Here is a 57,325-nt window from a genome sequence, read left to right on the forward strand (position 1 = left end):
CCGCATCATCGGCCCCGCATCATCGGCCGCCTTTTTCATAGCTGGCTATGGCAACCCAATTAATAATTATTCAAATCAATTCATGTAACCGTTTCGTTCGGGGACACAATTTCCATTTTAAAGGTTTGCCATGGCGTTTCTAGGTATTTCGGGGATGCAATATTCCGGAGAAATGTTTGCCGGCGCGCGCATTATCCTCGCTGAAGATTCCAATGTCTTCACGTCGATGATCGGAAAGCGCCTGAAGGAGCTCTTCGATATCGATGTCGAGATCTGCCGCAGCTTCGAAGAGTTGCAGCTTTCCTACGACAAATCTTCTGATCCGATTACGCTCGCGATCTCCAACATCAACCTGCCGGGCGCCGAAAACGGCGAGGCGCTGGAATATCTGGTCGATCTGTCGATCCCGACGATCGTCTTTACCGGCACGTTCCAGGAAGGCATGCGCGACAAGCTGCTCGCCAAGGATATCGTCGACTACATCCTCAAGGACAATATCTTTGCCGTCGACCTGCTGGCGGAATCGATCTGCCGCTTCCTGACGAACCACCGTCATCACGTGCTGATCGTCGACGACAGCGCCACGGCCCGGGCGCTGCTTTCCAGCCGCCTGAAGCGCTATAATTTCCGCGTCAGCACCGCCGAGAGCGGCGCCAAGGCGTTGGAGATCCTCAAGGCCAACCGCGATATCGGCCTTATGGTCACCGACTACAACATGCCCGATATCGATGGCTTCGAGCTGACGCGCCGCATCCGCGCCTCGATCGGCTCGCATGAGCTGCGCATCATCGGCGTTTCCTCCTCTTCCAACCGGCTGCTTTCGGCACGGTTCCTGAAGGCCGGCGGCAACGACTTCATGCTGCGTCCGTTCATCGACGAGGAGTTCTACTGCCGCGTCAACCAGAACCTGGATACGCTCCTGCAGATCCAGTCGATGCGCAAGGAGCGGGCGGTTGCCTGACCCTGCCGCAAAGATCGAGTACGGGCAAACGCCCCTACGTGATCGGTCTACACCGGAAAGATATGACGGAGGCTCACATTTCTGCAATCGCAGGTGTAGCTTCCGTCGTTTTCCCCTTCACGGGAGGGGAGGCCTCGGTTATCGTCCCGCACGCTGCAAGAGGGGGCGAGTCGACCCCCATGGGCGTGCGGAGGGATAGGTAGCTGTGACATTCCAGGGGGATTTTCAGCGGGAGAATGCAGGTCCTCGGTTTGGAGGAATTCGCATACTTCTGGTTGAGGATTCCCGGATGTTTTCCGCTGTGCTCTGCCATCGGTTCCAGACCGAGCTCAACCTCAGTGTTGTCTGCTGTTCCTCGCTGAAGGCGCTGCGCGAAGAGCTCTCGCAGGACGGCCAAGGCTACAGCGTAGCCGTCGTCGACCTGAACCTGCCTGACGCACCCTATGGCGAGGCGCTCGACTGCACGATCGAGCACGATATTCCGGCCATCGTCTTTACCGCGACCTTCGATCTCAATACCCGCGCCCGCATCCTCGAGCGGAATGTCATTGACTATGTGCTGAAGGACAACGAATTCGCGCTCGACAATCTGGTCGCGACGGTGCGCCGGGCGATCATGAACCGCAAGACGCGGGTGCTTGTCGTCGACGACGTTTCATCGGCACGCCAGGTGCTGGTCGATCTCCTGAAAGCCCAGCAATATATGGTCGTCGAAGCCAGTTCCGGGCTCGAGGCGATTGCGGCACTCGAGGCCTACAGCGATATCGAGCTCGTCGTCACCGATCATCATATGCCCGATATGAGCGGCTATGAGCTGACGCGGCGCATCCGCCACCGGTTCGGCTCTGACAAGCTGCGCGTCATCGGCGTTTCCTCCTCGAACGACCGCATGCTGTCGGCAAGTTTCCTGAAGGCCGGGGCCAGCGACTTCGTCTACCGGCCGTTCGTCGCCGAAGAGCTGCAGTGCCGCATTGCCAACAATGTCGAGACGCTGACGCAGATGAAGCAACTGCGCGCGGCGGCGGCCTGCGATTATCTGACCGGGCTTTATAACCGGCGCTATTTCTACGATAACGGCCCGAAGCTGGTGAACGAGTGCCTGCGGCTGAAAATGTCGAGCGCGGTCGCCATTCTCGACATCGACCACTTCAAGCGGCTGAACGACACTTATGGCCATGAGATCGGCGACAAGGTGCTGAAGGCTGTCGCAGACAGACTGCGGACGATCTTCGAAGGCAGCGACAATCTTCTCTCGCGCCTCGGCGGCGAGGAATTCGCCATTCTCTTCCCGCTGATGGATTCGCTGGCGGCCACCAAGCTCTGCGATGAGATCCGCTCGGATATTTCCCGCCTCAGAGTGACGGCCGACGATGAGGAGCTGGCGGTGACGGTGTCGATCGGCGTCGCCGAGATCACCGGTTACGAGACCTTCGAGAACTATCTGAACGCGGCAGACCAGTTCCTTTACATGGCCAAGCACAAGGGCCGGAATTTGGTCTATTCCGATGCCAAGATGACGGAAGAGGCGGCGCAGTAGGGGGCGCTTGCAGTTCTCTTCGTCGTCATCCCCGGGCTCGTCCCGAGCATGACGGGAGAAGCGGGCCGGCTTGTCAAAACGATAAAGGCGGCCCAGTCGGCCGCCTATCTCGTTTCTCTCAAGCCGCAACTGCCTGCTGGCGGGCTGTCGCCATGGTCATCTTGCGATCGGCGCGCTCCTGCTGCGGTGAGCGCTGGTAGAGTTCGCGATAACACTTGGAGAAGTGCGAGGCGGAGACGAAACCGCAGGCGACGGCGACTTCGACGACCGGCATGGAGGACTGCACCAGCAGGTGGCGGGCGCGGTCGAGGCGGATCTCCAGATAGTAGCGGGCTGGGGAGCGGCCCATTTCCTGGCGGAAGAGGCGTTCGATCTGGCGGCGTGACAGGCCGGCGCCTTCGGCGATCTCCAGGAGCGACAGCGGTTCGGCGAGATTGCCTTMCATCAGCTCGATGATCGACAGCACCTTGGCGTTCTGGACACCGAGGCGGGCGCGCAGCGGCAGGCGCTGGCGGTCATGCGGGTTGCGCACGCGATCGGTCAGGTGCTGCTCACAGATACGGTTGACGAGGCTTTCGCCGAAATCCTCGCCGACGAGGTTCAGCATCATGTCCAGCGATGCCGTGCCGCCGGCGCAGGTGTAGAGATTGTTGTCGATCTCGTAGAGGTCGGCATAGACCTCGACCTGCGGGAAGGCTTCGGAGAAGCCCGGCAGGTTTTCCCAGTGGATCGCGCAGCGCTTGCCGTTCAGGAGACCTGCCTGGGCAAGCACATGCGCGCCCGTACAGAGCGAACCGACGGCGACGCCTCGATTGTAGGATTCGCGCAGCCAGGCATTGACGGATTTATGGTTGAAAGTCTCGACATCGATGCCGGAACAGACGAGCACCATGCCCGGCCGGTTTTCGCCGCCGAGATGGCGGCGCTCTTCGGCGAGCGATGAATTGGCCTCCACGCCGATGCCGCAGGAGGAATAGACCTTTTCGCCGTCGACGGAACTCAGGCGCCACGTATAGGCCTGATAGCCAAGCATGCGGTTTGCGATGCGCAGGGTATCCACGGCCGCTGCAAAGGGCAGCATGGTGAATTGCGGGACCATGAAGAAGACTACGGAACGTTTCTTGAGCTGCATCTTGTTCATTGGAAAATCCATGCTCGAGGGCGACTGCATATTGGTCGCGTGGAATGCGTCGTTCCGATGTTCCAAAAGCGACACTGGCATGGATAAATGCGGCTAGGAAGAGCAAATCTGCGACATCAGCAGTGATTTGCGGCGCGAGCAGAGAAAATGGCCTCGATGCTGCGTTGTGGTCTTGTGAAATTCACTGGAGAGTAGGTGGGCGGCGGAGATGAAAAAGGCGGTGCTGCGTTGGGACAGACACCGCCTTCAGCTTGGGAGGTATGTCGTATTCATTACATGGTGCATTCATGAGCCCTGTCTTTAGTGAGCTCTGTCTTTGCCGGTCTCGTCGGCGCTCGGCCAGCCGATATCCTTGCGGATGTCGAGGGGCATGGATTCGATCTGGCGTTCCGTCTGCCACCGGCGCCATGCGCGCACGAGCTTGTCGGCATAGAAACCGAACGAAGAATGTCTGCTGTAGGATGAAAGGTCCTTGCCGCCATCCCTGTAAGTCAACGAGGTCATTGCCGTTTCCTTTCCTTGCTGGATCCGGGATTCCCGTGTCCTTGAAGTGAAATATGCGCTTGCGGGACTCATCATTCAAACGAATAGATTTTATGAGTACCATAAGCGATTTTGAACTATCACCGCTCCTCGTCGAGAGCGGGCAGGGCGCATATATCGGCCGCGATGTGCGATGGATATTGCTTCATTTCCTGCCTGATCTTTTCACGTGCAGCCACCCGAAACAGGCGCGCACGGAATGCGAAGAAAGCCTGGAGGATGTTGAAGCCTGCTATTTGCGACATGATCGGCCTCCTTTTTCTTCAGCCTCATCGTCACAACTAAAATATAGGTACTGAGGCTGGTTCAAACAAATGAAATGAACTGGCTCTTAGGTTCAGAGAAATTGAAAGATGGTAGGGCCGTGCCCATGGCTGTGAAGGACTGCATTCGGCAGCTCTTCAAGCCTGATGGCGACATGCAAAGGGGGTAAGCGGATGTGCAGGCGACCTATGTGCAGGCCGTCAGATGACCATCTGTTCACCAAGCTCCACCACGCGGTTGCTGGGAAGCTGGAAATAATCTGAGGGATCTATGGCGAAGCCCGCCATGGCGATGAAGAGCCGGTCCTGCCAGGCCGGAAGACCGGTATTCGGATCCCCGACGAGCTTGCGCCTGCCGACATAGAACGAGGTCGACATGATCTCGAAATCAAAGCCCGCCTTGCGGCAGAGCGGCAGGGCCTTGGAAACGTCCTGGTCCTCCATGAAGCCGAACAGGAGCTGGATCTTGATGAAGCGCTCCGACAGCTTTTCGATCGTCACCCGATCCGTTTCCGACACATAGGGCCGCGGCGCGGTCTTCACGTTGAGGATGACGTTGCGCGCGTGCAGGACGCGATTGTGCTTCAGATTGTGCAGGAGCACGCCGGGCGTCATGTCGGGAAGGCTGGTCAGGAAGATCGCCGTGCCGGGGACCTGAGCGGGAGCGTGATCCGATTTTCGTTCGATCGACGCAAGAAATTGCATCAGGGGTATGTCGTTGCTTGCGGACTTCTGGCGCACTAGCTTGGTTCCCTTCCTCCAGGTCCACATCATCACCATGAGCGCGCCGGCGATCAGCACGGGAACGTAGCCGCCGTCGTGGATCTTCAGGAGGTTCGCGCCGAGAAAGATGCTTTCAAGCAGGAGGAGCGGCAGGAGTGCGGCGAGCGCCGTGAGCACGTTCCATCCCCAGACGACGCGGAGAAACTGGAAGGACAGGATCGTGGTGACGACCATCGCACCCGTGACCGAAATTCCGTAGGCCGTGGCAAGGGCCTCTGACGAACCGAAGGCGAAGATCAGGGCAAGCACGCCAAGCAGCAGCGCCATATTGACCGCCGGTACATAGATCTGGCCGGTATTGGAGGCGGAGGTGAAGCAGATCTCCAGCCGCGGCAGGAAACCGAGATGGATTGCCTGACGGGCTAGCGAGAACGCCCCGGTGATGACGGCCTGGCTGGCGATGATCGTGGCAGCCGTGGCAAGGATGACCACGGGAAGGATCGCCCATTCCGGAAACATCAGGAAGAACGGATCAGACGCGGCCTGCGGGTTGGCGAGCACAAGCGCGCCCTGGCCGAGATAGTTGAGGAGCAGCGAGGGGAAGACCACAGCGAACCAAGCGACCTGGATCGGCTTCCTGCCGAAATGCCCTAGATCGGCATAGAGCGCCTCCGCGCCTGTTACGGTCAGGAAGACGGCGCCGAGGACCACGAGGCCGATGAGGCCCGCATGGGTGATGAAATCGAAGGCGTAGAGGGGATTGAGTGCTGCGAAGATCGCGGGGTCGTCGGCGATGTGGGCAAGCCCGGCAAGGCCCATCACGAGGAACCACAGGAGCGTTATCGGGCCGAAGAGTTTTGACACGGAGGCCGTGCCGACCGACTGCACCAGGAACAGGAGCAGCATGATCGCGACGGCGATCGGCAGGATGTATGGCGTGAAGACCGGAGTGACGAGCTTCAACCCTTCGAGCGCCGACAGCACGGAGAGCGCAGGCGTGATCATCGCGTCGCCGATGAAAAGCGCGGCACCGATGATCCCTGCGAAGAAAAAGACGGTGGCGTGCCGGCTGGTTTTCTTCATGAGGAGGGCCAGCAGGGAAAGGGTCCCGCCTTCGCCCTCATTGTCCGCCCTCAGCAGAAACAGCACGTATTTGAACGTGACGATGATCGTCAGCGTCCAGATCATCAGCGAGATCAGGCCGATAACTTCCTGTGGGGTGACGCCGTCATGGGCGAAGGGCCGTAGCGCTTCGCGGAAGGCATAGAGCGGGCTCGTTCCGATATCTCCATAGACCACTCCAACCGCCCCGAGCAGGAGGGCCGCAAACTTTTGTTGGCCTGCATGAGACCGGTCTGCGTCGTGGGCGGTGGCTGACATGGAGATCCTTTGATTGTTGTCCGGCCTTGATCGTCGTTCGGAATGAAGGATATGGGGCGCAAGGCTGAGAATGGCACGTCGAGTCGCGGTGAGCGGCCGTCAGACCGCTCGCATTGCGGCCCTGATCGTGGCGATCATGTTTCCGCCCGCGCATCGTTCTTCGCCAGCGCGCTGACGAGAAGCTTGTCGACGCGCCGCCCGTCGAGGTCGATCACCTCGAATTTCCAGTCGTTCTTGACGAAGGTCTCGCCAAGCTCGGGCAGGTGCTTCAGTTCTTCCAGGACGAGACCGGCGACGGTCTGATATTCGACGTCTGCGTCAACAGGGAAATTCATGAATTCCGAAAACTCGTCGATCGGCGTCCATCCGGAAACCAGGTAGGAGCCGTCGTCGCGTCGCTTGATCGCCGGTTCCTCGCCGGAGGCCGCGTCGCCGAAAACGCCCATGATGGATTCAAGGATGTCGCCTGACGTGATGACACCTTCGAAGTGGCCATATTCGTCAAAAACCAGAACCATATGCTGCGACGACTTCCTGATGGATTCGATCACCGAGGAGGCGGGAGCGAGATCCGAGATGATCGGAACATCCCGTACCAGCGTCATGATGTCKACCGTCCGGTTGGCTTCAAGGGCATCGTAATAGTCCTTGACGGCGAGAACGCCGAGAACCTCGTCGGAGCTGCCCTTGCGTGCCGGCAGTCGCGTTCGCGATGTCGACTGAATGGTCTTGCGAATCTCCTCGGCGGTATCTTCGATATCGACGAGCTCGACATCGCGCCGCGGCGTCATGAGCGCGCGCGCCGTTCTGTCGGCAAGACGCATGACGCCGGTGATCATGGCGGACTCGCCGATTTCGATCACGCCGGCGCTCTGGGCTTCCGCGAGAACCGTCTTGATCTCCTCATCGGTGACGCCATCGCTGTTCCTTCCCGACTGGCCGAGCAGGGCGAGAACGAGTTTGCCCGAGCCGTCGAGCAGCCAGACGAGCGGCAATGCGGCCTTCGACAGGTAGGTCATCGTCGGCGCGACCCTGGCGGCGACCGCTTCCGGCGCGCGAAGGGCCACCTGCTTGGGCACCAGCTCGCCGATGATGAGGGAGAGATAGGTGATCGCCACGACGACCGTACCGACGCCAAGCCCATCCGCCCAGGCATCGGGAAGCCCCTGCGCCAGAAGCCAGGTGGAGAATCGCGCGCCGAGCGTGGCGCCCGAGAAGGCACCTGACAGGACGCCGACGAGGGTGATGCCGATCTGAACCGTCGACAGGAAACGGCCGGGATCCTCGGCGAGGTGCAGGGCCAGTCGCGCTCCTCTGCTTCCCTGGTCTGCCATAACCCTGAGGCGTGCCGGGCGGGCGGAGACGATCGCGAGCTCCGACATGGCAAGGACGCCGTTGAGAATGGTGAGAAGGACGACGATGGCTATTTCGGTAAACAAACTTTGGCCTGTTTTGATGACAACGATCCGTCGAAACTATGCGATCTCGCTTCGCTTTGCGATAGTTGCCGTCGAAGATCGAGCTCTTCAGGCAAGATAATTGTGGCGGGACTTCCTACAGCCGGCGCAACCGGAGAACCGCACGACGGCATCTTCCGGAAACGGAGCTTCATGTAATCCGCTGCTTATAAACCGCCTCTTAAGGATCTATTGACCATAATGAAGGCTTAACGCCGCCGCGTATGCGGTGCCTGTGATGTTTTCGTGTCTCGCACCAAGGACGAAGCCTGTGTCCCTTCATCAAGCCATCGCCGCCATTCCAGCGACCGCGTCTGCGTGGTTTCTGTCTGTCGTCGCCTATCGCGTGGCGATCGTTGCGGCCTTCGTTTTTGCTGTCATTGCCGGATCGAGCGAGGCAGCGGCAGAGGACAGGGCGCTGAAGCTCTACTTCACGCATACGGGCGAGCGTGCGACGATCGTCTTCAAGCGCAACGGCAAGTTCGACCAGCGCGGCCTCAACCAGATCAACCGCTTCCTGCGCGACTGGCGGCGCAATGAACCGGCCAGGATGGATCCGCGGCTGCTCGATCTCGTCTGGGAGGTCTATCGCAAGAGCGGGGCGAAGGAGGCAATCCACGTCGTCTCGGCCTACCGCTCGCCTGCCACCAACAACATGCTGCGCAACCGCTCGCGCAATACCGGTGTCGCCAAGCGCAGCCAGCACATGCTCGGCAAGGCGATGGATTTCTATATTCCCGGCGTCAAGCTCACGACGCTGCGCGGGCTTGCCATGCAGATGCAAGTCGGCGGTGTGGGCTATTACCCGACATCGGGTTCCCCCTTCGTGCATCTCGATGTCGGCAATGTGCGCGCCTGGCCGCGCATGTCGCGCCAGGAGCTGGCGCGGCTTTTCCCCGACGGACGCACGATCCACCTGCCGGCGGACGGTCGGCCGCTTCCGGGCTATCAGGTGGCGCTTGCCGACCGCAAGAAGGGTATCCGCTCCGCGCCGATCGAGATTGCCGCAAGCGAGGATGAGGAGGACGATGCGCCTGTAACGCCAAAGCCAGCGGCACCGACCCTGCTGACCGCACGCGCACCAGCACCTGCGAAGGCACCTGATCCCGTCGTGACCGGAAGCCTTGTCACCGCCATGCTGCCGACGCCGCAGAAGCGGGCCGAGATCGGACTGGCGCCGCAGCTTGCCAAGCCCGAGGACAAGGCAGTTGCCGACCGGGCCTTTGCCGATCTTGCCTCGCTTACTGTTCCGCTGCCAGTGCTGCGGCCTGTTGAAATCGAGGCCGTGGAGAGCGAAACGCCCGCACCTGTACCCGCGGTTGCCGCTGCGCTGGCATCCGTCCAGCCGGCCCCGGCCGATTTCACGCGCTTCGTTGTCGGTCGCAAGCCCGCCAATACCTCAGATATCGCCGACCGGTTGACTCATCCCGCACCGACGGCTGAGCAGATCGCCGTGTTGCCGGTTTCCGCGTCGGAGCATGTCTCGGGTGGCGTCGGGGARATGTCCGCACGAGCGCTGATTGCCTGGGCAGTGCGGTCGCCAGAAGCGTCGGTCGGACTTACGGCGCCTGCTATGGTCGGCAATACCTATCCGAAGGCTGTCGGCGGGGGCAGGACGGTTGCTTCAGGTGCGGCGGGAAAGAGTTTCAAGACCAACCGTTTCGGTACTGAGGGCTAAAGTGTCATCGATCCGATCCCTTGGGGTCGGATTGACTTTCAATCAAATGCAATGATAATGCCTCATCATTCAGAAAAATTGAAAGATGTGAGGATGACAATCCCGTTTCGCCGTCCCATTCCGCTGCTCGACAATGATGTGCTGCGCACCTTCGTAGCCATTGCAGAGACCGGTAATTTTTCGACTGCCGCCGAAACCGTCTTCCGCACGCCGTCGGCCGTTTCCATGCAGATCAAGAAGCTCGAGGAACAGCTTGGTGTCACGCTGTTTCGCCGCGATGCGCGCTCGGTGACGCTGACGCAGCATGGCGAAATGCTGCTGTCCTATGCACGCAACATCCTGGCGCTCTCCAACGAGGCAGTATCGCGCTTCATCATGCCTGAGCTCAGCGGCGTGGTGCGGCTCGGCGCGCCCGAGGATATCGGCGAGCGGCTGCTGCCGCAGATACTGAAGAGTTTTGCACAGATCTATCCGGGTATCATGGTCGACGTGACGATCGACATGAGCATAGGCCTGAAGAAGCGGATGGAGGAGCAACGCCTCGATCTCGCTCTCATCAACTGCGCCACGCGGCCTTTCCCGACCAATGGTGAGGTCGTCTATCGCGAACGGCTCGTCTGGGCGGGCGCCAAGTGCGGTTCGGCGCATCGGCGCGATCCGCTGCCGATCTCGATCTGGGAAGACGGCTGCATCTGGCGGCAGGAAGCGATCTCCCAGCTGGAGCGCAACAAGCGGCCTTATCGCGTCGCCTATCTCAGCGCCCACACCATGGCGCAGCGCGCCGCCGTGGTCTCCGATCTCGCCATCGCGCCGCTGCCACTCTCCTATGTCAGCGAGGATATGGCAATCCTCGGCATCCAGGAAGGGCTGCCGGAATTGGGCTCTTTCGACATCCAGCTGCTCACCGCATCGCAGATGACGGGGCCGATCGAAACGGTCGCCGACAGCATCCGCGCATCCTTCGCCGAAAGGTCGAAAGCGGCGGCTGCCTGATTTCTTTTAGCCGGTGAACTTTTCGCTCACGAATGCGTTATCCCGCCCGGACGGCATTGGCCGTTCGGGGTTGATTTCACAAAAGGATTTCGCACATGACGACCACGGGTAAAATCGCAGCCGCCTTTATGGTCCTTCTTGCACTTTCTTCCTGCGCCAATACGATCCGCGGCGTCGGCAGGGATACGGCAAGTGCCGTCAACGCAACGCAGGATGCCGGCCGCAGTGTCGATCGCGCAGCGAAGAGATAAACAGGTTCAGATTTTCGAAGTCGGATAAGCTTTTTCCAGCCCGCCGGATCGGGTCAGCCCGGTCCGGAATGCGGCATAGGCAGGGTGCTGGCTGGAGCGTGCCGCTTCCATGAGCCTGATCTGCAGACGGTCGGGCCCAGCTTCACCGATCCACTTGCCGAGAGTTTCGAGCTTCAGCGAGTTGAGAAGGCGCGAGGCGGAGGCGACATCGAGATGCCGATACAGGCCAGCGAGCAGGTTATCGTCCTGCGCCGGGTTTTCCATCAGCAGCGACAGATAGGATTTATCGGTTTCCGAGAGCGCCGCGAGTTTTTCCGCGACGGTATCGCGATCGGGGAAGGGCACCGTGCCAGTCATGACGAATCGTCCAGTCCTTGTTGTCAGCAAGGTTATAGACTGGCCTTGACCTCCTCGGCTACATCGACCGGAATCCATCGGCTCCAGAGTTCCTCATAATTCTGCAGGAAATAGAGGGCCGCACTTTCGTTGTCCTCACCGTTTTCATCCTGCCATGCCAGCCCTGGCTGATGGTCTCGTTATCCCAGCTGCGTGCCTTCAGACAGGTCATGACGGGGCCGGCGCGGTCAGCGAATGACCGGGTCATCAGCGTGAAGGCCTGCGACACCGGATAGGCGTTCATCCTGGGATTGGCGCAGCCCCGAACCGAGGTGCAGGCATTCCATTCGGCCGGATCATGCGTCACGCTGAAATCCAGGAGCTTCATAATTAGCCGACAAATCTCTCCGCCGTTTCAGGTGCCAATCGCCCGGCGGAGATCACGGTTCTCCGGCCTCTCCTGTTTGCGGCGCCGTTCGTCTGGTTTCCGGTGGCTCGTCGCCGGCCATTTCTATCGATGGCTCATGGTAAGCAAAGCTACGGATCTGCTTCAAGAAATCATCCGTCTTTCGGGTTCCATCTGTAACTAAATTATTGAATCCGAAGGACTTATGGCTGCGCTCATGAATGTTCCACCTGGATTCGATCAGCGGGAATGCACGCTCACGGCCAGGGCTGAAGCGGTTCCGGATGAGAAAAATTCGGAAAAGTTCAAAAAAAGTCGAATTTTGCCTCTGGGCGGGCCTTCAATAACCATCCGGTAAGAATGTGCCGTTATCTGTTGATGCGTGGCGGGGACAACCGCTGCTTTTCCGGATCAGGTACTGCGTCCCGGGAAAAGCGAGCTTCATCGTGTAAGGGTGAAGACGCMAGCGTTTACGGCAAACCGCATTGGGCTTCATGGCTCGATCGCGGTTTTCGCATTTTCRGGCCTCGGTTGACCGTCCGCCCGCCGGCATTGTAGGCCTGCCTGGAAGCGTTCACGGATAGAGTTATGACCAGAGCCATCATGCTGCAGGGAACCGGCTCGGATGTCGGCAAGACGGTGCTGGTGGCGGGGCTTTGCCGGCTGGCGGCCAATCGCGGGCTGAAGGTGCGGCCGTTCAAGCCGCAAAACATKTCTAACAATGCGGCAGTTTCCGACGACGGCGGCGAGATCGGCCGGGCGCAATGGCTGCAATCGCTCGCAGCACGCACGCCATCCTCCGTGCATATGAACCCGGTGCTCTTGAAACCGCAGTCCGAGAATGGCAGCCAGATCATCGTGCAGGGCAGGGTGTTCGGGCAGGCGAAGGGGCGCGATTATCAGCGGCTGAAGCCGCAGCTTCTGGCCTCTGTGCTGGAGAGTTTCGGCAAGGTGTCCGAGGGTGCGGACCTCGTCATCGTCGAGGGTGCGGGTTCGCCGGCCGAAATCAATCTCAGGGCCGGCGATATTGCCAATATGGGCTTTGCGACGCGGGCGAATGTGCCTGTTGTCCTCGTCGGCGATATCGACCGCGGCGGGGTGATCGCCTCGCTCGTCGGCACCCATGCGATCCTCAGCGAGGAAGATCGCAGGATGATCTCGGGTTACATCATCAACAAGTTTCGCGGCGACGTTTCGCTGTTTGACGACGGTATCCGCTCTATCGAAGGTTTTACCGGTTGGCCGTGCTTCGGCGTCGTGCCCTGGCTGAAGGCGGCGGGGCGACTGCCGGCCGAGGATTCCGTCGTGCTGGAGCGGCTGGCGAAAGGGGCGGCGGGCGCGCTGAAGATTGCCGTGCCGGTGCTGCCGCGCATTGCCAATTTCGACGATCTCGATCCGCTTCGGGCCGAGCCCGATGTCGAGCTTGTCTTCGTGCGGGCAGGCGAGCGGCTGCCCGATGATGCGGGGCTCGTCATCCTTCCCGGTTCGAAATCGACGATATCGGATCTCGCCGATCTCCAGGCCCAGGGATGGGACCGCGACCTTGCCGCCCATGTCAGGCGCGGCGGCCGGGTGATCGGCATTTGCGGTGGCTATCAGATGCTCGGCCGCACTGTACGTGATCCGCTCGGCATCGAGGGAGCGACGACAGAAATCGAAGGGCTCGGCCTGCTCGATGTCGAGACGGAGATGGCGCCGGAGAAGACTGTGCGCAACAGCTCTGCCCATTCGGCGGAATATGACGTGCCGCTGTCAGGCTATCAGATTCATCTCGGCATCACGCGAGGGGAGGATTGTGCCCGCCCGGCGGCGATCGTGGAAGGATTGGCCGATGGTGCGGTTTCGGCCGACGGCCGGATCATGGGCACCTATCTGCATGGCCTCTTCGGCAGCGACGCCTACCGCACCCGGCTGCTTCAAAGCTTTGGCCTCTCAGGTGAAGGCGGTAATTATCGCGAGAGCGTCGACCGTGCGCTCGACGAGGTCGCAGGTGGCTTGGAGCAACATCTCCACCCGCACTGGCTTGCAGGGCTGCTCGGCTAGGTCGGATATGGCCTGCGTTCAGCGAAGACGCTCAGCTCTTGCCAAATTAGTTGACTGAGTCCATTAATTGTCGCTGCAACGCACCCAGTCGAGAGCGATAAAGATTATGAGCATACTGGATGGATTCTCGCTGGCGGGCCAGGTGGCGCTCGTGACCGGTGGCGGCCGCGGCCTGGGCTTCGAGATGGCACGCGCACTTGCCGAGGCCGGTGCGCACGTCATCGTCACCGGTCGCACGGCGGCGACGCTGGAAGATGCCGTAAGGATCATCCGYGCCGCTGGTGGCACGGCGCAGGCCGCCGCGTTCGACATCGCCGACCGAGAGGCCCAGCGCGGGCTGATGGCCGACATCGAAAAGACCCATGGCCGTCTCGATATCCTGATCAACAATGTCGGCGCCCGCGACAGGCGCCCGCTGGCCGAATTCGACGACGATGCCATCATCGAGCTGCTGCGCACCGATCTGGCCGCCGCGATAACGCTTTCGCGGGACGCAACCGTGCTGATGAAACGGCGCAATTACGGCCGCCTGATCGCGGTGACCTCGATCAGCGGCCATGTCGTAATGCCCGGCGACTGCGTCTATCCGGCGGCCAAGCAGGGCCTGACCGGCCTGATGCGCGCCATGGCGGTCGAATTCGGCCCGCATGGCATCACCAGCAACGCGATTGCGCCCGGCTGGTTCGCCACAGAGACGAATGCGGCGATGGCTGCAAACGAGGAATTGATGCCCTTCGTGCGCCAGCGCATCCCGGTCCAGCGCTGGGGCCGCCCAGACGAGATCGCCGGCGCGGCGCTGTTTCTTGCAAGCGGTGCCGCTTCCTTCGTCAACGGCCACGTGCTCACCGTCGACGGCGGCATGACGGTCAGGATGTGAGCGGAGATGCCTGCCTTCATTCCTGCGGCGTTTTTCATGGCTTCTCACCGGAGTGGGTGGAGGCCTGCTCGGGATGCGGTTCTTTCAGCGACGGCGGAGAGGTCCGGGCGAAGATATTGCCGAGATCGGTGAGGAAGGTCAGCAGCAGGTTGAATTCCGGCTCGCTGTAGGAGTCCAGGATCGCGGAGACCGGCTCGCTCTGCTCCTCGTAGAGCCGGGTGGCGCGTGCCGAGGCCTCGGGACAGGCAACCAGGACAAGGCGGCGTTTGTCGGTCTCGTCCCGTTGCCTGACGACAAAGCCGGTCGCCTCCAGCTTGTCGATCAGCCCGCTGACCGTCCCGATCTTCAATCCGACCTCGCGCGACAGGGCCGTCATCGACAGCGGTCCGAGTTTTTCCAACAGCCGGAAGCACTTGAATTCGGTGCTGGTCAAGCCCACCTGCTCGGCCACCTTCTGGTGGAACAGCCCGAGCCGGGCCGAAAACAGCTGGACCGTCGGAATGTAGCGCGCGAGGCGGTCAGTTGACTTTTTCGGCAAAACGTTTAGATCTCCGAACTAATTGTTTCGATATTCTAAGGAATCGTCAGCGTCATGTCGATACTCTCGCATGGCTGTTCGGCCCTTGTTACAGGCAGCGATCCATGAGCGCCTATTTCATTCTCGAAATCCATCCCGATATCAAAGATCAGGCGATCGATGATTATCTTGCATGCATATCGGCGGATATGACGTTCCATGGAGGCCGTGTCCGGTCTCCGGGCGGCAGGGTCCAACCGGTCCAGGGAAACCGGCAGATGAACAGGCTTCTGATCATCGAATTCCGCACCGCCTCCATTGCCCGGGAATGGTATGAGGAGGCGAGGCAGGCAAATGAAGGTGTCGCCAGGTATCGTTCTCTCTTCGCCTGCCCCGCGGTTATCGTTGCCGGGATGGATGGTTAGAAACATTGGCCTCGCAGCCATTGCCTGAGGTCGCAGCCCGGTTCGGCATTGCCGCCCATTCGCCCTATTTCCGACTATAGAATTGCACCGGCCCATGTGGAGGTTCCGAAATTAACGATCATATTCAGTGGCTTATAGACGAGGGAATCAGGAGCGAACATATCGGTGAGCTCATTGCCGGTTTGTGCGATCGGCTGATCGCGGATGGCTTTCCCATCTGGCGAGGCAGTATCGCGATGCCATCCATTCATCCCATGTATGCCGGCATCTCGGCCAATTTCGTGCGGGGCGGCGCGACCACCATCGAGAGGGCCGAATATGGCAGCGCGGCGCAGCTGAGCTTCGAGAAGACGCCGATCTATTATCTGTTGGGCCGAGGCGAAACGTTGGGGCGCTGGATCCTTGCCAAGGGGGAGGGTGTCGACGACTATCCGCAGCTTGCAGAATTCGCGCTTGGCGGCGGTACGGATCATCTGGTCAGCCTGCTGGAGTTTCCGAAGGAGGCCGCGTTGCGCGGGGTCAGCCTGTCCCTGACAAGCGACAGGCCGGGCGGATTTTCCAACGATCAGCTGACGATCATCGCAAAGCTTTTCCCGGCACTGGGGCTTGCCTGCTACCGCATCGCGGCATCGAGAACCGCCTCGGACATCCTTGCTGTCTATACAGGCGCTAAGACGAGTGCGCGCATCCTTGCGGGCGAGGTCCAGAGGGGAACGGGAGGCGCCATCAATGCCGCGATCCTGCTTGCTGACCTCAGAAACTTCACGGCGTTGACCGAAGTCTATCAACCCGGTGAGATCGCCGGGTTTCTGAACGAGCATTTCGAGCTGATCGGCCGCCATGTCGAGGAAAATTCCGGCGAGATCCTCAAGTTCATGGGCGACAGCGTATTGGCGATCTTTCCGACAGGCGGTGAAGACGGCGAGGATCCCGAGAAGGCCTGCATGGCTGCGCTCGCCTCGACCCGAAATGTTCTGGAGGCAAACGAGGCGCTCAATCGTCGGCGGATGCGCGAGGGCGGGCCTGATATCGGCGTCGACGTCGTCCTGCATCTCGGCGAGGTGTTTTACGGAAATGTCGGCGCTCGCGGCAGGCTTGATTTCACCGTGATCGGCAGGGCCGTCAACGAGGCCTCGCGGCTCGAGAAACTCTGCGGCGAACTCGGCCAGCCCCTTCTGATGTCGGAAAGCTTCGCGGCCGCCTGCGGTGTCGCCTGCGAACATCTGGGATCGTTCGAATTGCGCGGCGTTTCGAGGAGGGCGGACGTGTTCAAGCTCGCGGTACCTACTACGGCAGTGGCCTGAAATCGGAATCGATTTTCAGAAAGTTTGATGCGTAGCTCTAATGGCGGCGTGTTTCTGACTTCAGCGGCAAATGCCTCAGATCTCGCCTGAGACCTCACGACGGCGGCGGTCGAGTTCTTCGCTGTAGCGGCGCAGCGTGTGGCTTTCGCTGAGCTGGCCGATTACCTTGCGCTCGATGAGGTTGTTGACGACGGCAAGCGCTTCGCTTTCGGTCTTGTCGAAGATCGCAGCCGCCTGTTTGGCGTTCATCTGCGGCTGCAGGAAGTCGTTTTTATACCGGATAAAATCGGTCAGCTGCTGGGCTTCGTCCTGCGCGCTGGTGGGGTTGGCGTAGATTTCCGGTACCAGCACGAGGCCAGCATATTTGTCACCTTCTTCCACGAGGATGACGCGCTGCGTCGAGCCGATCGGGAAGGCCTGCTTGAATTCGTCCAGCGTTATTCCGGGTTTTGCCGTCTTCACGTCCGATCGCATCAGCTTGTCGACGGTCAGGTTGCGGATCCAGCCGACATCATGGGCACTGCGGATGCTTTCGCCGCGCAGATGAAAGCGCCATGTGGCGAAGGAATAGCCGAAGGTCGTGCGCACCACGAGCGAGGAGGTGATGACGGCGGCGAGCACCAAAGCGGTGATCGGAAAGTCGCCGGTGATCTCCAGCGCCAGGAAGGTCATGGTCAACGGCCCGCCGATGACGGCGACGGCCAGCGAACTCATGCCGACGACGGCATAGATAACCGGCGTCAGGCTTGCATCGGCGAAATAAGGAGCCGAGTAGGCGAAGAGCTTGCCAAGCAGCGCACCCATGAAAAGCGAGGCGAAGAACAGGCCGCCCCTGAAACCGGAGCCGATCGAGACGGCTGAGGCCACCGATTTCAGCAGAAACAGGCCGATGAGTGCCGGGATGGTGATCTCATGGGCGAGGTTCAGATGCAGCGCGCCGTGGCCGGCGGCCAGCACCTGCGGCGAGACCAGCGCCAGGAGGCCGACGACGATGCCGCCGAGCGCCGGGCGGAAGGGCAGTGCGATGGAGCTTTTGCGCGCCAGCTCCTCGACGAAGGATACGCCCTGCATGATGAGGATGCCGACGCCGGCGCAGACCGCGCCAAGCAGCAGCGCCGGAACGTAATCGGCCGGGGCGACCGCGCCGAAGCTGCCGACATCGATGATGAAATCGCTGCCGGAGAGCAGACGGGCGACCAGCGTAGCGACAAGAGCGGCGACGACGACAGGCGTCAGAGAGACGATCGTGTAGGTGCCGATGATGAGCTCGAAGGCATAGAAGGCGCCCGTCAGCGGCGCGTTGAAGGCGGCAGCGATAGCGCCCGCCGCACCGCAGCCGACGAGGACGCGCATGTCGGAGCGGCGCAACTGCAGCTTCAGCCCGAATTTCGAGGCGATGCCGGCGGCAAGCTGCGTATAGCCCGCTTCCAGCCCCACAGATGCGCCGAAACCATTGGAGACAAGATTCTGGATGGCGACGAGGATGCTGTCCGTCAGCGACAGGCGGCCGCCATGCAGCGCATTCGCCTCGATCGGGTCGACCATCGGCTTCTTGCGCCATCTGGCGAGAATGAAGATGAGCAGGCCGAGCAGCATGCCGCCGGCAACCGGGGCGGCCATCAGCAGGAACTTGTTGTCGATCTGCGAGGCGCTGAGCCTCGTCGTGCCGTCGATGCCGAAGATCAGCCTGTGCATCTCCTCCGAGACGTAGCTCATGGCGGTGACCGCAAGCCCCGAGGCGATACCGACGAGCGCGCCGGCAAAGACCATGCCCATTTCGCTATGTCGGACGAGCGCGCGCATGCGTCCCGGATCGAGGACTGTGCCAAGAGGGCCGAGGCGGCGGATATCCATTCGGGAGAGCATCATGGGGAAACTAGGCAGCAGGAGTGCAGGTCAAGGGCGGGGCCGCCATCCGCATGAGCGGCAATTGCGGCGAAATACCGGCCGGGCCGTAAAGTTTTTGTGACGTAAGCCTTTGATTAAAGACGATAATATCTGTAGTCTAAGTCGAGATGAGGGCTGTATGCACCCAGTGCGCCAATTGACATGGCGGGGGCGGGGGCCTAACCATGAATAGACATAATGGATGGTTCCGGATCGGCGTTACGCCTTCCGGATGAAAAGGGAATGTGACGGGGCGGACCCAAACCGGGCGCTTTCATCACAGCCGACCCCGCGACTGTAGAGCAGTCAGGGTCTTCCATCCGGCATTTCGACTGCTGCGTCGGCAGCCTGCGTGGTGCAGGCGGGCAAGGCGGGACAGGTGCCGGAAAAGCCACTGGAAATGCATCGTGATCAGCCGGGGCAGGACGCCTCCAATTCTACGAATCGTCCGCCTTTTCACGAGATGCAGCCGGGAAGGCGAGGCAGATCCGCTGGCACGATCAGGGGCGACCGTAAACGGTCGCCCCGGTCGCCGCCGACAACTGCGAGCCAGGAGACCTGCCATCCGTGCCGGGCATAATGCCCATTCTGGGTATTCACCCGCTGCCAGCACGGAGGTTGTCTTGGCTGAAGGATATGATTCAGCGCTGCCTCTGGTGGTGCGGTGGGGTTTCCCCTTCTCCCCCGCGGGGAGAAGGTGGCCCGAAGGGTCGGATGAGGGGGCCGCAGGGTACTCCTGTCATTTGACGCTTTGCTTGTGTTCGGCGCTTTCTGCGAGGGTCGTCCGAGCATGACCGCCACCTTCATCCTCGGCGGTGCCCGCTCCGGCAAATCCCGCTTTGCCGAAAACCTCGTGACAGCCAGCGGCCTCGACCGCCACTACATCGCCACCGGCCGCGCCTGGGACGACGAAATGCGGGCGCGCATCGACCAGCACAAGGCCGACCGCGGCCCTTCCTGGACCACGCATGAGGAGCCGCTGGATCTGACCGAACGCCTTGCCGCCATCGACGGCGAGGGCAGGGCTGTTCTCGTCGACTGCCTGACACTGTGGCTCACCAACCTGATGATGGACGAGCGCGATATCGCCGCCCAGTCCGCCGCCCTTGCCACCTGGCTTCCTACGGCAAAGGCGCGGCTCGTCATCGTTTCCAATGAAGTCGGTCTCGGTATCGTGCCCGAGAATCGCATGGCGCGGGAGTTCCGCGACCATGCCGGCCGGCTGCACCAAATGATCGCGGCAGAAGCCGCGGATGTCTATTTTATCGCGGCAGGACTGCCGCTGAAAATGAAGGGTTAGTTCCATGCAGCAGAAAATCCCCGCAACCGTAATCACCGGCTTCCTCGGCGCCGGCAAGACGACCATGATCCGCAACCTGCTCACCAATGCCGGCGGCAAGAAGATTGCGCTCATCATCAACGAGTTCGGCGATCTCGGCGTCGATGGTGATGTGCTGAAGGGCTGCGGGGCGGAGAACTGCACCGAGGACGATATCATTGAACTCACCAATGGCTGCATCTGCTGCACGGTGGCCGACGATTTCATTCCGACCATGACGAAGCTTCTGGAGCGCGAGCAGCGCCCTGATCATATCGTCATCGAAACCTCGGGTCTTGCTTTGCCGCAGCCGCTGGTAGCCGCTTTCAACTGGCCGGATATTCGCAGCGAAGTCACCGTTGACGGCGTCATCACCGTGGTCGATAGCGCGGCCGTCGCCGCCGGGCGGTTTGCCGATGACCATGATGCCGTCGATGCACGCCGCGTCGAGGATGAATCGCTCGATCATGAAAGCCCGATCGAGGAGCTCTTCGAGGATCAGCTGACCTGCGCCGACCTCATCGTGCTCAACAAGACCGATCTGATCGACGCTGACGGCCTTAGCCGTGTGAAAAGAGAAGTCGCCTCGCGCATCGCCCGCAAGCCTGTGATGATCGAAGCGAAAAATGGCGACGTGCCGGCAAGCGTGCTGCTCGGCCTCGGCATCGGCACGGAAGACGATATCGTCAACCGCAAGTCCCATCACGAGCTGGAGCATGAGGACGGTACGCCGCACGATCACGACGAATTCGACAGTTTCGTCGTCGAGCTCGGCGCTATCGCCGATACATCAGGTTTCGTCGAGAAGCTGAAGCGCATTATCGCCGAGCATGACGTGCTGCGCCTCAAGGGCTTCATCGATGTCTCCGGCAAGCCGATGCGCTTGCAGCTGCAGGCCGTGGGTGCCCGCATCGACCAGTATTTCGACCGCGCCTGGGCGCCGGGCGAAGCACGCAGCACGCGCCTCGTCGTCATCGGCCTGCACGAGATGGATCAGGACGCGGTGCGCAAGGCGATCGTGGCGCTGGTCTAAGGAGTTTCGATGCATCTGCTTCTGGCTCAACAGGGAACGATCAGCGACGGGGACGAGGCCATCGACCTCGGCCAGTCGCCGGGCGATATCCTGTTCCTCTCTGCCGCCGACACCGAGCTTGCGGCAATCGCCGCGGCTCATGGCGGCGGAGTGACGGGGCATTCGCTGAGGCTTGCGAGCCTGATGAGCCTGAAGCATCCGATGTCGGTCGATACCTATATCGAGCGCACGGCGCGGCATGCGAAGCTGATCATCGTGCGGGCGCTGGGTGGGGCGAGCTATTTCCATTATGCGCTGGAGGCGTTGCATGCGGTTGCCGCCCGCAACGGGGCGCTGATTGCGGTGCTGCCGGGGGATGCGCGGCCGGATGCGGGGCTGACGCCGTTTTCGAATGTGGCGCTCGATGATCTCAATGCGCTCTGGGGGTATCTGATCGAGGGTGGTGATGCCAATGCGCGAGGCTTTCTGGCCTATGCGGCGGCGATGCTGTCTGGGGCGGAGAAGCCGGCGCMGGCTGCGCCGCTGATGAAGGCGGGGATCTGGTGGCCGGGGCGGGGGCTTGTCGGGATTGAGGAGTGGAAGGCGGTAGCAGGTTCTGCCTTCTCCCCAGCGGGGAAAAGATGCCCGACAGGGCAGATGAGGGAGGCGAGCGACGGAGGAAGCGAGCAGCGGGAGTACGATGGCGAGGTTTGTGGGGTGGCCCCCTCATCCGACCCTTCGGGCCACCTTCTCCMCGATGGGGAGAAGGGACGGTCGGTGCCGACTGTCGCCATCGCATTCTACCGCGCCCTCGTTCAAAGCGGCGAAACCCGCCCTGTCGAAGCACTCATCGAAGCCTTGCAGGCACAGGGCCTGCGCCCGCTGCCGGTCTTCGCCTACAGCCTCAAGGATCCCATCTCCAAAGGCATACTTGAATCTATCTTCGCCGACCTCAAGCCCGATGTCGTCATCAACACGACCGGCTTTGCCGTCTCCGCACCCGGCGCCGATCGCCAGCCGACAGTGCTGGAGGCCAATGACGCCATCGTGCTGCAGGCGATCTTTTCCGCTTCGTCGCGGGAAGCCTGGGCCGCTTCCTCGCAAGGCTTGTCGGCGCGTGATCTCGGCATGAATGTCGCGCTGCCGGAAGTGGACGGCCGGGTGCTGTCGCGCGCCGTCTCTTTCAAATCGGCGGCGCGCTACGATGCTGCGGTCGAGGCCAATATCGTTTCCAGCGAGCCGGATGCCGGGCGCATGCGCTATGTCGCTGCGCTTGCGGCGAACTGGGCGCGGCTGCGGCAGATGCCTGTGGAGGGACGGCGGGTCGCGCTCGTCATGGCGAATTATCCGAACCGCGACGGACGGCTCGGCAATGGCGTCGGCCTGGATACGCCAGCCGGCACGATCGAAGTCATGCGGACGATGAAGAAGGCCGGTTATCCGGTCGCCGATATTCCTGATGATGGCGATGCGTTGATACGGCATCTGATGCAGGGGCCGACCAATTCCGGCTTCGATGGCAAGGTCGTGCGCGAAACGATTTCCCTGAGTCGATACAATGATTTCCTGGAATCTCTTCCCGCTCAGATTCAGGATGAAGTCAGCGCGCGCTGGGGTTTGCCGGAGAGCGATCCCTATGTCCGCGATGGCGCTTTCGCCCTGCCTTTTGCGCGGTTCGGCGACTTGCTGATCGGTATCCAGCCGGCGCGCGGCTATAATATCGATCCGAAGGAAAGCTATCACTCGCCCGATCTCGTGCCGCCGCACGGCTATCTCGCTTTCTACGCTTTCCTGCGCGAAGAATTCGGCGCGCAGGCCGTCATTCACATGGGCAAGCACGGCAATCTGGAATGGCTGCCGGGCAAGTCTCTGGCGCTGTCGGAGACCTGCTATCCCGAAGCGATCCTCGGGCCGCTGCCGCATCTCTATCCCTTCATCGTCAACGATCCCGGCGAGGGCACGCAGGCCAAGCGCCGCACGGCTGCCGTCATCATCGACCATCTGACGCCGCCGCTGACGCGGGCCGAAAGCTACGGGCCGCTGAAGGATCTGGAGGCGCTGGTCGATGAATATTACGAGGCGTCGGGCGGCGATCCCAGGCGCATCCGGCTGCTATCCCGCCAGATCCTCGAGCTTGTTGCGGATATCGGGCTTGATCGTGATGCGGGGATTGCCAAGGGTGAGAGCGAAGGCGAGGCGCTGAAGAAGCTCGATGCCTATCTCTGCGATCTCAAGGAAATGCAGATCCGTGACGGACTGCATGTGTTTGGATTGTCGCCCGAGGGGCGGCTGCTGACGGATCTCACCGTGGCGCTGGCGCGGGTGCCGCGTGGGCTGGGTGAGGGTGAGGATGCGAGTTTGCAGCGCGCGATTGCCGGGGATGCTGGGTTGAGTTTCCCGCTTCTCCCCAGCGGGGAGAAGATGTCCGTCAGGACAGATGAGGGGGTGAGCGACGGTAGGAGCGAGCGGCTGAGCATAGGCGAAGCCGACTCTGCGGCCCCCTCATCCGACCCTTCGGGCCACCTTCTCCCCGCTGGGGAGAAGGGGAGCCGCGCGCTTCAGCGTTCCTTCGATCCTCTCGATTGCGATATGGCAGCGCTTTGGACTGGTCCACGTCCACCAATCCTCGCCGATATTACCGACGCTCCCTGGCGCACAAACGGCGACACCGTCGAACGGATTGARATGCTTGCCGCCAAGTTCGTTTCCGGCGAAATGGAATGCCCAATTCTCTGGCCTCAAACCAGATGCGTACTCGACGAGATCGAGGCCCGCCTCAAACCATCCATCCTCGCCTGCGGCCCCGCCGAGATCGACGCCCTCCTGCGCGGCCTCGACGGCCGTTTCGTCCCACCCGGCCCGTCCGGAGCGCCGACACGCGGGCGGCCTGACGTCCTGCCGACGGGGCGGAATTTCTACTCCGTCGACAGCCGCGCGGTGCCGACGCCGGCAGCCTATGAGCTCGGCAAGAAATCCGCAGAATTGCTGATCCGCCGTTACGTACAGGATCACGGCGAATGGCCCGTCTCCTTCGGGCTGACGGCCTGGGGCACGTCGAACATGCGCACTGGTGGCGACGATATTGCCCAGGCGCTGGCCCTGATCGGCGTCAAGCCCGTGTGGGACATGGCCTCGCGGCGGGTCACCGGCTACGAGATCATTCCGCCCGCCATGTTGCGGCGGCCGCGGGTGGATGTGACGCTGCGTATATCGGGCTTTTTCCGCGATGCATTCCCGGAGCAGATCGCGCTCTTCGACAAGGCGATCCGAGCCGTCGGCGCGCTCGAGGAGGATGCCGCAGATAACCCGATTGCCGAGCGCATGCGCGGCGAGGCGGCGCGGCTGACCGCTGCCGGGCTCGATGAGAAGGCCGCGGCAAAGCGGGCCGGCTATCGCATCTTCGGCTCGAAGCCCGGCGCCTATGGTGCGGGCCTGCAGGCGCTGATCGACGAGAAGGGCTGGGAGCGGCGGGCCGATCTTGCCGAAGCCTACCTCGTCTGGGGCAGCTATGCCTATGGCGCGGGCGAGGAGGGGCAGGCCGAGCGCGGGGTGTTCGAGGAACGGCTGCGCTCCATTCAGGCCGTCGTCCAGAACCAGGACAATCGCGAGCATGACCTGCTCGACAGCGACGACTATTACCAGTTCGAAGGCGGCATGGCGGCGGCGGCGGAAGCGCTCGGCGGTGCGCGGCCGGCGATCTACCACAACGATCATTCGCGGCCGGAAAAGCCTGTTATCCGCTCCCTCGAAGAGGAGATCGGGCGGGTGGTGCGCGGTCGTGTCGTCAATCCGAAATGGATCGATGGCGTCATGCGCCACGGCTACAAGGGCGCTTTCGAGATTGCCGCCACGGTCGATTATCTCTTTGCCTTTGCGGCGACGACCGGTGCTGTCGGCAACCATCATTTCGAGGCGGTCTACCAGGCCTATGTCGCCGACCCCAATGTGCGCGATTTCATGGCCGAGAAGAACCCCGCCGCGCTTTCCGAAATGAAGGAGCGGCTCATGGAGGCGATCGAGCGCAAGCTCTGGACGCCGCGCAGCAACTCGGCGCAATTCAACCTCACTGAAATCAACGAAACCAAGAAAAGAGCAGGCAGCCAGCCATGAGTGATGAGCCAGTAGAAACAGCCGAAAAGGACGATGCCCGCCACGCCGAGAAGATGGCGAAGAAGAAGGCCGCCCGCGACAAGATCATGGCAAAGAAGACGGATGAGAAGGGCCTGATCATCGTCCACACCGGCAAGGGCAAGGGCAAATCGTCTTCTGCCTTCGGCATGATCTTCCGCCATATCGCCCACGGCAAGCCGTCTGCCGTCGTGCAGTTCATCAAGGGCGCGATGTGGACGGGYGAGCGCGATCTGATCGAGAAGCATTTCTCCGATATCTGCCAGTTTCACACGATGGGCGAGGGGTTTACCTGGGAAACGCAGGATAGGGCGCGGGATGTCGCGGCGGCGGGTGCTGCCTGGGAAAAGGCCAAGGAACTGATCCGTGACGAGCGCAATTCCATGGTGCTGCTCGACGAAATCAACATCGCGCTGCGCTACGACTATCTCGATATCAACGAGGTGGTCGAGTTCCTTAGGAACGAAAAGCCCCACATGACCCATGTCGTGCTGACTGGCCGCAACGCGAAGGACGAGCTGATCGAGATCGCCGATCTCGTCACCGAGATGGAGCTCGTCAAGCATCCCTTCCGCTCCGGCATCAAGGGGCAGCCGGGCGTGGAATTCTGATTCCTAATTAGCGAGATGGCCGCGCAGGATCGCGGCCGTTTCCTCGTCGGCCGGAAAGAGCGTTTCTATCGCGAGTTCCGACAGGGTGATATCGACAGGCGTTCCGAAGACGGTTGTCGTCGAGATGAACGAGAGCAGGCCGGCCTTTGTTGAAAGCTGCAGGGGAACGGCAATGCCGGCAAGATCGGTGTGAGTCCCGCTCGCATCTTTGGGCGCCGGATAGGACAGCAGCTCCTTAAACAGCTTTTCCAGCACCGGGTCGCCCGAGACCGATATCTGCTGCCGCAGCCGGTCGAGGAGATGGGCGCGCCATTCCGAGAGATTGGCGATACCAGGTGCGAGCCCCTGCGGATGCAGGCTGAGACGCAAAACGTTGACCGGCGTTTCCAGCAAAGATGGATCGGCAACGGCTTCGAGCAACGGTGCAATGGCGGCGTTGGCGGCCACCAGTGTCCAGTGGCGATCGATGGCAAGTGCCGGGAAGGGCTCGTGGCCTTTCAGCACTCTGTCGATGGCGCGTCGCGCCGGTTCTAAGGCCGGATCGTCCAGTCTGCGTTCGGCAAAGACGGGGGCGAAACCCGCTGCCAGCAGCAGCGGGTTCCGGTCACGCAGGGGTACGTCGAGCCGCTCGGCAAGATGCAGCAGCATTTCGCGGCTCGGGGTCGAGCGCCCGCTTTCGATGAAGCTCAGATGCCGTTGGGAGATATCGGCTTCCAGCGCGAGATCCAGCTGGCTCATGCGGCGGCGCTGGCGCCATTCGCGCAGGTGATCTCCAAGGGAGCGGGCGGTCGGTGTCATCAGGCGGCTTCCGGCAATTGGTCGATGAAGCCGCGGACGGATTTCAGCCTGCCGTCTTCGAGTTCGGCAAAATCCGTGCCCTTGATCAGCGCTTCGCCATTTTCAGGGCCGAGGCCCCAGGAGAAGCGCAGGTTGTCGCCATAACCATCGGCCACGCCGATCAGTTCGAAGCGGAAGCCGGGAAAGCGGCTCTGTACGGCCTCGACCAGCGAGTTGATCTGCTCATGGCCTTCGCCGCGCATCAGCGGATCGATATAGGTGGCGGCTTCGCTCCAGCTCTCGGCTATGAGAGCGCGGCGGCGGGCGGCATCCGTCTCGTTCCAGATGGCAAGGTAGCGCTCGGTGTTGGTGTTTGCGTCGTTCATCGGGTCATCTCCTTTTGATCGCCCATCAATTCCAGGCAGCGCGATCATGGGGGAAGGCAGCACACCCTATCAATTACGCCGGACGTAATGGAAGGCAGTTTCTTACAGGATCAAGTCCTGGTCGCKGCTTGGTGATTTGACAGGCGAGGGATGAGTTCGGAGATTTCCGGCGACCCTTTTGCCCCGGAGGAAGTCCGGCATGAAAACCCGTTCGTACAAAGCCTTAGCCGCATTCGCCATCGCACTTCTCGGCGCCTCCACGACGCAAGCGACCGTGATCGACGACTGGAATACGATCAAGGTGCCGCCTGCGCCTGTGCTGAAGCCGGTCACCGTGGATAAGTCGGATACGGCGCTGCTGCTGCTCGATTTCAATGGCGCGCAGGATCCGTCCAAGGGGCCATGCAACACCAGGAACAAGCCTCGCTGCATCGCTTCGCTGCCGAAGGTGGAAAAGTTGATGGAGGAGGCCCGCAAGAGCGGCCTGCCCGTTATCTACAGCATCACGGGCGGCGCTGCGAAAGCAGATATCGCCGACGTATTGGCGCCCGACGCTGATGATCCGATCGTGCAAGCCGGCGCCAACAAGTTCATCAACACCGATCTCGAAAAGATCCTGACCGAGAAGCACATCAAGACCATTATCGTGACCGGCACGGCATCCGAAGGCGCGGTGCTGAATACGGCAGCCTATGCGGCGCTGAAGGGCATGAACGTCATCCTGCCCATCGACGGCATGTCATCCGCCGATCCTTATGCCGAGCAATATGTCGCCTGGCATTTCGCCAATGCGCCGGGTGTTTCGGCCAAGACGGTGCTGACTGATATCGACGAGATCAAGTTCAGCGGCTAGCTTTTCCGGGAATGAGGCGGAGCGGGAACCTGTGCACTCGTCTTTCCATCTCTTTTATTCCATTTCCACTTTCCGATTTCTGGTTCTGCAATCCAAGCTTGCGGCCGGTCAGCCCGGAACAAGCAATCACAGATATTGGCTTGTGCGCTGGATACCACCTGAATGGTGGTTCAGCCCCGGGTCGAAGGTTTCGGCGCGGCGTCTCCCTTCCATCGCGAGGAGCATAACGTGTCATCTATCAGCACTGAGATTTTCGGCCGGCTCGCGGGCTCTTCTACGGCCGCAAGTATTCTAGCAGGCAAGCCTAAGGATGGGACGAAAAGCGCGGATGCTACCGGCGATTCCAACCCTCTCGTTGCCTTGTTATCATCCGGCCCGGAAGAGGACGATGACGATCACACCTATGATGCCTMGGGACGATCTTCGGGTATCGTGAGGATGAGCGCGGCGTCCGCTGCCGGCATCCAGGATCTTGGTGACGAGGGCTGGTTTGGCGATGAGAACGGCAACCCGTTGCCCGTGAAACTCGTGGTCAAGATGGGCGATAAGGTCGTGGCGCGCGTCTACGAGGGTGGCGGCACCATCGTCGCCAATGGTTTCGACCCTTCGGCCCTCAAGATCGGCCCCTTGAGCGAAGGCCTCGAGTCGACCATGACCGAAGATGAACTGACCGATTTTCGCATGACCCAGGTGATGAAATTCTTCTCGAACATGGGCGCTACCTTCGAAGCATCCTCAGGCGGGCGCGACAAGGGTGTCGGGGATACGCGGAGCGGAATTCTGACGAGTGCGCGGTCTGGAAGGGCGGAGGACGAAGAGGCGGCATCGGGCGATGAAGCCGGGAATGCGAGCGAGCGGACGATCATTCCGCAGGGCATGACGCTTGCCGAGGTTCTGGCCCTCAGCAACCAGGATTATATTACCGCGCTCGAGCGTGAGAAGCGCCGTGCCGCTGAAACGCCGCCTGAAGAACAGGGATCGGCCCGGCTGGCACAGGCGGCAGGCGCCGGGGAAGACCGCTGGTTCGCAACGCAGCAGTCGAAGGCCGGCGAGGCTCTGGCGATCCTTCAGGAAACCCACTCGTAGCGGCGGCTTAACGGGATCGTCGGTGAGCTATCCTACAGGCCGAGCCAGACGCGCAGCGGGTTTGCCGAGTCGGACAGAAGTTTGATCGCAAAGGCGATGCAGACGGCGACGAGCAGGGGCTTGATGAGCTTGGCGCCGATGCGCATGGCGAGACGCGAGCCGAGCTGCGCGCCGAGGAACTGGCAGACACCCATCAACAGGCCGATCTTCCAGAGTGTCGCGCCGAAGCTTGCGAAGACGACGAGCGCGCCGAAATTCGAGCCGAGATTGAGGAGCTTGGTGTGGGCCGTCGCCTTCAGCATGCCGAAGCCGGCAAGTGTCACGAAGGCGAGCATGAAGAAAGAGCCGGTGCCGGGGCCGAAGACGCCGTCATAGAAGCCGATGAGCGGCACCAGCGTCAGGCCGAAGACGAAGGGCGTCATGCGCCTGTGGGTATCGAGGTCGTTGAGGTTCGGCTTGACGGCGAAGAAGATGGCGATCGCGACCAGCAGCACCGGCATGATGGCCTGCAGCACCTGGCCGGGAACGAGCGTGGCGAGTGCCGCACCCAGCGCGCCGCCCATGACGGCCATCAGCGCCATCGGCAATTGTTCCGACAATTTCACATGGCCCTTGCGGGCATAGGCGATGGTTGCCGAGGCCGCGCCGAAGAGGGACTGCACCTTGTTGGTGCCGAGCGTCTGCAGCGGCGGGATGCCTGCGATCAACATGGCGGGGACGGTGATGAGGCCRCCGCCACCGGMAATGGAATCGACGAAACCGGCAAAGAAGGCCGCCGCGCAGAGCAGCAGAAGCAGATGGATGGCAATGTCAGGCAAGATGCTGTTCCGGGAGAGGTATGCGGGGCGGGGCTTTCGGGCGGCCTTGTTGCATTTCCCGCCTTGAGCTGCAATGGCTCCGGGGACACAGCAGGACGCAATCGGCTGATGGGAATGAGCGAAATCACCATTGATGAGGCAAGGCGGCATGTGCTCGGGCTCGGCTGCGAGCGCGGGACGCCTGATAGCGAGGTTATGGCGCTTGCCGTCGAGGCGTTGAGGGCGGCTGGTATCAGCGGGGCTGAGCTCGCGGCTGTTGCCTCGATCGATAGCCGCAGCCAGGAGGCGGCGATCCTTGCGGTTGCGGCGCATTTTGTTGTGCCTGCCGTGTTCTTCGATGCGGTGCGGCTGGAGGAAGAGACGCCGCGGCTCAGGAATCCCTCTGCCATCGTCTTTGCCCGTGTCGGCTGCCATGGGGTGGCGGAAGCGGCGGCCCTTGCGGCTCTTGGCATGGATGCGGGGCTGGTGCTCGGCAAGATCAAATCTCAGCATGCGACAGCGGCCGTCGCCCGCATCGGGTTGCAGAAAGCCTGACGGGCGTTATGGTGGCGGCACTTCGCGGCGCCGTCCGGCTGCCAGCGATTCGAATCCGGAGCATCTTCGTTTTTTGAATCACGAATGTGCTCTATCCCTTTGTTTTCACGCAATTCAAGGCGCAAAACCGCTGCAGATTTTTGCTGGAATTGCTCTGGAGGATACATATGCACAAGGTCATTTATGACACGGATCCGGGCGTCGATGACGCAATGGCGCTGCTTTTCCTGCATCGCCATCCCGAGATCGATCTGATCGGCATCACCACGATCTTCGGCAATGCCTCGATCGAGACGACGACGCGCAATGCGCTGTTCCTGAAGCGGGAGTGGGATATCGCCGCACCCGTCGCCAAGGGAGCAAGCGTTACCATCAATCCCTCGCGCCAGGAGCGTCCGTGGCCGACCATGGTTCATGGCGAGAACGGCCTTGGCGACATGCCGGTGCCTGATGTGATCGACCTGCCGGTCGATCCGCGTCCGGCGCATCGCTTCATCATCGAGACGGTGCGCGCCAATCCGGGCGAGGTGACGCTGGTGGCCGTCGGCCGCATGACGAACCTGGCGCTGGCGCTGAAGGAAGACCCCGAGATTGCCAGCCTGGTGAAGGAAGTCGTCATCATGGGCGGCAACTTCTATGTGTCGGGCAATGTCTCGCCGGTTGCCGAAGCCAATATTCATGGCGATCCGGAAGCTGCCGATATCGTGCTGACCGCGCCGTGGAAGGTCGTCGTCATCGGTCTCGATGTCACGGCGATCACCACGATGAGCCGCAGCTATCTCGGCGACATGGCCGCCAAGGGCGACAACGCGGTCAAGCAGCTCGACGTGCTCTCCCAGTCCTATATCGACTTCTACAAGCACGCGGTCGAAGACGGCATGATGGTGCATGACAGCTGCGCCAGCGTCTATGTCGTGGCACCGGAACTGTTCAAGACGATCACGGGTGCGGTGCGGGTCGTCTGCGGCGGCATTGCCGATGGTCAGACGGTGATCAAGCCGGATGGCCGCCGCTTCCCGCCGGGCGACTGGGACGGCCTGCCGAGCCAGTTCGTTGCCACCGGCATCGAGTCGGAAAAGGTGATCGATCTCATCCGCGATACGCTGCTGCGCGCCTGATGACTTTCGACGGGCCGGCCTTGCGCATCGCTGCCGGCCCGTTTTCCATTTCGGAATCCAATCAATCTCTTAGGGGTATTTCTTTTGAGGTTGATTCCGGTTCTTGCGGAGTTGATTCAGGTCCATTTTGTCAACTTCCGGTGCGCGGCAAGCGAGAGCGTTGACCTCGTCTGTCGGCAGGCCTAGATCAGCGGGATGATAGATAGCGCATTCTCACATCTGCCGGCGCTCGAGCCGGGCAGCGTCTGGCTCGTCGGGGCCGGTCCCGGCGATCCGGGCCTGCTGACATTGCTTGCCGCCAAGGGGCTCGCCGAGGCCGATGTGATCGTCCATGACGCGCTGGTCAATGAGGAATGTCTGAAGCTCGCGCGGTCAGGTGCGGAGCTCGAATATGCGGGAAAACGCGGCGGCAAGCCCTCCGCCAAGCAGCGGGATATTTCGCTTCGACTGGTGGAATTGGCGCGGGCCGGAAAGCGCGTGCTGCGGCTGAAGGGCGGCGATCCCTTCGTCTTCGGGCGCGGTGGGGAAGAGGCGCTGACGCTGGTCGAACACAATATTCCGTTCCGCATCGTGCCGGGTATTACCGCCGGGATCGGCGGGCTTGCCTATGCCGGCATTCCGGTGACGCATCGCGACATCAACCATGCCGTGACCTTCCTGACCGGCCATGATTCCTCCGGCATCGTGCCCGATGCGATCAATTGGGAAGCGATCGGCAAGGGTTCGCCCGTCATCGTCATGTATATGGCGATGAAACATATATCCCAGATCAGCGCCAATCTTATTGCGTCCGGCCGTTCGGCATCCGAACCCGTGGCCTTCGTCTGCAACGCGGCGACCGGCGACCAGCAGGTGCTGGAAACGACGCTTGGGCAAGCGCCGGAGGCCGTTGCCGCCTCCGGGCTGGAGCCGCCGGCAATCGTCGTGGTCGGCGAAGTGGTGCGGCTGCGCGCCTCGCTCGACTGGCTGGGAGCTCTCGGCGGACGGCGGCTGCAGCCAGATCCTTTTCGACATGCCAACGGCCGAGGAAAGGAGACGGCATGAGCGGGTTGCTGATCGCCGCACCATCCTCCGGTTCCGGCAAGACGACGGTGACACTTGGGCTGCTGCGGGCGCTACGCAATCGCGGCGTGGCCGTCGCACCCGGCAAGGCTGGCCCCGATTATATCGACCCGGCGTTTCATGCTGCGGCAAGCGGCACGCTCTGCCTGAATTTCGACCCCTGGGGAATGCGGCCTGAACTGATTTCCGCCAATGCGACGCTGCATCGCTCCGGCGACCGCGTGCTGCTGATCGAGGGCATGATGGGCCTCTTCGACGGTGCTGCGGACGGGCGCGGCACGGCGGCCGATCTCGCGGCGCAGCTCGGGCTTTCCGTCGTGCTCGTCGTCGATGCCTCGCGGCTGTCGCAGTCGGTGGCGCCGCTCGTCAGCGGCTTTGCCGGTTTCCGGGCCGATGTGCGCATTGCCGGCGTCATCCTCAACAAGGTCGGCAGCGACCGGCATGAGGCGATGCTGCGTCAGGMGCTGGAAGCGATCCGCATGCCCATCGTTGCCGTCATCCGCAAGGATGCGATGCTGGGGCTGCCGGAGCGGCATCTGGGGCTGGTACAGGCGGGCGAACATGGCGCGCTCGACGCGTTTATCGACTATGCGGCGAATGCCGTTTCCGAAGAGTGCAATTTCGAATTCCTGATGCGCATCGCGCGTCAGGGCATGAACCGGCCGTCGGCTGCCAATATCGCCCGGCTGATGCCGTTCGGCAGGCATATTGCCGTTGCCCGCGATATCGCCTTTGCCTTCTGCTACGAGCATATGCTGCTCGGCTGGCGGCGGCGCGGCGCTGAGATTTCCTTCTTCTCGCCGCTGGCCGACGAAGGCCCGTCCGTCACTGCCGATGCGATCTATCTTCCCGGCGGCTATCCCGAACTGCATGCGGGCAGGCTCGCGGCCTCGCAGAATTTTGCGGTGGCGATGAAGGCTGCGGCCGATCGCGGCGTGCGCATCTATGGCGAATGCGGCGGCTACATGGTGCTGGGCGAGGGGCTGATCGACGAGAAGGGCGAGCGCCATGAAATGCTCGGCCTGTTGCCTCTCGTCACCAGCTATGAGACGCGCAAGCGGCATCTCGGCTATCGCCGTGTTACACCACTCGACGGCGCATTTTTCGACAGGCCGATGACGGCGCATGAATTCCACTATTCGACGATCGTCTCCGAAGGGGAGGCCGACCGGATGTTTGCCACGCAGGATGCACTCGGCAACGATCTCGGCCTGGCCGGCTTGCGGCGCGGGCAGGTGGCCGGCTCCTACATGCATCTGATCGATCTTGCGGGAGCTGCCACATGAATGCGCCGATCGTGCATGGCGGCGGCATTACCGCAGCGGCGGCAAGCTTCGGTGGACGGCTGGAGGACTGGCTCGATCTTTCGACGGGCATCAATCCCAATCCGGTGACGCTGCCGGAGATACCAGCGCGGGCGTGGCATCGCCTGCCGGACCGGCATCTGGTCGAGACGGCACGACATGCGGCGCGCGATCATTATCGCAGCGGCGCGATCCTGCCGCTGCCGGTTCCCGGCACGCAATCGGCAATCCAGCTTCTGCCGCGGCTGATCGCGCCGGGGAGGCGAGTGGCGATCCTGTCGCCGACCTATGGGGAATATGCGCGGGCGTTCAGCGCTGCCGGTTTCGTGGTCGATGCGGTCAGCGATATCGATGACATCGGTGTGCAGCACGGGCTGGCGGTCGTCGTCAACCCGAACAATCCCGACGGTCGGATTTATGCGGCCGACAGGCTGGAAGCACTGCATGAGCGGCTGAAGACGGGCGGTGGTTTTCTGGTGGTCGATGAGGCTTTCGGCGATACCAGCCCGGAAGCCAGCCTCGCGCCACGTGCATCAGGGCTTTCGAACCTGATCATCTTCCGCTCCTTCGGAAAGTTCTTCGGGCTAGCAGGGCTGAGGCTCGGCTTTGCCATTGCACGGAGCGATATCCTCCAGCATTTCGAGGACTGGCTCGGTCCCTGGGYGGTTTCGGGGCCGGCACTGTCAATGGCGAGCTCGCTATTGAATTCGGATGTCTCCGCCATTGCCCGCTCGATTGCTGGGCGCCATCGGGGTCTCCGTACCGTGCTTGCCGAGGCCGGGCTTGCCGTTGCCGGCGGCACGCCGCTTTTCACCCTCGTTGCCGACGCGAAGGCCGGTGACATTTACACGACTCTCTGCCGCCATCATATTCTCGTCCGCCGGTTCGATTACGCGCCGGACTGGCTGCGCTTCGGCCTTGCGCCTGACGCTGCTGATGATGCACGACTTGCCGCGGCCCTTCGGAGCTTTGACCGATGAATTTGGATGAACATTCTCTCGTGCTGGTTCTGGCGCTGCTGCTGGACCGCATCATCGGCGATCCGCAATGGCTGTGGCTGCGCGTTCCGCATCCGGTCGCCATCTTCGGCAGGGCGATCGCCTATTTCGACCAGCATTTCAACCGCGACAGCCTGAGCAAGGCGCAGCGCCGGCAGAACGGCGTAGTGGCTATCCTCGCGCTGTCAGGGCTTGCGATCGTCACCGGCCTGGTGCTGCACTGGTTCCTGATGCTTTTCGGCCCCGTCGGCATCCTGCTCGAAGTCTTCTGCGTGGCGATCTTCCTGGCGCAGAAGAGCCTGTCGGACCATGTCGCGGCGGTTGCCACGGCATTGAAGAACGAAGGCCTTGTCGGCGGGCGCAAGGCGGTGTCGCGCATCGTCGGGCGCGATCCGGAAACGCTGGACGAGCCGGGCGTCTGCCGTGCGGCGATCGAAAGCCTCGCCGAGAATTTCTCCGATGGCGTCGTGGCACCAGCGCTCTGGTATGCGATCTTCGGCCTGCCGGGCCTGTTCTTCTACAAGATGCTCAATACGGCTGACTCGATGATCGGCCACCGCTCGGAAAAATACGTCGATTTCGGCTGGGCTTCGGCGCGGCTCGACGATATCGCCAACTGGCCGGCGGCGCGCCTTTCCATCCTGCTGATCGCCGTCGGCGCCGGCATCCGCCGCGGCACGGCTGCCTTCCGCGAAGCCTTCCGCGTCGGCATCCGCGACGGCAAACTGCACCGCTCGCCGAATTCCGGCCGCCCGGAAGCGGCGATGGCCGGCGCGCTCAATCTGCAGCTTGCCGGCCCGCGCGTCTATTCGGGTGTCGTGGTGCGTGAGCCGATGATCAACGGCACGGGCCGGGATGTGGCGACGGCAGGGGACGTGGAGGCCGGGATTTCGGTCTTTCAGGCGAGCTGCATGGCCCTGACGCTGCTTGCCTTCGTGGCTTTCGTCTGCCTGCTCTAGGTTAGCCTTCAGTCTCGTCCGTTCTTTGCCATCAGCAACACCGCCAATACACAGCTCAGAAGGCCAAGCGAGATTGGCAGGCCTTGATGCCCGATCAATTGCATCGCCAGTCCTGTTACGGGGGAGCCGACGATGCCGCCGATGCCCCAGACAAGGGCGAAGGCTGCGTTGCCGGCGATCAGGGCCTGGCCGGTGAAACGCTCGCCGAGCTGGATCAGCGACAGGGTATAGATGCCGAAGGAAACTCCGCCCCATAGGAAGACCAGTGGCCAGATGAGCCAGGCATCGAAGACAACAGGCAAGAGCAGGCAGCCGATCAGGTAAACCACAACGCAGAACAACAGCGTCCGCCGCGAGCCGAACCGTTCGGCGGCGCGCCCGAGCACGATCTGCAGCGCGGCATTGCCTGTTATGAAACAGGTGATCAGCGATGCGATGCGCTMCTCCTCGCTGCCGAGGGCTGCGCCATAGACCGCAAACAGGGAGAGCAGGATCTGCTCGAAAGCGGCAGCAGCGAAGACTGAAAACAACAGGAGCGGCGCCAGCGCGAAGAAACCGCCGACCGATATTGCCTCGCCTTCATGCCGCATGTCCGGCAGGCGAGGGGTGACCGCAAGCACGATCAGGCCGCAGGCAAGGAAGGCGGCGATACCGATCATGAAGGGCGGCCAGCCCTCGGTGCCGACGAGGCCGAGCGATAGCGGGCCGATGGCAAAGCCAACGGAAACGATCGACGAATAGAGGCCCATGATGCGGCCCCGGCGTGATGCGGGTGTGAGCGAGAGCAGCCAGGTTTCGCTGATCACGTAAAGAGGGTTGGCGAAGAAACCGAGCAGGAAGCGCAGCGGCATCCAGATCCAGGCATCATCGATGCAGGCAATCGCGGTGAGGGTGAGCGCAGCAAGGACCGAACACAGGATCGCAAGCCGGGCTCCGCCAATACGCCGCGAGAGTGCGGGAATGAAGGGCGCCGAGACGATGAAGCCTGTCGGAGTCATTGCCGCCGACAGGCCGATCAGGGTGGATGTCGTGCCCTGTCGCTCGAGGATGAAGCTCAGCAGCGGATAGGTCAGCCCCTGCGCCACGGCGAAGACCGTGACGGTGGCGATGATACCCGCCATTGCGGCCCAGGGGATGCGATCCTCTCCGTACGGGTGCCGGTGAAGCGCTGCGGTCGGCGGAGGCTGGTGATCCGGTGTCATTCGACATTTGCCTCATAGATGCCAGAAGGCCCCGACGTTTTCCGCCTCCCACTGTCTTGCCGGGCAGATATCGTCGATCAGCGGGAAGCTAACCTTCATCCTTCGCCTCAGTTCCTGGCGAAGGCGTATGCGCCGGAAAAGGCTCGTGATCACGCTCCTCATAGCCATCAGCCCGTGATGTCGATGCAGTGGCCGGCGATGCGGAGCGGACGAGAATGTGCAGCTATCGCTCATGATTACCTCCATAGGGTTTGAAGGTCCTGAGACCCTCGACCTGAAACAGAGGATGAATTCTGCGCGATAGGGCGGGCGCGGTAATTAAGCGCTTCCAAAAAGTTCGCAAAAACTTCCAAAGGGACTAAACAGGGCAGAACAGGATTTCGCCCCATCAGGACAACACGGACATGACCGCCTCATCTTCCTTTCTCGGCCTTCCCGATCGCCTGCCCGATGGCCGTGTGCCCCGTGCAGTGATCTTCGCAGCCGCGCACGGCAGCACCTATCCCGGCAAGGACAGCAGCGGTTATGCGCTGGCCGCCGGCGCTATCCGCGCTGCAAGCCAGGAGGATGCCGATCTCATTGAGCACTGGGATTTCGATCTCGGCGGCCCGCTCTTTGCCGGCGGGCCGGTCTCCTGCATCGATGCCGGCGAGATCGAGACCATCATGCATGACAATGCCGGCAATCGCGCCCGGATCGAGGCGAAGACGCGCGAGGTGCTGGCATTGCCGGCCGTGCCGATCCTGCTCGGCGGCGATGATTCCGTACCCATTCCTTTTCTGGCGGCTTTCGCGGATCACGGGCCGGTCTGGGTCCTGCAGATCGATGCCCATATCGACTGGCGCGACGAGCTCCATGGCGAGCGCTATGGTTATTCAAACCCGATGCGAAGGGTAAGCGAGATGCCGCACGTCGCCGGCATCGTGCAGGTCGGCATACGCGGCGTCGGCAGCGCGCGTCTGACCGAGATCGAGGCGGCCCTGCGCTATGGCAGCCATATCGTCACCGCCCGAGAGGTTCATGCCGATGGCATCGAAGCGGCCCTGCTGCATATTCCCGAGGGCGCAAGGGTCGTCGTCACTCTCGATTGTGACGGCCTCGATCCCGGCATCATGCCCGGGGTGGCGGCACGTAGCCCCGGCGGGCTGGCCTACACGCAGGTGATCGACCTGATCGCCGGTCTCGGCAAGCGGGCGCGCATCGCCGGTTTCGATCTTGTGGAGCTTTATCCTCCTGCCGATATCGACGGCGTGTCGGCGCTGACCGCATCGCGCCTGCTCGTCAACGTGCTCGGCACCATCGTCAGGCAGGGCTGAAGCCGGGCTTTGTCTCGCAGCGTAGGGGGTCGATCAACGGCTGTTTTGCCCGAGGCGCGGCTCCGTCCCTGACAGCAGCCGCCTGATATTGGCGTGATGGCGAAGGATCACGTATAGGCCGCCTGCGATCACCAGCAACCGATAGGGCAAGGGTTGCTGCAGGCCGAAGACGAGAGCGATAGCCGTCAACGCCGCCAGCATCGAACTCAGGGAAACGATCCTGGAGATGCCGAGCGCAACGCCGAAAACCACGACAGCGCCCACGCCGACAGGCCAGGACATTGCCAGCAGAACGCCGAGCCCCGTGGCCGCCGACTTGCCTCCCGTAAAATTCAGCCAGATCGAACGGCCGTGCCCCAACAGCACACCAAGACCGGCCAGGCACACAGCCCAGGGCTCGGCGCTCTGCAGATCAAGCGCTGTCGGCGGCGTATCTGATAAGACCGTCGAGAACCAGAGGTAAAACCAGCGGGCAAAGACGACTGCTGCGACGCCCTTCAGCACGTCGATGAGGAGAACCGCCAGCGCAGGCCATTTGCCGAGGGTTCGCAATACATTCGTTGCTCCGGTGGATCTGGAGCCATGCTCGCGGATATCGATGCCCTTCAGCAGTTTTCCCGCCAGGTAGCCCGTGGGTAGGGAGCCGAAGAGATAGGCGACMGCCAATCCAACCAGACTTGCTATCCAGAAAACCATGGGAACCGCCTCGATGCTCGATCTTCAGGTGGTCATTATTTCGTTGTCGCCGCCACCGTCTGCTGCCTGATGTACACAGATCGCATCCTTGATGCCAAGCGCATGAACCGCCGCGGAATACCTGGGTCTGGCATCGGGCAGGACGGTTCCAACCCGGAATGAAAGCCTCTAGGATGCGCGCCATGCAGGGATTGCGCTTTGCCTTTGGTCCATTCGTGCTTGATCCGGAGGCGGGGACGCTTCTTCGGAATGACGATCCCGTTGCCGTCGGGCACCGCGGGGTAAAATTGCTTGCCGCGCTCGTCGGGCGGCCCGGCGAAATTCTGGCCAAGACCGAGCTGATGGATGCGGCCTGGCCGGGCACTGCCGTCGAGGAGGGCAATCTCACCGTCCAGATCGCGCAACTGCGCAAGCTGCTGGGGCCGGCCGCTGATGGCGGTGAATGGATTTCTACGGTTCCGCGCATCGGCTACCGCTTTATCGGGGCCATCAAGCAGCTTGGCAGCGCGAAGCGAAAGCTTCCGGCGCTGCCGGACAAGCCATCGATTGTCGTGCTGCCCTTCATCAATGTCAGTTCTGATCCGGAGCAGGACTTCTTCGCGGATGGCCTGACCGAAGACCTGATCACTGACCTGTCCAGGTTCCCCGACCTGTTCGTCATCGCCCGCAGCTCGGCCTTTGCCTACAAGGGAAAGGCAATGGACGTGCGCGCGATCGCCGCGGAGCTTGGCGTGCGTTACCTGCTGGAAGGCAGCGCAAGACGCGCCGCCGGGCGCGTGCGCATCAATGCGCAGCTGGTAGACGCCGGGAGTGGCGACCATCTCTGGGCGGAGCGCTTCGACCGCAGCCTGGACGACATCTTTGCCGTTCAGGACGAGGTCACCGGCAAGATCGTCGAGGCGCTGCTCGGCCGGCTGCGGCCGATGCCGCCCCGCAACCGGCCCAAGAACCTCGATGCTTACGATCTCTGCGTGCGGGCGCGTACGCTGATGGATGATGCGCCGCAAAGTGCGCGGCAAACGCAGCTGATGCTGACACGGGCCATTGCCCTCGACCCTGATTATGCCGAGGCCCATCGCTGGCTTGCGCTCAACCACTGGATGGGATGGGTGCATAGCGGTGGACCGACGGACGCTGACCGCAGCGTTGCCCTGGAACTTGCGCGCAAGGCCGTCGCGCTCGATCCCAACGATGCCGGCAGCCGCTGGGTGCTGGCCTACCTGCTTGCCTACGAGCGCAGCTTTTCAGAAGCCGATGCGGAATTTGCAAAAGCCATCGCGCTAGACCCGAACGAGGCAGACACCTGGGCGGCCCTGTCAGACATTTCTGTTCTCGCCGGGCGGATCGACGAGGGTCTCGAACATATCGGCAAGGCCTTCCGGCTGAATCCTTTTCCGGCCAGCTGGTACTATCTGACGCTCGGCCAGGCGCAATATGCTGATGGTAACTACGAAGCCGTTGTCGAGACGCTGCACCGGGAGGAAACCTATCGCACAAGCTCACGCCGTTTCCTGGCGGCGGGCCTGGCCCAGCTCGGCCGGCTCGAAGAGGCCCGTGCGGAGGCCGAGCTGTTTCTCGTCGCAAACCCGCATTTCACCATCAGCCATTGGGTCGCGATGGAGCCATTCCGCGACGAAGCGACGCTCGCGCATTTCGTCGATGGCTACCGCAAGGCTGGCTTTCCGGAGTGAGATGCAGTGCGATAACTGCCCTGTTCTGTTAAAAATGTGATTACCATTCGGCTTAAGGCAATATACGCAGTATTGTTGTAGTTTCTCCTCTCGTTGGGTGGGGCAAGCCTTTAGAGTTCGATTGAGGGATCACTATGAAGACGTTTTTTGCGGCCGCGACCGCAGTATTATTGCTGCAATTTTCTCCGGTTGCAGCTGAAGCTGCCACGCTGGTTGCCAATATCAGCATCAGCAAGCAGACGATGACTGTGAGCCAGAACGGTTGGGTCAAGTATCGCTGGAGGGTTTCGACGGCGCGCAAAGGTTATTCCACGCCGACCGGTTCGTGGAGCGCCAAGTGGCTGTCGCGCGATCACCGCTCGAAGAAATACGACAATGCGCCAATGCCATTCGCGGTGTTCTTCAACGGCGGTTATGCCGTTCACGCCACGTTCGAACGCAAGCGTTTGGGCACGCCGGCCTCGCATGGCTGCGTGCGCCTCGATCCCGCCAATGCGGCGGCGTTCTTCTCGATGGCGCAGGAAAACGGTCTTGCCAATACGCGCGTGGTGATCACGCGGTAATCATGCGCTCCAGCTGATCCATATCGGGAACGACGATGTGACGATTGTTTTCGATGCGGATGACGCCCTGCTTGCGCAGCTTCGTCATCTGGCGGCTGACGGTTTCGATCGTCAGCCCCAGGAAATCGGCGATCTCGCTGCGTGAGAGCGGCAAGTCGAAGGCAGCGCTGCTGGTCGTTTCCGGCTCTGCATGCGTGGCGACGAGATAGAGAAGGCTTGCGACCTTTTCCTGGGCCGTGCGGCGGCCGAGCGTCAGCATCCATTCCCGCGCCGCATCCAGCTCCTTCAGCGCCTGGGCGTGCAGGTTATGCTGCAGTTCCGGCGTATCCGATATCATTCGGTCGAGCAGCCCGCGGGGGAAGACGCAGATTTCCGTCGGCGTGGCCGCTTCGGCCGACAATGTACTTTCCGGCACGAAGGGGCGGCCGATGAAATCGGGGGCGAATTGCAGGCCGACGATCTGCTGGCGCCCGTCAGGCATGACCTTGCAGAGCTTCACCACGCCATTCATGATGTTGGAATAGGACGAGACTTCTTCGCCCTGGGCGACGATCTCGCAGCCGGCATCGAGCTTGCGGCGAGTCGAGTGCTTGCAGAGCTCGCGCAGTTGCGCAGCCGCCAGCGCCCCGCAGACGACGCCGTGGCGTGCCTCGCAGACGCGGCAGGTTGCCGGAATACTTATGTCAGGATCTTCACTACGCGCGATGTCCATTTTCCGGTGCCCCGATCCGACCATGTGCCTGCGTTTGTGTTACGCTTCGGCCCCAAGGTCATCTATTCCGATTTCTTGCGTCTGCGTCTTGATCTTTATCAATTCCGACCGGATTCCAATTTGATCCAGATCAAAGTTTCCTTCTTCAGTGGGTTATTTCCCACCTTGAACACCAACCTGCTGCAGAAATATCCGGCTCTGTTTCGCCCTATACGAGTCATCCGGCAGCGCCGCAATTCAACGCAAGTTTAGGTGCACGGAGGTTTCGTTCTGTGTGTACATTACCCGTTGCAACCGTGGATCAGGACGATATCTGCGGCGTCGAGGCAGACGGTTTTGTCGGCACGGAGGCCAGAAAAATCATTAGCCGGGTGGCCGCTTTACGAATCGATGCCTATCTCGGACAGGCCGAAGCGCGCCATTCCATTGCTGTTTAGGCAACACCTGCTCGCCAAATTGGCTTGCAACCGGGACGAAAGCATTGGCTTTTGAAATGGATTTGCCTATGAGGAGGAGAATCTTCATTTCCAAGAGGTAGAGCGAGTGACCGCTACATTCGATAAAGTTGCCGACATCATTGCTGAAACCAGCGAGATCGACCGCGCAACGATCACGCCGGAAAGCCACACGATCGACGACCTCGGTATCGACAGCCTCGACTTCCTCGATATCGTTTTCGCCATCGACAAGGAATTCGGCATCAAGATTCCGCTCGAGAAGTGGACGCAGGAAGTCAACGAAGGCAAGGTTTCCACCGAGGAATACTTCGTGCTGAAGAACCTCTGTGCCAAGATTGACGAGCTGCGCGCCGCAAAGGCTTGAAGCAACATCATCGTCTTTTTTTCACGCCCTGCCGCCGTTGATATGGCGGCCGGGCGGTTTTGTTCCTAAGTAGGCCTTCCGACGGGCTTTTGCGCGTCGCGCCGGAGAAGACTGATGCTGCTGGAATATTTCCAGATGATTRACCGTATCGAGGCGGTGGACCTTGAGAAGCGCACGCTCGTTGCGCGCTCGGTCGTGCCGGCCAAGAGCCCCGTTTTCGAAGGGCATTTCCCGGGCATGCCGCTCGTTCCCGGCGTGCTTCTCATCGAAACCATGGCGCAGGCCTCCGGCATGCTGGTGCTGGCTGCCACGAATTTTGCATCCATGCCTTTCCTGATGTCGGTCGATGGCGCCAAGATGCGCACCTTCGTCGAGCCGGAAGCGGTGCTCGATATCGAGGCTTTCCTCGAACATGACGGCTCCGGTTTTGCCGTAACCAAGGCAAAGATCACCAGCGGCGGCAAGAAGGTCTGCGATGCGCAGCTCAAGCTGCGCACCATGCCGTTCAGCGAAATTCCGCTCGGCGATATCGTGAAGAAACGCGCGGAAGAGGTGGGCCTGATGGCCGCCATCGCTGCGCAGGGGGCGAAGGCCCAGGGGAGTGAATAGATGAGCAAGGCCGCCAATGACGTCGTCATCACCGGCATCGGCATCGTGACCTGTCAGGGTGTCGGCAAGGATGCGMATATCGCCCTCCTGACCGCCGAAGCTGCGCCCCAGACCGTCGTCGAGACCGAGAAGTTCAAACCCTATCCGGTTCATCCGCTGCCTGAGATCGACTGGTCGCAGCAGATCGCCAAGCGCGGCGACCAGCGCCAGATGGAAAACTGGCAGCGCATCGGCGTCTTCACGGCGGGCCTGGCACTCGACGATGCCGGCTTCAAGGACGACATGGAAGCCTGCGGCACCATGGACATGATCGTGGCAGCCGGCGGCGGCGAGCGCGACATCAATGTCGATACGCTGATCGTCGACGAGGGCCTGAAGCGCAACGACCGCGAGCTGCTGCTGAACGAAAAGCTGACGACGGAGCTGCGCCCGACGCTGTTCTTAGCGCAGCTTTCCAATCTGCTCGCCGGCAATATCTCCATCGTTCACAAGGTCACCGGTTCCTCGCGCACCTTCATGGGTGAGGAAGCCTCCGGCGTTTCTGCAGTCGAGACGGCCTTCTGGCGCATCAAGTCGGGCGAATCCACCCACGCGCTGGTCGGCGGCGCCTTTGCTGCCGAACGTCCGGACATGATCCTGCTCACCGAGGCGATCGGCGCACATACGCGCGGCGAATGGGCACCGCTCTGGTCGCGCTCCGGCCTCGAAGGCGGCGGGATGATCACCGGTTCGGCCGGCGCCTTCCTGGTGCTTGAATCGCGCAAGCATGCCGAAGCGCGGGGCGCGCATATCTATGCCACCATCAACGCCGTCGAAGGCGATCGCGGCAATCGCGGTGCTGGCAATTTCGAAGTTCGGATGGAGCGGCTGTTGAAGCCCGCGGCTGCGCTTGCGACTGAGACCACGGCGATCTTCTCCGGCTCGACCGGCATGCATGAGATTGCCGGACGCGAAAAGGCGGTGCTGGAGCATCAGCTTCCGGGCGCTGCGATCCGCGGCTTCGGTGGCGTTTCGGGCCACGCGATCGAGGCGCATTTCACGCTCGGCCTCGCGCTTGCCGCCCTTGCCATCGATGCAACGGCCAAGGTTCCGCCCTTCGATGCCGCGCACGAAGCGCCGATGAAGGCGGGCACGAAAGCGGCCGTCGTCACTACCGTTGGACACCAGCGCGGCGAAGGCGTCGCCGTTCTTTCCGCAGAAGCGTGAGGAGAGACTGAAATGACAGCTTCCGCTTACAGGGATCATCTCGGCCGGCCGATCGTTGCGGTAACAGGCATGGGCATCATGACCTCGCTCGGCCAGGGCCTGAAAGACAACTGGGCGGCTCTTTCGTCCGGCACATCGGGCATTCACGAGATCACCCGTTTCCCGACGGACGGCCTTTCGACGCGCATTGCCGGCACGGTCGATTTCATCGACATTCCCGTGCCGAACGCGGTCGAGCGCTCCTTTGCCTTTGCACGCGAGACGACCATCGAGGCACTTGCCAATGCCGGTATTTCCGGCGATTTCAACGGCCCGCTGTTCCTGGCCGCGCCGCCGATCGAGCCGGAATGGAGCGCCCGCTTCGAACTTGCCGACCGTTCGCCGGMAGCCGACCATCCAGGTGACGCCTATGAGCGGTTCCTCGCCGCCATGCGCCAGCGTCCCGATCCGGCCTTCCATGAGGCGGCGCTTTTCGGCGCGATTTCCGAGCGTCTCTCCGACCGTTTCGGCACGCGCGGCCTGCCGATCACGCTGTCGACAGCCTGTGCATCGGGTGTGACGGCCATCCAGCTCGGCATCGAGGCGATCCGCCAGGGCCGTACCGACCGGGCGCTGACGGTCGCGACCGACGGTTCGCTGAGTGCCGAAGCGCTGATCCGCTTCTCGCTGCTCTCGGCTCTTTCCACCCAGAACGACCCGCCGACCAAGGCCTCCAAGCCGTTCAGCAAGGATCGAGACGGCTTCGTCATCGCCGAAGGTTCCGCGACGTTGGTGCTTGAATCGCTGGAATCGGCAATTGCCCGTGGCGCCAAGATTCTCGGCATCATGAAGGGCGCGGGCGACAAGGCCGACAGCTTCCACCGCACGCGCTCCTCGCCCGATGGCGGGCCGGCGATCGCGACGATCCGCGCGGCACTTGCGGATGCCGGCATGAGCGAAGGCGATATCGGCTATATCAACGCTCACGGCACCTCGACGCCTGAAAACGACAAGATGGAATATGGCTCCATGTCTGCCGTCTTCGGCGAAAAGCTGGTTGGCATTCCGGTTTCGTCCAACAAGTCGATGATCGGCCATACGCTGACGGCGGCAGGAGCTGTCGAGGCAGTCTTCTCGCTGCAGACGATGCTGACAGGCACGCTGCCGCCGACGATCAACTACAACAACCCGGATCCGTCGATCGTTCTCGATGTCGTGCCGAACAAGAAGCGGGAAGCCCAGGTCTCGGCCGTGCTTTCCAACTCTTTCGGCTTCGGCGGACAGAATGCCAGCCTTGTCATGGCGCTCGAACCGGCTTAAGCGGTTCCCGACAACACTAAACCGTGTCGCGATCGTTCGGATTCGCTTGACACGGTTTAGGTCTTTGTCTTTACGCATGTCGTCGCCGCAAAACCGCTGCACACTTTTGCGCGACATGTTTTAGCAATAAGAAAAACGCCTTAAACGCGAGAGGTTTTGCCATGCGCGCTTTGCAACTGATCGATGACCGCAAGCTTGAGATCACCGACCTGCCGGAACCGGACGCCCCTGGTGCCGGCGAGGTGACGTTGCGCGTCAAGGCGGTTGCGCTGAACCATATCGATGTCTGGGGCTGGCGCGGCATGGCGTTCGCCAAGCGCAAGATGCCGCTCGTCATCGGCGCGGAAGCCTCCGGCGTCGTCGAAGCGATGGGCCCCGGCGTGGCGAATGTTCTGCCCGGTCAGCTCGTCGCGATCTACGGCGCGCGCACCTGCGGCCTCTGCCGTCCCTGCCGCGAAGGCCGCGACAATCTCTGCGAACATGTCTCCGGCGTGCATGGCTTCCATCTCGACGGCTTCGCGCAGGAGAAGGTGAACCTGCCGGCGCGCCTCCTGGTTCCTGCCCCTCCCGGTGTCGATGCGATCGGTGCAGCGCTTGCGCCCGTCACCTTCGGCACCGTCGAGCATATGCTTTTCGACAATGCCAAGCTCGAACCCGGTGAAACCATTCTCGTGCATGCCGGCGGCTCCGGCATCGGCACGGCGGCGATCCAGCTTGCCAAGAAGATCGGCTGCACCGTCATCACGACAGTCGGTTCCGACGACAAGATCGAGAGGGCCAAGGCGCTCGGCGCCGATCACGTCATCAACTACCGCACCGACCGCTTTGAAGGTGTGGTGCGCAAGCTCACCAAGAAGAAGGGCGTCGACGTCGTTTTCGAACATGTGGGCAAGGATACCTGGGCGGGCTCGATGCTCTGCATGAAGCGCGGCGGCCGTCTCGTCACCTGCGGTTCCACTTCGGGTGTTTCGACCGAGATGAACCTGATGATGCTCTTTCAGCAGCAGCTGAAGCTCCTGGGCTCTTTCGGCTGCCGCATGGAAAACATGGCAGACGCCATGCAGAAAATGGGCCGCGGCCTCGTTCATCCCGTCATCGATACCGAAGTCAGCTTCGACGATATCGACCGCGCCCTGGAGCGCATGGAATCCCGTCAGATCTTCGGCAAGATCATCCTGAAGATGGACTGACCGATTGAAGCTGTTCATCACCAGGATMGTTCTGGCGCTCAGGCGTTTCCAGCAATGGCTGGTGGCGCAGCTGATGTTCGGCTTCCTGAACTTCCTGAAGCTTTTCCCCGCCGATGGCGCCATGCGTTTTGCCGACCGGATGACCCGCCAGGTCGGCCGGCGGCTGAAGCGCCACAAGCTGATGCTCTACAATCTGCGCCGGGCCTTTCCGGAAAAGAGTGACGCGGAGCTTGAGGAAATCGCGCTGGAAAGCTGGGGCAATATGGGCCGGCTTGCGGCCGAATATGTCTTTCTCGACCAGCTCTTCGATTTCGATCCTGAAAGCGCCGAGCCGGGCAGGGTGGAAGTCTCGGGCATTCCGATCTTCCTGGAGCTGCGCGACAATCCGCGCCCCTTCATCGTCTTTACCGGCCATACCGGCAATTTCGAGCTCTTGCCGGTTGCCGGCAATGCCTTCGGTCTCAGCGTGACGGTGCTCTTCCGGCCGCCGAACAATCCTTACATCGCGCAGAAGGTCTTCGATTTCCGCAGCGGCCGCATGGGCAAGCTGGTGCCTTCGCATGCCGGTTCCTCCTTTGCGCTGGCGCGCCAGCTCGAAGCGGGCCAAGGGGTCGGCGTTCTCGTCGACCAGAAGTTCAGCCGCGGGTTGAAGACGAAATTCTTCGGGCTCGACACCAAGACCAATCCGCTCTTGCCAAAGCTCGTGCGGCAGTTCAATTGCGAGGTCTATCCGGCCCGTTGCATCCGCCTTCCCGGCAATCGCTACCGGCTGGAGATCGAACCGAAGATGGAGATGCCGCGCGACGAGAAGGGTAATCTCGATCTTCCCGCCACCGCGCAGATGATGAACGACAAGGTTGAGAGCTGGGTGCGCGAGTACCCGGCCCAGTGGCTGTGGTATCACGACCGTTGGGATATAAAGCGTTCCGTCAGTCTGTAAGATTCTGCCTGTAAGATTTTGCTCCTGATTTATAATCGGTGAGAAGCGACAGGTCCGCTTCAGTTGAAACTGAGCAGAGTTCATGTTACGCGTCTCTACTAGGGCGCGCAAAGTACCTACCGGAGCGCGTAATCTTTCATAAACATAGGCCTCGACCGGTCTTCGGAACGTTTCTCAGGAAATTGATATTGGGGGTATCTTGCTTGAGTTGTTCAGGGCCTTTTCCTTGCGCTGCGCGCAGATCGAGGAAGCGATAAGGCTAGGGGATGATGAGCGCGTGGCCGCGCTCKACCGCGATATCCAGCCGCTGGCAGAGGCAATCCTCGCATGCAAGGCGTCCAGTCTTGTCGAAGTCTATATGCAACTTCAGTTTGTAAGCTACCTCATCGCTGAAGATGCCGATGACGGGGCTTTCGTGACGCAATATGCCGCCGTGCTCTCCTATCTGCTCGACCGCTATTTCGGCGCCCATGCGCCGGACTGGCGCGTGCCGCTGCCGGCGGATAGGAAACTTCGCCAGCCGGCCGCCTATGTTCCCGATACCGATAACGGGCAGTTCCTCAATGCGGCGATCCTGCAGACGCTGCCGGACCGCGTGGCGGTGCTGACGAAGGATTACCGCTACCTTTATTCCAATCCCGTCAACTGCGCCCATCTCGGCAAGACTGCCATGCAGCTCATCGGCCGCCATATCGTCGACTTCATCGGCCCGGAGCGTTTTGCAAACGAGGTGAAGGAAAAGCTCGACGCCTGCTTCGACGGCATGTCGGCGGATTACACCTATGCGCGGGACGAGCGGCACAATCGCTGCCGCATGGTGCCGCTGCACGACGCATCGAAGAAGGTGATCGGGGCGCTGATCACCATCCAGAATCTCGGCGCCAACGCACCGGCCCGAGCTTAGTCCTTGCTCCAGACGGCGAGTTCGTAGCCGTCCTTGTCGACGAAATGGAAGCGGCGGCCGCCGGGGAAGGGCGTGATCGGCCTGGCGATCGTGCCGCCCGCCTTCTCGACGCTTTCGAGCACGTCCTCCAGCTTCTCGGCATAGAGGATAACGAGTGGGYCGCCCGATGTGCGCACCGGGCCGAGATTGGTGAAGCCGCCTTTCAGCCTTCCATCGTCGAACTCGCAGTAGTTCTCCCCGTAATCGGTGAAGCGCCAGCCGAAGGCCGCGCCATAGAAGGCTTTTGCCGCGCCGATGTCGGCGACGTTGAACTCGACATAGTCGATGCGGCGGTCATTTTCAGCGTCGTTGTCGGCCATCTTATTTCTCCATTAGCGATCTCAGCGCCGCCAGATCCTTCTGGATATGGGCGGCATCGGCGGCAAATTGCTCGTCGGTCATGCCCGGCAGGCGCAACAGCGTGAACATCACCTCGCAGCCATCGCCATTCGGCACGATGCGCAACGCATTATAGACGCGCAGGCCGGATTCGATGGTGACGGTATGGTCGATGATGCCGAATTCGTTCGGCGGCACGAAGCTCACGCGGACGCTGCCGAGCGGGCCGTGGGCGATCCAGTCCTCGCCATCGGGTTCCAGACCGCTCGCAAGGCCGGAGGCCCAGAGCGGCATGTTCTCCGGTCTGCCGGCGAAATCATAGACATCGCGCCAGTCTCTTTTGATCGTGACGTGGACGATGCGGGTGGGCATTGTGGTCATCGGTCTGTCCTTTTGCTTTGTGCCAGACTAGCAGGCCGGCACGGACTGTCTTGAACGAAACGGTCAGCGGCCGGTCAGTTGATCGACCATGGCGGATGGCGTCAGCGTCGTCAGTTCGCCGATCTCACGGGTCATATGGGGCTGATCGGAGAAGCCGGCTTCGAGGGCGAGGCTAGCCAGCGGCAGCGCCTCATCCGCCCGGCAGAGCGCCATGAAGCGCTGCAGGCGGCGGATGCGCTCCAGCGTCTTGATGCCATAGCCGAAATGGTGGTGGGCGCGGCGGCGCAATTGCCGTTCGCCGATATCGAGCTTCTGCTGCAGATCGCCGATGCGGCCCGGCCCATGGTCAGCGGCGGCAAAGATCAGGCGAGCCTCGGGGGCCGGCTCCGCTTCTTCCCCTGCCAGTTCACTCAACAGGGTGGCGAAGAGTGAGAGGGCGGTAGCCCCATCGGGACAGTCGGACAGATGCGGTTCGAGAAGGGCAGCCTTTCGAGGCGCGAGATCGCTCAAGGGAATGGAGAGGCCGGTGATCTCCGACAGAGGCAGATTCAGCCAGGCGGCGCCGGCGCCCGGTGCAAAACGCGCGCCGATAATGCGCATYCCCGGCGTCATCGGCGGGAAGGCGGCGGTGCGGTCCGGTCCCACAACGAAGAGGCGGCCGTCTGCGAAAAGCAGGTCGCAATAACCATCAGGGACGATGGCGACCGGGCTCGCTGTGCGAATTTCATGCGACCAGAGGCAGCGGAAATGCGGTGCGAGTACCGGTGAGGGCGCATATTCGCGGTAGCGGCCGGCTCTCTTTGCGAGCAGCGGCTTGATATCGCTCTGCCTTGCCGCGGTAGCAGTCATTCAGGCCTCCCAAACCTATGCATATGGTGCTTCCGTGGCCATTCGAAAAGCCTGTTCCGACAGCCTTTTTTCGATCCGAATCGCGGTCTTCGACCTTGCCGTTTGGGCGAGAGAGTGCCACAACATCGCACCATTTCACTCATCGGAGGTTTGTCGTGGAAAAGGCAGAAATCGGACTGATCGGCCTTGCCGTCATGGGGTCCAACCTGGCGCTCAACATTGCAGAAAAGGGCAACAAGATCGCGGTCTTCAACCGCACCCCTGAAAAAACGGATGAGTTCTACGAGAGCGCTGGTGATCTGAAGAAGCAGATCATTCCCTGCAAGACGATCGAGGAGTTCGTCGATGCAATCCGCCCGCCGCGTCCGATCATCATCATGATCAAGGCCGGCGAGCCGGTCGACCAGCAGATGGAGGCACTGCGCCCGCATCTGGAAAAGAACGACATCATGATCGATGCCGGCAACGCCAACTTCCGCGACACCGTCGCCCGCTTCGACCGCCTCAAGGATACCGGCCTGACCTTTATCGGCATGGGTGTTTCCGGTGGTGAGGAAGGTGCCCGCCACGGCCCGTCGATCATGGTCGGCGGCAAGGAAGAGTCCTGGAAGCGTGTCGAAAAGGTGCTGACCTCGATTGCCGCCAAGTACGACGGCGATCCGTGCGTTGCCTGGCTCGGCAATGACGGCGCCGGCCATTTCGTCAAGACGATCCATAACGGTATCGAATATGCCGACATGCAGATGATTGCCGAAATCTACGGCATCCTGCGCGACGGCCTCGGCAAGAGCGCGTCGGAAATCTCCGGCATCTTCGGCGAGTGGAACAAGGGCCGTCTGAACTCCTACCTCATCGAAATCTCCGAGAAGGTTCTGGCCGCGCAGGACCCGATCTCCAAGACGCCGATGGTCGACATGATCCTCGACAAGGCCGGCCAGAAGGGTAGCGGCAAGTGGTCGGCAATCGAAGCGCAGAACATGGGCATTCCGGCAACCGGTATCGAAGCTGCCGTTGCCGCCCGCAGCCTGTCGTCGATGAAGGACCAGCGCGTCGCTGCTGAAAAGATCTTCGGCGATCTCGGCGCGGCCTTCCCGATCGCCTACGGTCCTGATTTCAACAAGGATCTGGAACTGGCGCTGTTTGCCGGCAAGATCGGCGCCTATGCGCAGGGCTTTGCCGTCATGGCGGAAGCTTCCAAGGAGTTCAACTGGTCGCTGCCGATGCCGACGATTGCCCGTATCTGGCGCGCCGGCTGCATCATCCGTTCGCAGTTCCTCGACGAGATCACCAAGGCGTTTACCGATGCGCCTGACGCGGCAAACCTCATCGTCACGCCGGCCTTCTCGGCCATGGTCAAGGAATCGATCCCGGCGCTTCGTCGCGTCGTGACCGCAGCATTGGCCGCCGGCCTGCCGGTTCCGGCGCTGGTCTCGGCGCTCAGCTATTTCGACGCCTACCGCCAGGGCCGCGGCACTGCCAACCTGATCCAGGCGCAGCGCGACTTCTTCGGCGCCCACGGCTTCGACCGCCTCGACGGCAAGGATTTCCACCACGGCCCCTGGGGCAGCGGTGCATCGACCTTCTGAGGTTTGCGAAAATAGAGTTGAAAGCCCGGCCATTGCGCCGGGCTTTTTGTTATCCTGCCGCGAAGCGGGTGATTGCAATCGGGAGGTCCATATTATGCTCCACCATGCATCTTTCGGGGTGGCCGATATCGAACGAGCCGCGCGGTTCTATGATGCCGCCCTCGGCGCGCTTGGCTATATCCGCGTCTGGGAGGATCTGCGCCCCGGTGAGGCCGGACAGGCCGTCGGCTATGGTGTGCCCGGCGGCGGCGATAAGCTGGCGATCAAATCGATCGAGGCGGGGCAGGGTGCGCCGGGTGCGGGCTTCCATCTGGCCTTTGCCGCGCCGGATCGGCAGTCGATCATTGATTTTCATGCCGCAGCGCTTTCCCAGGGTGGCGTCGATAACGGTGCGCCGGGGCTAAGACAGCATTACGGGCCGAATTACTTTGCTGCCTTTGTCATCGATCCCGATGGGTATCGTATCGAGGCGGTTTTCAATCAGGTGGAATGAGGCTGGCGGGCCGATTGGAATAGCGTTGAGCGGACGTATATCCGGTATGCCTCAGTTCACGTTGTGATGTGGAATACCCCGCCAGACATTCGAACGACGCTGCACAACACTCACACAAGCTCGCCGCCGCATTTAGGTTGAGGCCGACCTGCCGGACCGAGGGACCATCATGCGATCCATTTCCACCTTCCTCATCGCCTTCTGCCTCGGCATCCTCTTCACCGCATCAGCAGAAGCCGCGGGCTTCGATTGCGCCAAGGCAGCCAGCGCCGACGAAAAGATCGTCTGCGGCGATACTCAGCTTTCCCACCTCGACGATGTCTTCAATGCCGGCTATGGCGCGGCACGGAAGACAGCTCCCGATGAGGATGATGTCGTCCACGCGGCCCGTAATTTCCTGGCCGACCGGCATGATTGCGGTAGCGACCGGGCCTGTATCCTCAGTGCCTATCTCGCCATTCTCTGGAAAATCTCGCCGGACAAAAGCAGCTTCATGCGGGGCATCTCCGCGAAGTCGCTGACGGGCGGCAAGCAGCCCGGGACTTCGGACATCCCGACAAAGGCCGGGCAATGCGCTGCAACCACGATCCTGGCGGTGCATCCGCGCGTCGAGAGTGGCGACGCACCCGCGACCGATGAGGATTTTGGCAATGGCACGGGCATCGATTATGCCAATGACGGCTACCAGGTCTCGTATAGCCGCGAGGAGATGCTGATCCGCTCAAAGCCCGGCGATCCCGTCGCCCTATGCCTGGTCGAGATTGATCGCGACTGCGAGCCGGATGAGGGTGGCCGGCTTTTCCTCGTCACCAATGGCAGGACGAAGGAAAGCTGGATACTGCCCGATGCGCAGCACAAGTGCGGGGGCTGAACGGGTTTCCGTATCTCGTAGCGCGCCGCCGATTCTGGAAGGGCAGGGCCAGGATCTAATGGCTGACGGCGAGCAAGCGCCGTGTGGACTTATTTTGGCAGGAGGTAAAATGATCAAGGCATCCATCGACCATGCGGCGCTGKCCCGGCAAATCGCTGACATCGCCACGCTGGAGGGCGAATTCGTGCTCCGTTCCGGCCAGGTGTCGCACCGCTATTTCGACAAATACCGCTTCGAAGGCACGCCGGCCCTCCTGAAGCCGTTGGCGCAGGCAATGGCCGCCCTTCTGCCTGCGGATACCGATATCATCGCCGGGCTGGAACTCGGCGGCGTTCCGCTCGCGACCGCGATCTCGCTGGAGACAGGCCTGCCCGCCGCCTTCATCCGCAAGGAGGCCAAGACCTACGGCACCTGCCGGGCGATCGAGGGCCAGGATGTGACAGGCCGCCGCGTGACCTTCATCGAGGATGTGATCAGCACCGGCGGGGCGGTGGCGGACGCTTGGCGGATGGCGATCGGCGAGAAGGCGGAGGTGCTTGGTRTCGTCTGCGCGATCTGGCGCGGCGAGGGTGCAGCGCGGATCGAAGGAGTGCCGGGGCTTGCGGTGTTTCCGGTGTTTACGCGGGCGGATCTGGAGAATGCGCGGTAGACAATGTGTTTCCCGGTTCCGCCATGTGTCAGTTGCGGTCGTTGCGATAGGCTCTAAACTGCCTGATGGTAAAACAGTCCGGGTTGTTGGCAGCGAGCATGGTGCGTTTGAACGGTCGGAATATCGAGCTGCGGCCGGCGTCTTTCGGTGACGTCGATGCCCGCCTGTCTCTCGGAAACCCTGCAGAGATTGTCGAGATGTTCGGCATTGGCCAGGACGATGTGAAGCCGCTGACCAGGGATGGAGCCATTCGCTGGGTTCAAAATCTCATCGATCATCCGAATGCCTGGATCATCGCCTTTCAAGGCCGGCTGATCGGCGATATCCGGCTGGACAGGCTCAATGTCATCGATCGCCGCGCCTTGATGGCAATCGGCATCTACGATCCGCAATTGCTGGGAAAAGGGCTGGGGAGCGAGGCTATTTGCCTCGTCCTGCACCATGCTTTCACGGAGTTGCGGCTGCACCGGATCGGGATAAGGGTACTTGCCTACAACACGCGGGCGATCCGGGCCTATGAGAAATGCGGCTTCACGATCGAAGGCAGGGAGCGGGAAGCCGCCTTTGTGAACGGTGTGTGGCACGACGACATGATGATGGGGTTGCTGGAGACGGATTTTCCGGCGCAGGCATAGACTGGTGCTTCTCGTGGATGCTATCCCGCAGGAAAGCTCCTACCGCCCTGCCGGCCATTCCGGCTTGCTGATGCTCTGTAGCAGCTCCGCATCCACGCCATCGATCCGCGCGATCACCTGTTTCGCCATCTCGCGGCCGGCGTGGCGGACGTCTTCGTAGGCGGTGATGATCTCCGGGCGGATCCAGTTGAGGATCGGGGCGGATTGTTTGGAGACGAGGTCGACGTCGTGGCCGAGGCGTTTGCCGGCGGCTTCGATGCCGGCGTTGACGGCGATGGTGGCGCTGCCGGCCGACGAGACGATACCGTCGGGCGCGCCGGGCGAAAGCATCAGCTGCTCCACGGCGTCACGGATTTCGGCGAGCGGGGCATCGATGTTGACACGCAGCGGCACTTCCTCGGCGCCGTAGTCATGCAGACCAGTCTGAAAGCCGATGCGGGTATGGGTATAATAGGTAAGCTTGCTCGGCGGCTGCAGCAGGGCGATGCGCTTGCGGCCGCGCTGGACGAGCTTCTGCACGGACTGATGGGCGTAAGCCTCGTTGTCGAAATCGTGATAGGGATGCGCGAGGCCGCCATCCGTGCGGCCGTGGGTGGTAAAGGGCATGCCGCTTTCGGCCAGCAGGCGCACGCGCGGATCGTCAGGCTCGACGCGCGAAATGATGACACCATCTGCGGAGCCGGTATCGAGGATATAGCGCACCGGCAGCATGGGATCCTTGCTGTGCGAATGCGGGGTGACGACGATATGGTATGGCGTGCCGGTCAGCACCTCGGAAATGCCGAAGACCATCTGGCTGGAAAAGCCCATGATCTCCTCGTCGATGCTGAGCACGAGGGCAATGACGTTCGTCTTGCCGGTTCTCAGGCGCACGCCGGCCCTGTTCGGCTGGTAACCGAGTTGACGGGCAACCATACGCACCCGTTCCTTCGTTTCAGCGCCAATATCCGGTGCATCTTTCAGCGCCCGCGACACGGTCGTCACGCCGAGGCCCGTCATGAAGGCGATCGTCTTCAGTGTCGGGCGCTCACGCTGAACGGAACCGGATGCCGCTCCGCCGAAATTTCCGTTGTTTTCCATCCCTCTAGGCCCGCCTCACGCGATTTGCTTCGCCTTATAGAGGCTTTTTGGCGCACTGTAAGTATGCCGCCGCTCAAAAAGCTCTCCTCCCTGAGTAGGGCAATCTGTAACGATACAGTAGAAATGTCGAGCCCTTTTTCTGATCAACGTTGCGGAGTGGTTCTCTCTGGTTGAATCCGCTGTTCGTCCCGTGTTTTTTTGCGACCGCGAAATGGTGAAAAGCCGAAATTGTCAGATTAATTAAAAATTAAATAGCAAAATCAGATATATATCGACATGCCGCACTTGCGAAACCGCTTGCTTACGCTCTTCTCATAGCGCAATGGCGGAACCGAAGAATGCTCTTATAAGCTGTAATAACGTCAGTCACAGAAAATTTTACGAGCGGGCGGTTGCGCGGATAAATCGATTGCTCTAAGTTTTTCCGGCAACGTTTCAGTGAGGGAGGAGAACTCATGAAAATCCGTATGATGGCGGCCGTGCTTGCCGCTACCGTAGCCATTCCGTTCGGCGCCGCCAATGCGACCGATCTCGAAGTCACCCATTGGTGGACTTCGGGCGGTGAAGCTGCCGCTGTGGCGGAGCTGGCAAAGGCTTTCGATGCCACCGGTAACCACTGGGTGGACGGCGCAATCGCCGGTTCCGGCAGCACCGCACGTCCGATCATGATCAGCCGCATCACCGGCGGCGACCCGATGGGTGCCACCCAGTTCAACCACGGCCGTCAGGCCGAGGAACTCGTCCAGGCCGGCCTCATGAAGGACCTGACCGATGTGGCGACCGCAGGCAAGTGGAAGGAAATCATCCGTCCGTCGACCCTGCTCGATTCCTGCACGATCGACGGCAAGATCTATTGCGCACCCGTCAACATCCATTCCTGGCAGTGGCTGTGGCTGTCGAATGCCGCCTTCCAGAAGGCCGGCGTTGCGGTTCCGAAGAACTGGGATGAATTCGTCGCTGCCGCTCCGGCCCTGGAAAAGGCCGGGATCGTTCCTCTTGCGGTCGGCGGTCAGGGCTGGCAGGCAAGCGGCGCCTTCAACGTTCTGATGATCGCTATCGGCGGCAAGGACAACTACCTGAAGGTCTTCAAGGACAAGGATGCCACACTGGCTGCCGGCCCCGAGATCGCCAAGGTCTTCAAGGCTGCCGACGATGCACGGCGCATGTCCAAGGGCAGCAACGTGCAGGACTGGAACCAGGCCACCAACCTCGTCATCACCGGCAAGGCCGGCGGCCAGATCATGGGTGACTGGGCGCAGGGCGAATTCCAGGTTGCCAAGCAGGTTGCCGGCAAGGACTATACCTGCCTTCCTGGCCTCGGCGTGAATGAGATCATCTCGACCAGCGGCGACGCCTTCTACTTCCCGCTCCAGAAGGATGCCGAGAAGGCGAAGGCTCAGGATGTGCTTGCCGCCACACTTCTCGATCCGAAGACCCAGGTTGCCTTCAATCTGAAGAAGGGCTCGCYGCCGGTTCGCGGCGACGTCGATATCTCGGCCGCCAACGACTGCATGAAGAAGGGTCTCGATATTCTCGCCAAGGGCAATATCGTCACAAGCTCCGATCA

At 61.6% G+C, this 57,325-nt stretch carries 56 protein-coding genes, 1 pseudogene and 1 riboswitch (1 of these 58 cut by a window edge); of the genes and pseudogenes, 38 read left to right on the forward strand and 19 right to left on the reverse strand.

Annotated features, from left to right (window positions below):
* Nucleotides 1-130 precede the first annotated feature (130 nt).
* Nucleotides 131-961, forward strand: a complete 831-nt coding sequence (locus tag AC1DNW_RS16365; protein WP_113311138.1) for a response regulator — start codon at nt 131-133, stop codon at nt 959-961.
* A gap of 205 nt (nt 962-1,166) precedes the next feature.
* Nucleotides 1,167-2,498 (forward strand): diguanylate cyclase, encoded by a 1,332-nt coding sequence (locus AC1DNW_RS16370; protein ID WP_113296723.1) that lies wholly within the window; start codon nt 1,167-1,169, stop codon nt 2,496-2,498.
* 118 nt (nt 2,499-2,616) lie between these two features.
* Here AC1DNW_RS16370 and AC1DNW_RS16375 read toward each other — a convergent pair whose 3' ends face one another.
* The 5 genes from AC1DNW_RS16375 to AC1DNW_RS16395 all read right to left on the reverse strand — a co-directional run bounded on the left by AC1DNW_RS16375 (nt 2,617) and on the right by AC1DNW_RS16395 (nt 7,987).
* Nucleotides 2,617-3,639 carry a GlxA family transcriptional regulator gene (locus AC1DNW_RS16375; protein WP_477853623.1) on the reverse strand — a complete coding sequence of 341 codons (1,023 nt, stop codon included), beginning with the start codon at nt 3,637-3,639 and terminating at the stop codon, nt 2,617-2,619.
* 300 nt (nt 3,640-3,939) lie between these two features.
* A complete protein-coding gene (locus tag AC1DNW_RS16380; RefSeq protein ID WP_113311137.1) occupies nt 3,940-4,143 on the reverse strand; it encodes a hypothetical protein in 204 nt (67 codons plus the stop codon).
* A 119-nt stretch (nt 4,144-4,262) separates the two neighbouring features.
* Nucleotides 4,263-4,427: a hypothetical protein gene (locus AC1DNW_RS16385; RefSeq protein ID WP_477853625.1), complete on the reverse strand. Its 165-nt coding sequence runs from the start codon at nt 4,425-4,427 to the stop codon at nt 4,263-4,265.
* Nucleotides 4,428-4,646: 219 nt separating this feature from the next.
* On the reverse strand, nt 4,647-6,548 hold the full coding sequence (locus AC1DNW_RS16390; RefSeq protein WP_113311136.1) for a potassium transporter Kup: 1,902 nt from the start codon (nt 6,546-6,548) through the stop codon (nt 4,647-4,649).
* Between the two features lie 134 nt (nt 6,549-6,682).
* On the reverse strand, nt 6,683-7,987 hold the full coding sequence (locus AC1DNW_RS16395; protein ID WP_113296727.1) for a hemolysin family protein: 1,305 nt from the start codon (nt 7,985-7,987) through the stop codon (nt 6,683-6,685).
* Nucleotides 7,988-8,276: 289 nt separating this feature from the next.
* Between AC1DNW_RS16395 and AC1DNW_RS16400 the strand changes: the two genes are divergently transcribed.
* The 3 genes from AC1DNW_RS16400 (at nt 8,277) to AC1DNW_RS16410 (ending at nt 10,927) form a co-directional block, all read left to right on the forward strand.
* The gene (locus tag AC1DNW_RS16400; RefSeq protein WP_113311135.1) at nt 8,277-9,683 is read left to right on the forward strand and encodes a peptidoglycan L,D-endopeptidase MepK; all 1,407 of its coding nucleotides are present in this window, start codon (nt 8,277-8,279) and stop codon (nt 9,681-9,683) included.
* 51 nt (nt 9,684-9,734) lie between these two features.
* Nucleotides 9,735-10,676: a LysR family transcriptional regulator gene (locus tag AC1DNW_RS16405; RefSeq protein ID WP_477853627.1), complete on the forward strand. Its 942-nt coding sequence runs from the start codon at nt 9,735-9,737 to the stop codon at nt 10,674-10,676.
* A 95-nt stretch (nt 10,677-10,771) separates the two neighbouring features.
* Entirely contained in the window at nt 10,772-10,927 is a 156-nt protein-coding gene (locus AC1DNW_RS16410) for an entericidin domain-containing protein (protein WP_113296730.1), read from the forward strand.
* A 6-nt stretch (nt 10,928-10,933) separates the two neighbouring features.
* Here the strand turns inward: AC1DNW_RS16410 and AC1DNW_RS16415 are convergent, their stop codons facing one another.
* Together AC1DNW_RS16415 and AC1DNW_RS16420 are read right to left on the reverse strand one after the other, a co-directional pair.
* Nucleotides 10,934-11,284 (reverse strand): hypothetical protein, encoded by a 351-nt coding sequence (locus tag AC1DNW_RS16415; RefSeq protein ID WP_113296731.1) that lies wholly within the window; start codon nt 11,282-11,284, stop codon nt 10,934-10,936.
* A 32-nt stretch (nt 11,285-11,316) separates the two neighbouring features.
* A pseudogene (locus AC1DNW_RS16420) lies at nt 11,317-11,651 on the reverse strand (glycine betaine ABC transporter substrate-binding protein); the annotation flags it as partial.
* 606 nt (nt 11,652-12,257) lie between these two features.
* Between AC1DNW_RS16420 and AC1DNW_RS16425 the strand changes: the two are divergent.
* Both AC1DNW_RS16425 and AC1DNW_RS16430 read left to right on the forward strand, forming a co-directional pair.
* Nucleotides 12,258-13,712 carry a cobyric acid synthase gene (locus tag AC1DNW_RS16425; RefSeq protein WP_477853628.1) on the forward strand — a complete coding sequence of 485 codons (1,455 nt, stop codon included), beginning with the start codon at nt 12,258-12,260 and terminating at the stop codon, nt 13,710-13,712.
* A gap of 106 nt (nt 13,713-13,818) precedes the next feature.
* Nucleotides 13,819-14,589 (forward strand): SDR family oxidoreductase, encoded by a 771-nt coding sequence (locus AC1DNW_RS16430; RefSeq protein ID WP_113296733.1) that lies wholly within the window; start codon nt 13,819-13,821, stop codon nt 14,587-14,589.
* 34 nt (nt 14,590-14,623) lie between these two features.
* On the opposite strand, the gene AC1DNW_RS16435 is transcribed toward AC1DNW_RS16430, so the two are convergent.
* Entirely contained in the window at nt 14,624-15,127 is a 504-nt protein-coding gene (locus tag AC1DNW_RS16435) for a MarR family winged helix-turn-helix transcriptional regulator (RefSeq protein WP_113311133.1), read from the reverse strand.
* Nucleotides 15,128-15,231: 104 nt separating this feature from the next.
* On the opposite strand from AC1DNW_RS16435, the gene AC1DNW_RS16440 reads away from it, so the two are divergent.
* Nucleotides 15,232-15,531 carry a DUF1330 domain-containing protein gene (locus tag AC1DNW_RS16440; protein ID WP_113296735.1) on the forward strand — a complete coding sequence of 100 codons (300 nt, stop codon included), beginning with the start codon at nt 15,232-15,234 and terminating at the stop codon, nt 15,529-15,531.
* 236 nt (nt 15,532-15,767) lie between these two features.
* Entirely contained in the window at nt 15,768-16,835 is a 1,068-nt protein-coding gene (locus tag AC1DNW_RS16445; protein WP_477853631.1) for an adenylate/guanylate cyclase domain-containing protein, read from the forward strand.
* A gap of 75 nt (nt 16,836-16,910) precedes the next feature.
* Here the strand turns inward: AC1DNW_RS16445 and AC1DNW_RS16450 are convergent, their stop codons facing one another.
* On the reverse strand, nt 16,911-18,701 hold the full coding sequence (locus AC1DNW_RS16450; protein ID WP_113311180.1) for a chloride channel protein: 1,791 nt from the start codon (nt 18,699-18,701) through the stop codon (nt 16,911-16,913).
* 207 nt (nt 18,702-18,908) lie between these two features.
* Nucleotides 18,909-19,057, forward strand: a riboswitch (cobalamin riboswitch).
* 455 nt (nt 19,058-19,512) lie between these two features.
* Between AC1DNW_RS16450 and cobU the strand changes: the two genes are divergently transcribed.
* From cobU to cobO, 4 genes are read left to right on the forward strand one after another with little or no spacing between them, the layout of a single operon-like run.
* Entirely contained in the window at nt 19,513-20,022 is a 510-nt protein-coding gene (gene cobU, locus AC1DNW_RS16455) for a bifunctional adenosylcobinamide kinase/adenosylcobinamide-phosphate guanylyltransferase (RefSeq protein WP_113311179.1), read from the forward strand.
* Between the two features lie 4 nt (nt 20,023-20,026).
* Nucleotides 20,027-21,073, forward strand: coding sequence for a cobalamin biosynthesis protein CobW (cobW, locus tag AC1DNW_RS16460; protein WP_113311132.1), 1,047 nt, complete (start codon nt 20,027-20,029; stop codon nt 21,071-21,073).
* 9 nt (nt 21,074-21,082) lie between these two features.
* On the forward strand, nt 21,083-25,162 hold the full coding sequence (gene cobN / locus AC1DNW_RS16465; protein WP_477853633.1) for a cobaltochelatase subunit CobN: 4,080 nt from the start codon (nt 21,083-21,085) through the stop codon (nt 25,160-25,162).
* Nucleotides 25,159-25,791, forward strand: coding sequence for a cob(I)yrinic acid a,c-diamide adenosyltransferase (gene cobO / locus AC1DNW_RS16470; RefSeq protein ID WP_113311131.1), 633 nt, complete (start codon nt 25,159-25,161; stop codon nt 25,789-25,791). The genes cobN and cobO overlap by 4 nt, the downstream gene beginning before the upstream one ends.
* 3 nt (nt 25,792-25,794) lie before the next feature.
* Here the strand turns inward: cobO and AC1DNW_RS16475 are convergent, their stop codons facing one another.
* Nucleotides 25,795-26,589 carry a helix-turn-helix transcriptional regulator gene (locus AC1DNW_RS16475; protein WP_113299365.1) on the reverse strand — a complete coding sequence of 265 codons (795 nt, stop codon included), beginning with the start codon at nt 26,587-26,589 and terminating at the stop codon, nt 25,795-25,797.
* The gene (locus AC1DNW_RS16480; RefSeq protein WP_113311130.1) at nt 26,589-26,954 is read right to left on the reverse strand and encodes a nuclear transport factor 2 family protein; all 366 of its coding nucleotides are present in this window, start codon (nt 26,952-26,954) and stop codon (nt 26,589-26,591) included. Before AC1DNW_RS16480 ends, AC1DNW_RS16475 begins: the two co-directional genes overlap by 1 nt.
* A gap of 199 nt (nt 26,955-27,153) precedes the next feature.
* On the opposite strand from AC1DNW_RS16480, the gene AC1DNW_RS16485 reads away from it, so the two are divergent.
* A complete protein-coding gene (locus AC1DNW_RS16485) occupies nt 27,154-27,807 on the forward strand; it encodes an isochorismatase family protein (protein WP_113311129.1) in 654 nt (217 codons plus the stop codon).
* Between the two features lie 438 nt (nt 27,808-28,245).
* Nucleotides 28,246-28,893: a hypothetical protein gene (locus tag AC1DNW_RS16490; protein WP_477853636.1), complete on the forward strand. Its 648-nt coding sequence runs from the start codon at nt 28,246-28,248 to the stop codon at nt 28,891-28,893.
* A 32-nt stretch (nt 28,894-28,925) separates the two neighbouring features.
* On the opposite strand, the gene AC1DNW_RS16495 is transcribed toward AC1DNW_RS16490, so the two are convergent.
* Complete coding sequence (locus AC1DNW_RS16495) at nt 28,926-29,711, reverse strand: TSUP family transporter (RefSeq protein WP_477853638.1); 786 nt, start codon at nt 29,709-29,711, stop codon at nt 28,926-28,928.
* Between the two features lie 114 nt (nt 29,712-29,825).
* Here AC1DNW_RS16495 and AC1DNW_RS16500 point away from each other — a divergent pair, with 114 nt between their 5' ends.
* From AC1DNW_RS16500 to cbiB, 6 genes are all read left to right on the forward strand, one after another.
* A complete protein-coding gene (locus tag AC1DNW_RS16500) occupies nt 29,826-30,245 on the forward strand; it encodes a cobalamin biosynthesis protein (protein ID WP_113311126.1) in 420 nt (139 codons plus the stop codon).
* A gap of 167 nt (nt 30,246-30,412) precedes the next feature.
* The gene (locus tag AC1DNW_RS16505; RefSeq protein ID WP_113311125.1) at nt 30,413-31,363 is read left to right on the forward strand and encodes a nucleoside hydrolase; all 951 of its coding nucleotides are present in this window, start codon (nt 30,413-30,415) and stop codon (nt 31,361-31,363) included.
* A gap of 195 nt (nt 31,364-31,558) precedes the next feature.
* Nucleotides 31,559-32,407, forward strand: a complete 849-nt coding sequence (gene cobA / locus AC1DNW_RS16510; protein WP_113299359.1) for a uroporphyrinogen-III C-methyltransferase — start codon at nt 31,559-31,561, stop codon at nt 32,405-32,407.
* A complete protein-coding gene (locus AC1DNW_RS16515; protein ID WP_477853640.1) occupies nt 32,404-33,711 on the forward strand; it encodes a cobyrinate a,c-diamide synthase in 1,308 nt (435 codons plus the stop codon). Before cobA ends, AC1DNW_RS16515 begins: the two co-directional genes overlap by 4 nt.
* Nucleotides 33,708-34,709 carry a threonine-phosphate decarboxylase CobD gene (cobD, locus tag AC1DNW_RS16520; RefSeq protein ID WP_477853642.1) on the forward strand — a complete coding sequence of 334 codons (1,002 nt, stop codon included), beginning with the start codon at nt 33,708-33,710 and terminating at the stop codon, nt 34,707-34,709. The genes AC1DNW_RS16515 and cobD overlap by 4 nt, the downstream gene beginning before the upstream one ends.
* Complete coding sequence (gene cbiB, locus AC1DNW_RS16525) at nt 34,706-35,686, forward strand: adenosylcobinamide-phosphate synthase CbiB (protein WP_113311122.1); 981 nt, start codon at nt 34,706-34,708, stop codon at nt 35,684-35,686. The genes cobD and cbiB overlap by 4 nt, the downstream gene beginning before the upstream one ends.
* Nucleotides 35,687-35,694: 8 nt before the next feature.
* On the opposite strand, the gene AC1DNW_RS16530 is transcribed toward cbiB, so the two are convergent.
* On the reverse strand, nt 35,695-36,888 hold the full coding sequence (locus AC1DNW_RS16530) for an MFS transporter (protein ID WP_477853644.1): 1,194 nt from the start codon (nt 36,886-36,888) through the stop codon (nt 35,695-35,697).
* Nucleotides 36,889-37,292: 404 nt separating this feature from the next.
* On the opposite strand from AC1DNW_RS16530, the gene AC1DNW_RS16535 reads away from it, so the two are divergent.
* Nucleotides 37,293-38,204, forward strand: coding sequence for an agmatinase (locus AC1DNW_RS16535; protein ID WP_113311120.1), 912 nt, complete (start codon nt 37,293-37,295; stop codon nt 38,202-38,204).
* 33 nt (nt 38,205-38,237) lie between these two features.
* Here the strand turns inward: AC1DNW_RS16535 and plsY are convergent, their stop codons facing one another.
* Nucleotides 38,238-38,900: a glycerol-3-phosphate 1-O-acyltransferase PlsY gene (plsY, locus tag AC1DNW_RS16540; RefSeq protein WP_113311119.1), complete on the reverse strand. Its 663-nt coding sequence runs from the start codon at nt 38,898-38,900 to the stop codon at nt 38,238-38,240.
* Between the two features lie 182 nt (nt 38,901-39,082).
* On the opposite strand from plsY, the gene AC1DNW_RS16545 reads away from it, so the two are divergent.
* Together AC1DNW_RS16545 and AC1DNW_RS16550 are read left to right on the forward strand one after the other, a co-directional pair.
* Nucleotides 39,083-40,591, forward strand: a complete 1,509-nt coding sequence (locus AC1DNW_RS16545; protein WP_113311178.1) for a winged helix-turn-helix domain-containing protein — start codon at nt 39,083-39,085, stop codon at nt 40,589-40,591.
* Nucleotides 40,592-40,725: 134 nt separating this feature from the next.
* Entirely contained in the window at nt 40,726-41,154 is a 429-nt protein-coding gene (locus tag AC1DNW_RS16550; RefSeq protein WP_113299351.1) for a L,D-transpeptidase, read from the forward strand.
* Here the strand turns inward: AC1DNW_RS16550 and AC1DNW_RS16555 are convergent.
* Nucleotides 41,144-41,866 (reverse strand): Crp/Fnr family transcriptional regulator, encoded by a 723-nt coding sequence (locus AC1DNW_RS16555; RefSeq protein ID WP_113299350.1) that lies wholly within the window; start codon nt 41,864-41,866, stop codon nt 41,144-41,146. The two genes, AC1DNW_RS16550 and AC1DNW_RS16555, sit on opposite strands and share 11 nt — an antisense overlap.
* Before the next feature lie 296 nt (nt 41,867-42,162).
* Here AC1DNW_RS16555 and AC1DNW_RS16560 point away from each other — a divergent pair, with 296 nt between their 5' ends.
* The 8 genes from AC1DNW_RS16560 (at nt 42,163) to AC1DNW_RS16595 (ending at nt 48,836) form a co-directional block, all read left to right on the forward strand.
* Nucleotides 42,163-42,303 (forward strand): hypothetical protein, encoded by a 141-nt coding sequence (locus tag AC1DNW_RS16560; protein ID WP_162748605.1) that lies wholly within the window; start codon nt 42,163-42,165, stop codon nt 42,301-42,303.
* Nucleotides 42,304-42,409: 106 nt separating this feature from the next.
* Nucleotides 42,410-42,688, forward strand: coding sequence for an acyl carrier protein (locus AC1DNW_RS16565; RefSeq protein ID WP_007814022.1), 279 nt, complete (start codon nt 42,410-42,412; stop codon nt 42,686-42,688).
* Between the two features lie 114 nt (nt 42,689-42,802).
* Nucleotides 42,803-43,297, forward strand: coding sequence for a 3-hydroxyacyl-ACP dehydratase FabZ family protein (locus AC1DNW_RS16570; protein WP_477853647.1), 495 nt, complete (start codon nt 42,803-42,805; stop codon nt 43,295-43,297).
* Nucleotides 43,298-44,503, forward strand: coding sequence for a beta-ketoacyl-ACP synthase (locus AC1DNW_RS16575; protein WP_477853649.1), 1,206 nt, complete (start codon nt 43,298-43,300; stop codon nt 44,501-44,503).
* 12 nt (nt 44,504-44,515) lie between these two features.
* Entirely contained in the window at nt 44,516-45,802 is a 1,287-nt protein-coding gene (locus AC1DNW_RS16580) for a beta-ketoacyl-ACP synthase (RefSeq protein ID WP_477853651.1), read from the forward strand.
* A gap of 161 nt (nt 45,803-45,963) precedes the next feature.
* Nucleotides 45,964-46,992 (forward strand): zinc-binding dehydrogenase, encoded by a 1,029-nt coding sequence (locus AC1DNW_RS16585; RefSeq protein WP_113311117.1) that lies wholly within the window; start codon nt 45,964-45,966, stop codon nt 46,990-46,992.
* 4 nt (nt 46,993-46,996) lie between these two features.
* On the forward strand, nt 46,997-47,932 hold the full coding sequence (locus tag AC1DNW_RS16590) for a lipid A biosynthesis lauroyl acyltransferase (RefSeq protein WP_113311116.1): 936 nt from the start codon (nt 46,997-46,999) through the stop codon (nt 47,930-47,932).
* Between the two features lie 199 nt (nt 47,933-48,131).
* Nucleotides 48,132-48,836 (forward strand): PAS domain-containing protein, encoded by a 705-nt coding sequence (locus AC1DNW_RS16595; protein ID WP_477853653.1) that lies wholly within the window; start codon nt 48,132-48,134, stop codon nt 48,834-48,836.
* Here the strand turns inward: AC1DNW_RS16595 and AC1DNW_RS16600 are convergent.
* The 3 genes from AC1DNW_RS16600 to AC1DNW_RS16610 all read right to left on the reverse strand — a co-directional run bounded on the left by AC1DNW_RS16600 (nt 48,833) and on the right by AC1DNW_RS16610 (nt 50,444).
* Nucleotides 48,833-49,195, reverse strand: a complete 363-nt coding sequence (locus AC1DNW_RS16600; RefSeq protein WP_477853655.1) for a VOC family protein — start codon at nt 49,193-49,195, stop codon at nt 48,833-48,835. The genes AC1DNW_RS16595 and AC1DNW_RS16600 overlap by 4 nt on opposite strands.
* Nucleotide 49,196: 1 nt before the next feature.
* Nucleotides 49,197-49,595 carry an SRPBCC family protein gene (locus AC1DNW_RS16605; protein WP_113311114.1) on the reverse strand — a complete coding sequence of 133 codons (399 nt, stop codon included), beginning with the start codon at nt 49,593-49,595 and terminating at the stop codon, nt 49,197-49,199.
* Nucleotides 49,596-49,658: 63 nt separating this feature from the next.
* Entirely contained in the window at nt 49,659-50,444 is a 786-nt protein-coding gene (locus AC1DNW_RS16610) for a helix-turn-helix domain-containing protein (RefSeq protein ID WP_113299341.1), read from the reverse strand.
* Nucleotides 50,445-50,599: 155 nt separating this feature from the next.
* Here AC1DNW_RS16610 and gndA point away from each other — a divergent pair, with 155 nt between their 5' ends.
* The 5 genes from gndA (at nt 50,600) to AC1DNW_RS16635 (ending at nt 54,678) form a co-directional block, all read left to right on the forward strand.
* Nucleotides 50,600-52,030, forward strand: coding sequence for an NADP-dependent phosphogluconate dehydrogenase (gndA, locus tag AC1DNW_RS16615; protein WP_477853657.1), 1,431 nt, complete (start codon nt 50,600-50,602; stop codon nt 52,028-52,030).
* Nucleotides 52,031-52,124: 94 nt separating this feature from the next.
* The gene (locus tag AC1DNW_RS16620) at nt 52,125-52,523 is read left to right on the forward strand and encodes a VOC family protein (RefSeq protein ID WP_113299339.1); all 399 of its coding nucleotides are present in this window, start codon (nt 52,125-52,127) and stop codon (nt 52,521-52,523) included.
* Between the two features lie 169 nt (nt 52,524-52,692).
* The gene (locus AC1DNW_RS16625) at nt 52,693-53,394 is read left to right on the forward strand and encodes a lysozyme inhibitor LprI family protein (protein WP_113311112.1); all 702 of its coding nucleotides are present in this window, start codon (nt 52,693-52,695) and stop codon (nt 53,392-53,394) included.
* A gap of 109 nt (nt 53,395-53,503) precedes the next feature.
* Nucleotides 53,504-54,043 (forward strand): orotate phosphoribosyltransferase, encoded by a 540-nt coding sequence (gene pyrE, locus AC1DNW_RS16630; protein WP_477853659.1) that lies wholly within the window; start codon nt 53,504-53,506, stop codon nt 54,041-54,043.
* A 98-nt stretch (nt 54,044-54,141) separates the two neighbouring features.
* On the forward strand, nt 54,142-54,678 hold the full coding sequence (locus tag AC1DNW_RS16635; RefSeq protein ID WP_113311111.1) for a GNAT family N-acetyltransferase: 537 nt from the start codon (nt 54,142-54,144) through the stop codon (nt 54,676-54,678).
* Nucleotides 54,679-54,717: 39 nt separating this feature from the next.
* On the opposite strand, the gene AC1DNW_RS16640 is transcribed toward AC1DNW_RS16635, so the two are convergent.
* Nucleotides 54,718-55,758 (reverse strand): LacI family transcriptional regulator, encoded by a 1,041-nt coding sequence (locus AC1DNW_RS16640; RefSeq protein WP_113299335.1) that lies wholly within the window; start codon nt 55,756-55,758, stop codon nt 54,718-54,720.
* 455 nt (nt 55,759-56,213) lie between these two features.
* Here AC1DNW_RS16640 and AC1DNW_RS16645 point away from each other — a divergent pair, with 455 nt between their 5' ends.
* On the forward strand, nt 56,214-57,325 hold the 5' portion of the coding sequence (locus AC1DNW_RS16645) for an ABC transporter substrate-binding protein (RefSeq protein ID WP_477853661.1). It continues 124 nt past the right edge of the window; only the first 1,112 of its 1,236 coding nucleotides appear in the window; the start codon lies at nt 56,214-56,216; its stop codon lies beyond the right edge, outside the window.

This window comes from Rhizobium sp. 05L429, assembly GCF_056397645.1.

Coding starts and splice junctions, on each gene's coding strand:
- AC1DNW_RS16365 (WP_113311138.1), top strand. CDS start 131: ATGGCGTTTCTAGGTATTTCGGGGATGCAATATTCCGGAGAAATGTTT.
- AC1DNW_RS16380 (WP_113311137.1), bottom strand. CDS start 4,143: ATGACCTCGTTGACTTACAGGGATGGCGGCAAGGACCTTTCATCCTAC.
- AC1DNW_RS16385 (WP_477853625.1), bottom strand. CDS start 4,427: ATGTCGCAAATAGCAGGCTTCAACATCCTCCAGGCTTTCTTCGCATTC.
- AC1DNW_RS16390 (WP_113311136.1), bottom strand. CDS start 6,548: ATGTCAGCCACCGCCCACGACGCAGACCGGTCTCATGCAGGCCAACAA.
- AC1DNW_RS16405 (WP_477853627.1), top strand. CDS start 9,735: ATGATAATGCCTCATCATTCAGAAAAATTGAAAGATGTGAGGATGACA.
- AC1DNW_RS16410 (WP_113296730.1), top strand. CDS start 10,772: ATGACGACCACGGGTAAAATCGCAGCCGCCTTTATGGTCCTTCTTGCA.
- AC1DNW_RS16415 (WP_113296731.1), bottom strand. CDS start 11,284: ATGACTGGCACGGTGCCCTTCCCCGATCGCGATACCGTCGCGGAAAAA.
- AC1DNW_RS16440 (WP_113296735.1), top strand. CDS start 15,232: ATGAGCGCCTATTTCATTCTCGAAATCCATCCCGATATCAAAGATCAG.
- AC1DNW_RS16445 (WP_477853631.1), top strand. CDS start 15,768: ATGCCATCCATTCATCCCATGTATGCCGGCATCTCGGCCAATTTCGTG.
- AC1DNW_RS16450 (WP_113311180.1), bottom strand. CDS start 18,701: ATGCTCTCCCGAATGGATATCCGCCGCCTCGGCCCTCTTGGCACAGTC.
- cobU (WP_113311179.1), top strand. CDS start 19,513: ATGACCGCCACCTTCATCCTCGGCGGTGCCCGCTCCGGCAAATCCCGC.
- cobW (WP_113311132.1), top strand. CDS start 20,027: ATGCAGCAGAAAATCCCCGCAACCGTAATCACCGGCTTCCTCGGCGCC.
- AC1DNW_RS16475 (WP_113299365.1), bottom strand. CDS start 26,589: ATGACACCGACCGCCCGCTCCCTTGGAGATCACCTGCGCGAATGGCGC.
- AC1DNW_RS16480 (WP_113311130.1), bottom strand. CDS start 26,954: ATGAACGACGCAAACACCAACACCGAGCGCTACCTTGCCATCTGGAAC.
- AC1DNW_RS16485 (WP_113311129.1), top strand. CDS start 27,154: ATGAAAACCCGTTCGTACAAAGCCTTAGCCGCATTCGCCATCGCACTT.
- AC1DNW_RS16490 (WP_477853636.1), top strand. CDS start 28,246: ATGAGCGCGGCGTCCGCTGCCGGCATCCAGGATCTTGGTGACGAGGGC.
- AC1DNW_RS16500 (WP_113311126.1), top strand. CDS start 29,826: ATGAGCGAAATCACCATTGATGAGGCAAGGCGGCATGTGCTCGGGCTC.
- AC1DNW_RS16505 (WP_113311125.1), top strand. CDS start 30,413: ATGCACAAGGTCATTTATGACACGGATCCGGGCGTCGATGACGCAATG.
- cobA (WP_113299359.1), top strand. CDS start 31,559: ATGATAGATAGCGCATTCTCACATCTGCCGGCGCTCGAGCCGGGCAGC.
- cbiB (WP_113311122.1), top strand. CDS start 34,706: ATGAATTTGGATGAACATTCTCTCGTGCTGGTTCTGGCGCTGCTGCTG.
- AC1DNW_RS16535 (WP_113311120.1), top strand. CDS start 37,293: ATGACCGCCTCATCTTCCTTTCTCGGCCTTCCCGATCGCCTGCCCGAT.
- AC1DNW_RS16545 (WP_113311178.1), top strand. CDS start 39,083: ATGCAGGGATTGCGCTTTGCCTTTGGTCCATTCGTGCTTGATCCGGAG.
- AC1DNW_RS16550 (WP_113299351.1), top strand. CDS start 40,726: ATGAAGACGTTTTTTGCGGCCGCGACCGCAGTATTATTGCTGCAATTT.
- AC1DNW_RS16555 (WP_113299350.1), bottom strand. CDS start 41,866: ATGGACATCGCGCGTAGTGAAGATCCTGACATAAGTATTCCGGCAACC.
- AC1DNW_RS16585 (WP_113311117.1), top strand. CDS start 45,964: ATGCGCGCTTTGCAACTGATCGATGACCGCAAGCTTGAGATCACCGAC.
- AC1DNW_RS16605 (WP_113311114.1), bottom strand. CDS start 49,595: ATGACCACAATGCCCACCCGCATCGTCCACGTCACGATCAAAAGAGAC.
- AC1DNW_RS16620 (WP_113299339.1), top strand. CDS start 52,125: ATGCTCCACCATGCATCTTTCGGGGTGGCCGATATCGAACGAGCCGCG.
- AC1DNW_RS16625 (WP_113311112.1), top strand. CDS start 52,693: ATGCGATCCATTTCCACCTTCCTCATCGCCTTCTGCCTCGGCATCCTC.
- AC1DNW_RS16635 (WP_113311111.1), top strand. CDS start 54,142: ATGGTGCGTTTGAACGGTCGGAATATCGAGCTGCGGCCGGCGTCTTTC.
- AC1DNW_RS16640 (WP_113299335.1), bottom strand. CDS start 55,758: ATGGAAAACAACGGAAATTTCGGCGGAGCGGCATCCGGTTCCGTTCAG.